Source organism: Aliifodinibius sp. S!AR15-10, assembly GCF_031569985.1.
GTDB lineage: Bacteria > Bacteroidota > Rhodothermia > Balneolales > Balneolaceae > JAMQKA01.
In genome coordinates this window covers 1-46,852 of sequence record NZ_JAMQKA010000051.1, presented here as the reverse complement: position 1 = coordinate 46,852, position 46,852 = coordinate 1, and the positions used below count along the sequence as shown (strand labels likewise).

Below are 46,852 nucleotides of genomic sequence, written 5' to 3'. Positions count from 1 at the left end.
CTGCGAGCTAGATTGATCAGCAAAGTAGCCTCTGTAACGCTATTACAGTACATCAATTGGCAAAACGATCAACCCATCAATCGTATTAAACATGCATTAGCTGTTTAAGATTAACCCCTAAACGCGTAATACTTAATAATTACTATATGATGGATTAATACCGCCTTTTCACTTGAAATGTAAGCCGCCTCCACTACCTCCATCGTATGAATCGCATCATTTACTGAATTTACATAATTATAGTCTGGGGTCTCAAGCTTCTGCATCAGTCCAGCCATTGGCCCAATGAACGCATCCGGGAACCAAGAGCCTTCCACCTCTTTTGTCTTCCACTCGTTCCCGGTCACAGAACAAATATATTCAAATTTGTCGGGACGTCCCTTGGGATAGTCCAGGTTAACTCCCACCTGTATCCTGATTGCTCCCTCAGTGCCTTCGAGCTTGATGTACGACTCTTGGTGCTTTGGTCCGAACTCATGGCCGTGATTCGTGTTTATTATCGCCCGCTTCAGCTCCCCGTAATCCATTATGATGCTGGATTTAGTATTTTCCAGCTCTTTCATTTTGGGGTGTTTCACCGTCTTTGCGTATATGCTTACCGGGTTCCCCCAAAAGTAACGTACCAAGTCAATATAATATAATGGATACTGTGGTATAGAATTTCGACTCTCGGCAACTCGTATAGAAATTCCCATAGGTGCCAGGGGGTATAGACACACATCTTTATGTCAATGTCATGAAGCTCTCCAATTTCTCCCCGATCAACCAGTTCAACTGCAGTCTGGATGTAGGGGGCGTGCCGCAGTTGAAAATTTATTCCTGCAGTCATTTCCTGCTGATGGCATGTTTGTAGAATCTTTCGAGCCTGGTCCAGGGTTTCTCCCATCGGTTTTTGAATCAACACTCCGGAACCGTCGGGAAGCCCAGACAACACCTCTAAAATAGCTTTGGCTGGAAGCGCCAAATCGAATACACAGTCATGCTTTTGCGCCACCTCTACAAATTCTGCCAATTCATTTGCCACAACGGGAATCTGAAACTGGTTTGCCACTCGTTCCGCTTTAGTTATATCCAGGTCAAAAATCACCTTTACTTCGAAGCCCGCTTTTCGGTACGCCGGCAAGTGCGCATCTTTTACAATCCCACCCGCGCCTGCAATGGCAATGGGTCTCCTTTTTTTCGGCATCGAAATCATAACACGTTAATTATTTACTTCATTATAGAGTCTTTAAAATCGGAACTTGCCCCCGGTTCCTCCGGTACCTGGTAGTATCCATCGGCAAGCTTAGCCGGGAACTTGAAGTAGTCTCTCAGATGTGGGATATGCTCCAGGAATAGTGGCTCATGTCCTACATACAGCTGGTTAAACAGTACCAGGTGCTGGTGAATTTGTCCCATATCCCCCACATGCGGCACCACCGGAATGCCAAACTTTTTAGACAGCAGGCTGATGGTAATAAACTCCGAAATACCCCCGACCCGTACCGCATCTACCTGGTTAAAGCTCATGGCCCCCGACTGCAGGAAGTTTTTAAACACCACCCGGTTTGGGATGTGCTCCCCCATCGCCAGCCGGAGAGGATGAACCTGCCGGGCCAATTCCCGGTGGGCCGAAATATCGTCCGGGTGGGTCGGCTCCTCAATCCAGTATGGATCGATCTCTTCCAGCTTTTGGCACACCTCGATCGCCTCCGGCAGGGACCAGCGCTGGTTGGCATCCACCATAATCTGGGCGTGCTCTCCCGCAGCGTCCCGCACAAGGTGGGCCCGCTGGATATCCCGCTCCTGCTCATCAGCACCCACTTTCAACTTAAGGGCGGTAAAGCCCTGCCCGATAGACTGCTTCACCTTCTGCTGGATCTGTGCATTGCTATAGTTGAACCACCCGATGGAGGTATCATACCCCCGGTACCCGGTTCGCACCACCTGTTCTATGTGCGACTTACTTCGCCTGTTTTTGTGCAGCAGCTCTATTACCTCACTGCGAGTGAGCACCTCTTCCAAGTACGAAAGATCCAGCGTGCCGGCTATGTCTTCCGGGGAGAGATCAAGCAATAATTTCCACAGCGGGACCCCGCGGGACTTGGCCCAAAGGTCAAAACAGGCATTGGTGACAGCGGCCAGGGCCAGGTGTACAATCCCCTTATGCGGACCAAGCCATCGCAGGTTCGGGGCATTTGACATTTCCCGGAAGACCGCCCCGAATCCGGCCATCAGCTGCTCTATTTCCCTGCCTTCAATAAACCGGGCCAGGTACCCGATTGCCTCGCATACCAGTTCGTTGCCTGCCCCCAGGGTAAACGCCAGCCCTGTTCCCTGTATTTGCCTGTTGGTCGTAAGCTTGCACACCGCGTATGAATACTGGGGCGTTTGGTTCACGGCATCGGATCCTTCTCCCTCTTTTAGATCAAACCTGATGTCACGGGTAAGACACTCTTTAATTATTACTGAATGGTTGGTCATATCCTCTTACTAGCTCTATCGTTCAATGGTACCCAGTTCTTGTGCCGGCCGGTTTAGCTCCAAGGCAACCACGGATGCCACGTCGTTTGGCAACCGTGAGGGCAGACTGATTTTCAGATTACCATGGGCCTGCCGCAAATTCAGTTTCTGGTCTGTACGTAAAAGGCGGGCATTGTTTACTTGTACACCTTCAGGCAGAGGAAGGGTAAGTTCAGAACCCGGATGCGCTAACAGATGTAGATATATCTTATTTCCTTTGCGCGTGCTCACCATGGTTTCGGTCGGCCTATAGGGGCCACCCCGGATCCGGTAGACACTTTCCCCGTGCCGCCTCAGCCAGTCCCCGACCTGGTGGAGTCGGCGGATTTGTCGTTGCTCGATGCGCCCGTCCATCATCGGGCCGACATTCAGCAGCAGGTTGCCATCGCCCCCTACGGTATTAAGCAGCAGATGTAGTAACTGTTTGGTCGATTTAAGCTTATCGTTGGGGCGCCATGCCCACTGCCGGCCAATGGTAATACAGGATTCCCACGGCGTTTCGGTATTATAATTACCGACTTCTTGCTCGGGAGTCCCAAAATCACCGGCATACTTCTCAGAAATCGTCATTCCCGCCATCCCCTGGCGCCCCTTGTCTACCCGGTTATTAATCAGGATATCGGGATTCAGTCCTTTTACATAGGCATACAACTCCATCCCCATTTGGTGGGTCCAGGGGGACTCCCATTCCCCGTCAAACCAGAGCACCGCCGGATCGTAATTTTCGATGATCTCCTTCAGCTGTCCCTTCATATACGGGATATAGTCAGCCATCGCTTCTTTTTTTTTGGCCTCACTGGCCGATTGGTAGGCTGGTTTCAGCGAACGCTGATTCACCGGGTAATCCGGATGGTGCCAATCAGCAATGGAATAATAGATCCCAAATTCAATACCCTGCTTCTCACATTCCTCTGAGAGGGCCTCCAGCACATCCTTCCCGTAGGGGGTGCTCATCATGTCATAGTCGGATCGTTTCGAATCCCACAGGGCAAACCCGTCGTGGTGTTTGGAGGTAATGATCAGGTACTTCATGCCGGCCTGTTTGGCCGTACGGACCCACTGCTTGGCATCAAACAGTACCGGGTTAAACTCCTGGTACAGCTGATCATAGTCCTCGATGGGCACTTGCTCTCCCCTGGACCAGCCGATTTCCGTGCCCCGCAGGGTAACCGGACCCCAGTGGATAAACATCCCAAAGCGCATATCCTGCCAATCTTCCAGCGATTCCAGGTTTGTTTGCAGGTTCGGATGGGCCTCCCCGCCCCCCGACAGCTGAGCGGCCAACTCAGTGCTTAAAAAACTGATAAGGATAACAACCAACAATATGACTTTGTGCATGTTCAACATAATGAATGAGTGTCGTTTAGGTTAATTGCGGCTTACCGGTTACTCGTGATGGAATACCTCTTCCATTGTTGTCCACCACTCCCCCTGCTTGCGGGAATCCAGCGGTATCTGGTAGGAATCGGTAAGCTTCCACCACTCCTGGGTGACCGAGTCCGCTGCCATTTTTTTCATGTCCCGCTGGTAGTTGTCCCCCACATACTCAAAATAGCTAAACAGGTAATATCTGCCTTCTATCTTCTGCAGGAAGATGGAGTAGTTCCGGATGTTACTCTCGTTCAGCTGCTCCAGTACCCCGGGCCAGGCATTCGCATGGAGCTGTTTGTACTGCTCAATTTTATCTGGCTTTAATCCAATCACCATGCCAAACCGTTGCGCTTCACTGGTCGTTGTTTGCAGCGTATCCTTGCCGGTACCCGTGGCTTCTTTATGCTGGTTATCCTCGGCCGAGCGGCTACAGGAAATGATAGACAAAACAAAGAAACATAATGTAAATCTGCATAAGAGCTTCATATTCATCTTACCTGAATGTTATGTAGAGAAGGATCATAATCACAATGAGCAGCAGCGAAAATTGCAGCGGTCTTGTTCCTCCTTCTTCCACCCGGCTGGTTAAAAAGGCTAAGGGGGATGAGAGGGTGTAATCCTCAATTTTATCGTAATCCGGCTCGGGTGTCACCAGGCTTGTGAGTACATAAATAACCGAACATGCCACAAAAAGCCACCAGGCCTGCATCATAAAGGAGATGCCCAGTCCCTCGGTGAGGAGTTTGGTATCGCCAACAATGGGGAAATCGATCAAAAAAGCAGTCACACCCAGTATAAATCCTCCCACAAACGTGGCAACTGCGGCGGGGTTGTTTCCTCTCTTCCAGAAGACGCCCCATACAAACACTGCGGTTATGGGTGGAGAGATTACGGTCAACAGCACATTTATCGCTTCAAATATACTGTCAAATTGGGCAATAATGGGGGACCAGAGGATGGCAACGATCATCACAACGACGGCCGTAATGCGTCCGACAAACACCTGCTTTTTGTCGGATACGCCCGGCTTTACACTTTTATAGATATCGATCGATACCAGCGTGCCCGCACTGTTCAGGGCCGCGGCGATGGTGCTCATCAGCGCGGCTAGCAGGGCCGCCGACATCAGCCCCACCATCCCGGGCGGCATTAGCTCCGTAATCAGAACCAGCAGGGTGTCATCGGCATCGGTAATTTGCCCGTTGAACAACACATAGCCCAACACGCCCGGCAGTACCATGATAAACACGGGAAGTATTTTAAGGAAGCCGGCAAAGAGGGGGCCTATTTTGGCATCGTGCATTGTTTTCGCCCCCAGCACGCGCTGCACGATGGTCTGATCCGCGCACCAATACCAAATTCCCAGGATCGGGTAGCCCAACAGGATGGCTTGCCAGGTGAGCCTGGAGGAATTAGCATCCGTAGGAATAATGCTCAACTGCTCCGGCTTCGCCGCCTTCACCAACCCATTCCAGGAGGTGATGCCGTGCTCGGGCAACGCCCAAATCCCCAGCACCGTCAACACGATGGAGCCAAAAATCAATATGACGGTTTGGATTGTTTCTGTTATCACAACCGACTGGAGTCCGCCAATAACAGTATAGAGTGCCGTGACAACAGAAATCAGGAGAATCGAAACATAGATATTAATCCCAAACAGATTCTCAAATACCACCGCTCCTGCATACAGGCTCACCCCGATATGAATAAACAGGGCACCTAAAATACCGAGCACGGCAAGACACATCCGGGCAAAGTGCCCGTATCGTTTTTCTAAGAATTCCGGGAGCGTGGCAATCTCGTTCTTAAAATAAAAGGGAGAGAAGACCAGCGCGAGCAGGATCAGCACAAAGGCAGCCATCCACTCGTAGTTACCCCAAACCAGTCCATCGTTATACCCTGAAGCCGCCAATCCAACCAAGTGTATGGTAGAAATATTCGAAGCAAATAAGGCCGCTCCAATGGCGGGCCAACGCAATGTATGACCGGCCAAAAAATACCCCTCGGCATTCATCTTTTTCTTCCGGACTATCCATAATCCCAACCCAACTATAGCAATTAGATAAGTAAATATTACAATAAGATCGATTACAGCAATATTACTCATCTTGTCACCATATCCTTAATTTTATTTTCGGTCCAGAGAATATATACCAACCATCGAATGGAAAAAATCCTGCTTTTAATCTTTAAGGAAGTCAACTTGCTGATTCCATAATTTTCATTTCAAATAAATTCCCATGAAATGATAAACTATTAATATATTTTAAGGTCTCTACCAGTTCATATTGTAAACATGATATTTATTTTGCATTCGAATTATTCAGTTCCCGTATTAGTACTATACGATTCTATAGGACTGGAAAATTGTTGCCAATCTTGCTGACTCTAAGCAATTACTTTTCAGGCTCCTCACTCACCTCTTTATAGGAGTTAAATAAGCGGATTCCGTGCTTTTTCAGTCTTTCTGTGCTTGGTGATAGGCATCTGCCTATTCAAGTCCACATAGTGAGGTAAAAGTGATATGTTAATAGTCCTTTGCCGCTTTCATATACGCCAGTACAACCTCTGGATGATATACTACCGCAGAAAATAGTCCAATAAATCTATCCTTATTTACTGCCTGGAAATAATTAAACTTATTGAGGAAAGAACTACTTCGAACTTGCCTTATCAGTTTCATTAATGATGAGATACAATTAATATTCTTTTAGGTCATTTAGCTAACGTGTACTTTTAAAAATTTGGTAACTACGGTTATCAGGTTTCAGTTGAATCTCTTGCGTTTCTCCATCATACCACTGAATGTGAATACTTTGGACTTCTCGGCTTTCGCCTATTCCCAGTACCTGCACTGCACCGTTTTGAGACCAGTAACCCGACCCTGCCTGAATTTCCCGCATAGGTCCGGTTGCACCCTCTTTATAGACCAACTGCACGGACGAACCGATGGCTGATCTATTTTCGCCAGCACCAACCAAATTAACGGAAATCCCACCTGAAGCAGTCTGATTTAAATAAAGCTTGGTAGTCGAATCATTTTGAGTTACGGCCAGGTCCACTTTCCCATCACTGTTAAAATCACTGACTGCGGCTCCTCGCTGCTCGCCATACACTTTAATTCCACTAACCTGACCAGGAACAGCTTTAAATTGTCCCGTGCCATTTCCCTCTAGCAGCTGGCCACGTCCGGCATCCAGCCTAGGTACATCCGGGGGCGTTCCAAAGAAGTTTTGGCTCAGGAAAAGATCTTCATTGCCGTCGTTATTGTAATCAAACACGGTAGCGCCAAATGCAGCCGAAAACTGCGTTTCATCAGGCAGGGAACGGGCTTCAAATCGGTCGCCGCGATTGATAAATAGCGTATGAGCCAACCTGTTTATGTTCCGCGATGGAAGGCTCTCAGGCTTGACCTGCAGGAGTCCACGCAGAGAGGTACGGCCATATTCTGAGTGGCTGGAAACCCCTCTCAGTAAAACTGATGATAGGGGCTGCAGAGCTTCAAGTTGCTGGCGGGGGACGTAGGCTCCTAGCTCTGATGAGTAGTACGATTCGATAATATCGGTACTACCGTCGCGATTAAAATCCCGGTAATACATGGTGAGGGGGAAATTCGCATTGAGCTGATAGGGTGAATTCAGGCCCCAGTTAGTAGCTACAATATCTGGCCGTCCGTCGTTGTTAAAGTCCCCAGTGCTGACCCCCTTCCACCACCCGCGGAGATACTGCAAACCGTATTCAGATGACACATCCCCAAAAGTCCCATTCTCATTTTCCAATAGTAGTAAGGAGTCCCACTCCCTGCTTAGCAAAAGATCAGGATCGCCGTCGCTGTCGAAATCAGAAAACACCGCGCCAGTAACCAGTCCAAAATCCTTCAATATTTGGGCATTGGTTTGATCCAGCTTAAAATTCCCATTTTCGTTGATAAACAACCTCGACGTTGCGCCTGCAGGATACTGTGCCGGCACAAAACGCCCACCCACAAAAAGGTCGATATCACCGTCACCATCATAGTCCGTAGCTGCAATCGGACCGGTTGTGGAAAACAAGCCGGGAATGCTGTCTCGTTTGGCTACAGCTCCATCGCGAAATCCGTAGTTCAAGACCGAGGGTGTCTTTTGATCCCTAGTTTCATAGTTCATATTCCCCAGCAGCAGGCTGGTTCCCCAAGTTGTGTTCCAGCCCAGCAAAGTAGTTTGGTCAGAGATTGTCTGGGCGGTTAGCCCATCCAATGATAGCGGAGAAAACTCCCCATTTCCGAGGTTTTCAAAAGCGCCAAGGCTTCCCCCTTTACCGGAAGGTATAAACAAGTCATCATCACCATCCTGATCGTAATCTATCCAAGAAATGCCAGGTCCAAGTCCACTCAGTTTAATGGGCAGTAGAGGCTGCACCTGCCTGTCATCGTGCCAATCCTCGTGGTGGTGGTGATGATCAATTTTCTCGGAAACATCAACAAATAATGGCCCTTGTTCATTACTTATTGGAGAGGATATTTCCGCATTTGTATTGTTGTTTGCTTCCGGCTGAGTCACTTCATAGATACGGTTCGCTTGAACACTGTCTATTTTTGTAACGGCGTCGTTTGGCCAGTTGATTTTGAGGATATGATTTGAATTATCCGGATCAGCCGCAAAAGCAAAGTGTGGGGCCGAGCTTGACAGATAATCTCCCCCGGAAGCGAGTTCCTTGGTTTGCTTTACGGGACCGCCCTCAAGGATGACCTCAGCACCTATAATTTGAGACTGCTTATCTTTACCTTTAAGCCGCACACCAATGCGCGGGGCGTTTGAAGTATTTTCAAAAATAACGACTTCAAAATTAAATCGGCTATTGACCACATCCAAGTCGCCATCGTTATCCAGATCGGCAGTAGCCAGCCCGTACGATACATCCTGCTCTGTGAAACCCCAGTCCTCACTTTTTTCGGTGAAGGTTAGGTCACGATTGTTGCGAAAAATTTTATTTCTGAGATTAAGGATGGGGGTTTCATCCAGATCAATGGCCCGCTTGCTGTGGTTTGACTCCATATAATAATCCATATCAATTGAGTCGTAGGCAAATCCAGTATTGATGATAATATCCTCATACCCATCCAGATCCACATCTAGGAACCGTGTAGCCCAAGACCATTCAGATGCTTCTACTCCACTGAAGTAACTGATTTCAGCGAAGGTATAATCACCCCGGTTCAAGTAGAGAGAGTTCCTCATATACTGCGGCTGATAGTTGATCTCGTTTATTTTCACGAGATGCTGCTCTTCGGAGGTTTGCTGGCTGGTACGACGGCTGTGCAGCTGGCTGAGCATCTCTGTTACGAACATATCCTGGTAGCCATCCCGGTTAATATCCGCTACATCTACCCCCATTGATGAGTAGCTGTAGTTACGCACCGCAAGGGGATCGATCTCCTTAAATCGGCCATCTCCTCGATTAATCCAGATACGGTCAGGATCAAAATAATCGTTGCAGACGTATAGATCCGGTCTACCGTCTCCGTTGATATCTTGGAACAGGGCTGTCAGGCTCCATTCTGCCTTGTGTATATAGGGCTGTCCATTATGATCGACAAACCTACCATCTTCGTTCGTAACATCCCGAAAAGTTCCATCGCCCTCATTCAGAAAAAGCTTGTTTTTCGTACCTAGTTCACCAAGCCTATTCGGTTGATTTTTCCGATATAGTATATCGTAGTATTGACCGAACGGTTCCTTTAATTTGTACTTGGTTTCATCACCGGTGGGCTGTTCAACCACGTTGCTGGATTTGAGTTGCTCAGGAGTAAAAATATCATACACTCGTTTCAGCTTATTGTTGGCCACGAACAGGTCCAGATCACCGTCGCTGTCAATATCGGCCATGGTCAGTGTGGAGCCGCCGTTGCCCTCCCCCAGTCCGCTGTTCTCTACGGGTATAAACTGACCCGTCCCATCATTCTTGTAGACTCCCAGTGGTCCTTCCATGGTGTTCACCAGCAGATCAGGATCGCCATCGCCATCAATATCAGTGAACAGTACGCCGGTGCTGTAATAGCCCTCGTGCGCTACGCCCGCTTGTTCCGTGATATCCTCAAACAGAAAATCGCCTTTATTTCGATACAGTTTATTAGGCCCGTTAAGTTGACCAAAATAGATATCGACCAAGCCATCGCCATCCACATCGGCAGTGGCAACGCCGGCCCCGTGCAGCAGCATCTGGTTTTCTGCGATCTCTTCCGGTGTTAGCGAAACCTCCATCGAGACGTTTGTATGCTGGGGATCCAGCTTCTCAAAACCGGTGCTCCCGAAATAGCCAAGTTCTACTTCGGCCCAGCTATAGAGGTCTTCCTGCCTCCATTCCAGCTCTTGGCTGGCCGGTTGACAACTAACTAAAAGAACCAAAGCCCATAAAAAGGGTAGCTTGTTTAAAATTGTATTTGCAGTTGGTCCCCAATTCATATTGCCTCTCATTTATAGAGGGTTTAGCGTAACCCTGTATTTTTAATTATCTAAATCTGAACTGGACCAGTTTACGTTAACAGTTAGTTCCCTGAATTTTACATCACCAAAAATGTCCAATTCTCTCATCCACAGTTTATTCCGACAATATATCTTTTATACAGATTCAGTTTCTGCAGTTGCTTTCTCAAGATTATATCTGCTGCTGAGGAACCCGTACCCGGCGATGAGAATAAAGCAGGCCAATGGCACCCAATAGGCGGTATGGATGCTGCCCGTAGTATCGGAAATCCACCCCATAAGGGCCGGCAGTGCGGCGCCACCACCTATGGCCATAATCAGTCCGGAACTGCCAATCTTGGTATCTTGCCCCAGCCCTTCGGAGGCAAGCCCGAAGATGGTGGGAAACATCAGCGACATGAAGCCTGAGATAGCGATGAGGGCGACTACCCCAAACATTCCGCTGCCTACAATAACCAATAAGGTAGAAATTACGCCGAGCATGGCCGAGCCCATTAGCAGGTTGGCCGGGCGGAAATATTTCATTAGCCAGGTATTAATAAACCGGAACAGGGTAAAAACGATGAGCGCAGCGATGTAGTAGTTGGAAGCAGTTGCTTCGACGACATCCAGTTCCTGCATAACGTAACGGATGGTAAATGACCACACACAGATCTGGGCCCCTACATAGAAGAACTGGGCGACTACACCTCCTACGTAATTCTTTCTTTTGACGAGCCGCTTAATCGTCGGCCACAGGTCAATGTTTGTGGATTCGGTGGAAGCTTTCGGCATTTTGCGAGCCGCTATCACGATCCAGAGAACCAGCAGTAATACTCCTATAGTGACATAAGGCCCCATCACTGCGCTAAGTTCCGCCTGCTGTATGGATTGAAGTTGATCGGCCGACATCTCTGCCCGTTCCTGGGCGCTGGCCCGGTCCAGATTGGAAAGAATAAAAAACTTGCTGATCACCACACCGGAAATCGAACCGATCGGATTAAACGACTGTGCCAGATTCAGCCGGCGGGTTCCTGTCTTGGGATCCCCCATCGCGATAATATAGGGATTGGCTGCCGTTTCGAGAATAGAAAGTCCACCAGCCAGTACAAATAATGATACCAGAAAAAAGCCATATTGCATGGCCCCGCTAGCCGGGTAAAACAGCAGTGCCCCAAGTACATACAAGCCGAGTCCCAATAAGACTCCTGATTTGTAGGTAAACCGTTTAATAAAGACGGCAGCAGGCAGAGCGAGGCAGAAATAAGAGCCGTAGAAGGCTACCTGAATCCACGAGGTCTGGAAATCACTTAGGCTCATGATTCGTTTGAAGGCGGCCAGTAACGTGTCAGTTAGGTTATTGGCCAAACCCCACATAAAGAAGAGACTGGTGATTAGCATAAAGGGAACAATCGGGGCCCGCAGTCCACCAGATTCATCGCTAAATATCTTCTTTATTTCTGACATACATTAGTTGTTTTGTAGTACTTTATTTATCGTATTGAATTTATTGGGGAACTTATCCGCTAAGTTACTTCTACCATCGCCTTGATAACACCGGCCTCCGGCTTCAGCCATCCGTCAAACTCATCGATCATATCGTCAAATTGGGCTCGATGGGTGATCCAAGGATCGGTATCAATCTTACCTTCTTCCACCAAACGTATAATCTGCTTGAAATCTTCTGCAAGAGCATTGCGGCTGGCCATAAGGGTCAGCTCTTTTTTGTGAAAGTCCGGATCGTGGAAGGTAAGATCTCCCTGAATAAGCCCGATGTAGACGAGCTTTCCACCATGGGCTACCAAGTCGAACGCGTTCTCCATCGACTGCTTGTTACCTGTGGCATCGAGTACCACCGAAGGCAGATCACCGCCAAACAGGGACTTCAGTTGATCTTTCGCATCTTCATCCAGCGGGTTGATGCCACCGGCCAGGTCGAATGACTCTTGGCAGAATTCCATTCGCCCTTTGTCTATTTCCATAATCGCTACTTCGGCGCCCGTTGCAAGGGCAAACTGCAATGCTCCCAGCCCTATCGGTCCGGCGCCGATCACCAGCACGCGGTCATCGGAAGTGATATCTGCCCGATTCACAGCATGGCAACCAATGCCCAACGGCTCTACCAATGCTAATTGATCATAAGACATCTTTTCAGAAACATGCAGGAACTTAGCCGGAAATTTAAAATACTCTCTCATTCCGCCATCTTCATGCACACCCAATACTGACATATGTTCGGCACAATTTGGCTTCCCACTTTTTACGGCCTGGTCTTCGGGATTATATCGGTAGGGCTCCACTGAACACCGGTCCCCGACTGATATATTGTCTACCCTTGATCCCGTTTCAACAACTTCAACTCCAAGCTCATGGCCCAGGATTCGGGGATAACTGAAAAAAGGTTGTTCACCAGCATATGCATGCAGATCTGTACCACAGATACCAATCCGATGCACTTTTAATAAAGCCTCGTCCGGTGCCAGAGTTGTATCGAGTTCTGTTTCTGTTTCATAAAAGTCACCTGGTTCTTCCAGGACAACAGTCTGAATGTTCATTTAATCAATTGATTTCAATAAAACCTCAGTTACTTCTTCAAACACCTGCTTATTTAACGGCCCTTCCTGCCAGTTATTAATGGACTTTTTAAGCTCCTCTAGATTTGTCGGTCCTAAAACCACACGGTCAGCCTCTTTTATGGAAAAAAGGTATCGTAAAGCCAATTCAGTAAGAGACATACCATTTTTTTGGGCAACCTCATTTACCATTATAGCATTATCTATATGATCTTGCCGTATCCACTCGGTATCGGGGGGATCATCAACAAACTCCTGGAAACGGGAACCAAGTAGCCCCATGTGTAGGGATGAAGCAGCATAAATTGCGAGTCCTTCGTCAATAAATGTGGGTATATCATGAGCAAATCCCTCAAGAGTACTGGCATCCATCTTCAGAAATGTCGAAACCACATCGAAGTAGTTGCTGTCTACATAATCCCAGAATTCCCCTTCGGGATTTCCACCGATGCCGAGCATACCTACAATGCCCTCCTGTTTAAATGATTCGAGTGTATTGAGAATAGAATCGATCTTTTTGAGCGGCACTAAGTGCGGTTCATGCAAAAATAAAAGGTCGATATAATCAACGCCTAAAAGATTTAAACTCTCCTCCATACTTTTTTTCATCCCCCCGGGAGAGTACTCCAGGTAAACCTCATCTGCCTTTTCTGCTGGTAAGCGCCCTATTTTAGTACTTATAAAAGGATGAATACCATCCCATTTGCGTAATGCTTTTCCAACATATGCTTGAGCATTATTGTAAGAAGGGGAGGTGTCAATTACATCTATGCCTTGTTCCAGGGCATATAAAAGGGCATCTATCGATTCCTGCTCATCGACTTCTCCCCATACTCCGCCAAGGCCCGATGTTCCCAATACTAAGCGACTACCACGATTAAACTTTCCATTTTTCCTAAAACCATTCTGAATAAAGGTAGGTTTACGTGCCAGATTCATTAAATTACTCGCCTTCAGATTATCAAATTTATTTGTAAAGAGAATACCCTTTAAAAGTTATTCTATTCAGCAGGAATCAGGTTGTACTTCTGGCCCTGCTCGGTCTCAAAAGAGATGAGATAACCGTGGTCGGTTTCCCTCGATACCTGGTTGGTGCCTTCCAGTTGAAGGGGGTGGCTCGTTCGTATCTCACACACCTTCCCATTGAGGGACTTCACTTCGAGGGTGGTGAGTTCTCTTTCAGTCCACGCCATATCGATCTCAAAGCCGCCGCGGGCACGCAGTCCCTGTACTTCGCCTTCACTCCACTGGTCCGGGATAGCCGGCAGCAGGTGAATGGCATCTAAATGACTCTGGATGAGCATCTCAGCAATCCCGGCTGTGCCTCCGAAGTTGCCATCAATCTGGAACGGAGGATGCGCACAAAACAGGTTCGGATAGGTACCCCCTTCTCCACTGTAATCGGTGTCGTTGCTACGCGTGAGCTGCAGCAGATCCCTCACCAGCTTATGGGCGTGGTTGCCCTCAAGCAGTCGGGCCCAAAAATTGATTTTCCACGCCAAGCTCCACCCGGTTCCTGCATCCCCGCGGATTTCCAGAGTCCGGCGGGCCGCATCGGCGAGTTCGGGTGTGGTCATTGGAGAAATACTGTGACCCGGATGCAGTGCATACAAGTGCGAAATATGCCGGTGATGAATATCGGTGGCTTCCCAGTCTCGGTACCACTCCTGCAGGTTCCCACGGTTTCCTATTTTATAGGGATAAAGTTGCTCTCGTGTTTTCTGCAAGTGCTCCCGGAAGCCCTCATCAATTCCAAGTTCCCTGCTGGCCTTAATCAGGTTGGTAAACAAATCGCGGATTATCGCCATATCCATCGTTGCAGCAGCAGAAACATTGGCCGATTTACCCTCCCCATATTCAAATGCGATCTCTGGAGAGGTCGAAGGCACAGTCACCAGATAGCCGTCCGGACCTTCAACGAGCAGATCGAGGCTGAACTCGGCCGCATTTTTGAGGATCGGATAGGCCGTGTTTCGTAAATACGCTTTATCCCCGGTAAACAGGTAATACTCCCACAGCTGCCGGGATAGCCAGTTACCGCCCATTGGCCAGTTGGCCCATTGCGGACTGCCCCGCCCCACATCGCCCACGGGGTTGGAGAGCGCCCAGATATCGGTATTGTGATGGGCCACCCAGCCGTCGGCATTGTAGAAATTTTGTGCGGTAGCTTGTCCTGTTTGGGATAAATTTTCAACCAGATTGAGCAGTGGCATATGCATCTCGGAAAGGTTGGCAACCTGGGCCGGCCAGTAGTTCATCTCCGTGTTAATGTTGATCGTGTAGTTGGAGCTCCACGGGGGACGCATGTGCGGGTTCCAGATACCCTGCAGGTTGGCCGGGGCGCCCGGGGTACGTGAACTGGATATCATCAGGTAGCGACCGAATTGAAAATAGAGCGCTTCCAGGGCAGTATCCTCGACTCCATCGGCATAGGATTCGAGGCGCTCATCGGTTGGCAGGCTCCGCTGGCTGGATGCCGTTTCATCTCCCAAAGAAATTGAAACGCGATTAAAGTAGCTGTGATAATCGCTGAGGTGCTCCCGCAACAGCTGGTCGAATGTTTTGTAAGATACGTTCTGCAGATGCTTTTTGGCGATCGCCGTCTCATCCCTGCCGTTTTTATCTGGGCAGGTGTCGTAACTGTTAAAACTGGTAGCCACCGAAAGGACGATTACAGCCTCCGTCGCATTTCTTATCTCAATCCCGTTGTCGGTCGTAGAAATGCTGCCATCCGTATCATGCCCTTTAAGTCGCAGATTGTACCGCATGCCATCACATTTATCGGGATCGCGGTAGATGATCGGCTGCTCGTTGTAATTTACGTAATTGGGGTCGACTTGCGCCGGGGCTTTGCCACTCAGGGTCCACTCATTTTCGCTGATTTTTTCGGTACTTTGGCTCAGCCGGCTTATAGCTGAAACAGTGGCATTAAGAGCGCCGGGCTCGCTGGCGTGCATCCGTACCACCATCACCTGGTCCGGCGCCGACACAAACACTTCGCGGCGATATTCCACGTCTCCGGACGTAAAACGGGTGGTGGTAGTGGCGTCAGAGATGTTGAGATCGCGGTAGTAGTTTGAAGGCGTGGTATCGGAGAGCGTGTGGTGAATAACTAGCTCCCCCAGCGGCATATAACTTTGGGAATAGACGCCCTGCATCAGTTTGGCCAGGCTGTCAGCTTTTTGATACTCACCACTGAATACCGCCTCCCGAATGGCCGGCATGTGGCTGGCTGCATCCGGGTTGACGTTCTGAGCTACCGGTCCGCCCGACCAGAACGTGGCCTCATTCAGCTGAATGCGCTCCTCCGCAGCCTTTCCCCAGACCATGCCTCCAATCCGCCCGTTGCCAACCGGCAGGGCTTCGGTCCAGGTTTCAGCAGGTTGATCATACCAGAGTTTCAGATCCTTCTGTGCAAGTGTATGCCCGGGCAGCATCAAGAGTACCAGAACTAACAGGGAAAATATTTTTTTCATCATCGACAATATTTTGTTGATTGTTGTTTCAATTAAGTGATAACCTTTTCTTGATCTTAAAGTCGATCCATTTATAAAATTAGGTTTACAATATCCTGCGTTTTTGGGTTGGGGTTCAGACTTCTTCAAGCAGCTTTTTTTAATCACTGAAAGTGCAGGGTTAAGCCCCGTTCTGGGACCAATTAAATACCCCGAGACAGAACCAGCGGGATATTAAAATTGTCTCTGCATCATTCGATATTTTGCTTATTATTATCACTTCATTTATCCATGAAAATTACATCTTGCTCCCTTTCCTTTGGGGTAACCTTTAACTCCTTGACCTCCCCATCTTGTATTACCGCTTCTACCGTTGTTTCTTGCGGGGCATGGAGTTTAAATTGTACATCCCATTCCTTCGGCAGGGCCGGTTTAATCCGGATTTTCCCGTCGTGGGTCTGCATAATCATTTCCTGGAGGCCAATCATACCTGAACCACCGACATTATGGTCCGGTGCGTAGTCGCCTCCCGGGAAGTATGCCGGAAAGCGGAACGGTCCGTTCCCTAGTTTATCAAATATGAGATTTCCTGCTTTATCTGCCATTCCAAGTCGTGCGGCATGGATGACACTTTGCGACCATCCCCCAGAACTTGCTCGGTACGCCTCAGAGGTCGTGAATAGGTACGTATTTTTCTGAAGGTCCAGATCAGGCATGCCTAACCCATACTGCTGATAGGGATACAGCCCATACATTTCCGGATTGTGCGAAGGATGATTGCGTTCATAATTTTCGGCCGGTTTAAAATATTTAAACCCTTCAAAGTCTCGATTATATTGATTACCGGATGTCATGCCCATCGGGTAATCGGGCAGGGTTGCCAAAATACTTTTCCAACGCTTTTTCTTTTTCGGAGATTGAATTGAGTCAGGAAGCTCAAGCAAACCGGACAACACGGCCCGCATGCCGGCAATTACGGACGTGGGGTTTTTCGCATTCGGATGGTATTCGAGCGCATTGGTTGGGTATATGATAAGTTTGCCATTCTCATCCAGTTCTTTTCCTGTCCGCTGTTTTGCATGCATCCGGTAGTGTTCGTCGTAAAAGATGACGGCTTGTTCAATAAAATCTATATACTCGGAAACATCTTTCCCGGTATATTCCCGGTACTGCAACATCATAAAAGCAAATTCAAGCTGAGACTGAAATAACCTGCCGATAAATGGATTATTGGTAACGCCTTTTTCATAATCCTTGGGACGGTGTCTGAAACCGGTAACCCGTTCATCTGCAAATCCAAACTCAGCCATTCCCAATAATCCTGTAGCACTAGGTGCCTCTACGCAAACTAAGCCATCGTGCCCCCACAAATGCTCTACCTTGGTTTTGGTAGTGGCCATGGTGTTTTTGTAAAAATCCAATTGTGGCAGCATACCATCAAAGTCGCCACTTTTAAGCATCGGCCAGTATAATAATCGTTGATTCTGGGCATGAAATCCGGCTCCCCATCGCCTGTAATCGGGAGTGTATGCACTCATTGCAGACTCATCACCCGATTTAAAAACATAGCGTTGTTCATTTTCATATTTTGGATCAAAAGTCAATACCCCGCCATTAAATTTCGTAGGTTCCTTGCCATAAAAACCACTGACCAGCATATACCGGAACAGATTGTAGTTTCTGGCTAATCGCCATGCCGCATCCTCGGGGCCCTTGTCCTTATTGAGAACAATATGACTCCGCTCCCAAAAGTGTTTCCACCAAGCCTGATTTTTTTTCCAAAGCTGTTGATCATCCTGATTCCTCTGCACTTTGTCCATCAGTTGGCTTTTCCACTCACCGACCGTTTCCGTTTGCGCAATATGGGTGTACAGTTTTAACTCAACCGATTTTGCAGGTTCCTGGGTTTCATATTGCCATCCTTTAAAATCGGTTTGTGCATAGTGGCCACTCGTTGTTTTTGAAAATGTCAGATTATCACCTGTTAGTATGCCTCCAAATGTTGAATTGGTCACCGGATCCCATAATTGGTCTTTGACTTCGGTGAGGCCTTGTTGTTTTACAATTTTGGGAAAATAACTTTCTTCATTACGCATCCTATGGTAAAAAACCATTGAGTTGTCCCCGGCTTCAAATTCGTCAGGGTATATATAGGCCACTTCAGGATTCCCGGGGAGGTTGTTCCATGAAATATAACGTTGTTCATGGCCTGCTGTGTCATGAGGTAGCAATAATTTGTCGGTCCGCCAATTTTCGTACGTGGCCGTTACATCAAGTTCTACATCAGACTCCACTTCGGTATGTACCACGGGTTCACGGATTTCAGCCCAAAGCTTTATGTTCGTTTCGCCATGTTCTTTAGAATTAGTGGTAATGTAAACAGCGCCATCGCTGAGTCTCAGCTCTTGTTTAAATGTTGCATCATCAAATATATTTGGCTCAAACGAAATTCTCATTCGGCCAAATTTCATAAGAGCCCCATTCTCTTCACGCGCACCCGGACTTGAGAAATAAAAGAGCAATTCGTCATTTTCGACCCAAATGTTAGTGCCAATGTTACCTCCAACCATAGGCATTGAGGCACCGGAGTTGTGGCTTTGGGAATCCCAGGCGATGTTGTAATTATCAACATTGAATTGCAGCTCCTGGGCGTTACACCCTAAGTTTATTGTGAGAAAGAACACAGCAAGAATTGTTGTTAATACCCCGATTTTATTAACATCTTTCTTCCGGGTATAGCTTGTGAATATGCTCATCGTCTTATCTATTTCAGTTAAGTTTTCTACAATATTTCAACAATTTTCAGTACAGTTTCTGTGAAGAACTTAAGCCTCAGGATGAGAGGAATGGTCATATAACGGGCTGGACTTTGGATGTCGGCATCATATCCCTTCAGGAACCTCTAATTAGAGATAGGCATTTTGAATTTCCATTTCTGACTTTCACTGTTATCCCACTCCGCCTGGATGACGTGGGGGCCCACTCCGATAGAGTCATTGGTAATATCAGCAACCTTCCCAGAATGCATGTTCGTAATACGATAGGTCCCGTCGTTATTTTCTTGGATTTCCCATAACTGCTCCTCTCCATCACCATCATTCCACGTTTGTTGAACTAATGATGCCCCATCCTGCATCGATGCGTTTTCCACTGATAACACTTTTTGCCAGTCCATTTCCAAGCTGTGGGTCACCTCCAGACGGTACGCTCCGTTGCCTATGTAGGTGACCAACCAGCGCTGGTTGGTTGCATTATCCCAATTTCTTAAATGAGTCGGTGCACCGTCCTCGTTTTCACCCCCTATGACACTCATTACCATGTTAGTCTCCGAATTTTCAATACGGTAGGCCCCTTCGCTAACCGGTCCTCTTGGCTTGCTGCTTCCTAACGGAGACAAGGGGACGGCGATTGTTTTATCATTGTGGTTGTCACCTCCCAGGTTTCGATCTTTGGCAACGTCGGTTACGGCGAAGTATATGTAGGTAGCAACGCCGTTTTCAACCAATACCTTCGGTCTTTCTATTTTATACCAAAGGGTGCTCGCCCCGTTTTCATAATGCGTGATGCCAGGAACGTACGCATTATAACGGCTAGGGAGAATCCAATTAATCCCATCTTGGGAATACATGTAGAAGGCTGCTCTACGACTCCATTCATTGGCAATGAGATGGTAATATCCACCTTCCCTCCATACCACTTGGTCTTCTACATCAACAAAGCCCTCGGGCACCCAGTTTGTGGCTACCTCCCTATAGGAACCGGTGAGTGAATCTGCCTGGTAGATATTATGCGGGGTACGGTTGACCACTACTATAGAACCATCATCGCGAACTACGGGAGCCGGATTGGACCAGCCCTCCATGCCCTCGATGGACAGGTTCATCGGCGTCCAGGGTCCCTCTAAAGAATTTGCCAAGGCGATATCATACCCCTCTCGCGATATGAAATACAGGGCATACGTTCCATTATGTTCAATTATGGCCGGATTGTGCCCATGGATTTCGCCCAGGATGTCTTTTTGCCATGTAAACGGACCCTCAGGATTATCAGCAGTACACCAGGCAATTCGTGAGGTGCGTTCTTCCTCTTTAGGATAATGGCCTTGCTTTTCCGGCCAGCGGGCTACAAACATGTGATATTTCCCTTCGGGTCCTTTTATCACATCCCCGCCCCAGTAGGCCCAGTCAGGGGACTCAATACCATTTTCTGCATCACGGGGCAGCACATACGAACGCCCCCACAGGTTTGATTCCAGGCCATTTGTAACCGGCACATCCATGAACCGATCTATAAACGGGGTCGGAGGTTCATTGATTTCTTTCTTTTGCTTCTCAGTCTCACAACCGAAAAAAAACAACAAGCTGAATGTTATCAGTAAAAGCACATCACGAATAATTTTTCCCATATCTCAGCAAGGTTATTTTAATTTCTAGTCTAACTCTCCTGCATATGCAGGGTGATAGCAATATCATTCGAAGATAGCTAGGGGGATATTTGTTGAGAATATCCCCCTCCATGTTTTTAAAGCCTGAGTCCAGCAACGGATACCAAGTATATTCCCTGGAGATCGCTGTTCAGGGAGGAAAGTCAGAAGTTCAATCTTCGAAGGTTTGGAATAAACCAGCACCTCAACCATATAGAAAATCATTGTTCAAACAATTAATTGATGTAATGATTTACATGAAATCTCACGGTGAAGAAACTTTTCTAATCCAATCAGAGGGGTTAGAATCACCTAAATTAACATGGATTTTTATCGACTTATCTTTAGGTAACTGCAACGTACAATTTTCCTCCCCTTTTTCAGGGTGTTCTACCAAGACACCATCGGACGCACTAATTGATTCGATACCATAACCAACCATTAGTGTAATATCTTGCTCTCTCAACGATGTAATTGTCAGATCAACTGTTTTTTCCTTCATATTCCAGGCCATTTTATCCACTGTGGCAAAAGTGCGGAGATTTATTCCTTTAATATTTCCCTTCTCCAACGTATGAGGGAGCGCTGGTAATAAACCAATAACACCTGGTCTGGAATAAACAAGCATCTCCATCATTATAGTAAGAATGGAACCTTGAGAATCAGGCATAAACCCAGTATAAGGATTATGGGAGGATGTAAGAGCAGGTCCAAAATAGCCTTGCTCTATAAGTTGCTTTAACTCAAAGTTAACCAGATAGCTATCTTTCAACTTTGCTGCTGCCAAAGCACGCTGAGAAAGTCCATGACCAGATGCATCGCCTTGCGCTCGTTTACGATTTGCCAACCAAGCAGCTTTAGCCAACCCCGGGGTTTTATCAGGAGTAATTTCATCACTCCAGGCAACCCCGTGAAGGTGAGAAGAGTGGCGGTGATCTTGCCTTTCGGACAAGGTAGGCCAAGCCCATTCTTTAAGAGCGCCATCTTGATCCAAAAGATAGTTTGGCATCTTTTCCAACATATTCTTCCATTTGGGAATATTTTCAGCTTCCATCCCAAGTATTTTTGAACCCGTAATTAGGTGAGTCAACACTTCGCGGCAAATCATTATGTCCATGGTAGCGTTAATAACCGCTTGTACGTCGTTACTCCTGCCATTTTTATAAGGTCTACCATCGTAAATTTCAGAAGGCCAATTTTCTGGAGAATAAGAGGGTACAAAAATATAATTGCCCGTGGAGTCAGTTTCCGTCAGATAATCTTCATAAAATAACGCCAGTTCCTTTAACCCCGGCATAATCCGGTTCCTGAGAAATTCCTTGTCCCCGGTTACAAGATAATGCTCCCAAAACTGATTGTATGCCCAACCACCAGCCGATATCCAATAATGATGTGGCCAATTATAATCCCAATGATATAAAACACCTTGCTGTTGATCAGGATGTACCGAAAACAATGCGCCTCTTGCGCCAAAAATATTTTCTGCATTCTTCTTGGCATCAGGTAAACTCCCTTCAATCCAGCTATAAAAAGAATCCATTGCTTCTGGCAAATTGGCCATTGCCCCTCCTGATACCTGGAGATTTACATTAACATTTAAGTGACCGTATATCGGTGGAAAACTACCGATGCCCCCTCCTTCCAACATCAGCCAATAACGGCTCATATCAAAAAGTTTGGACAACAACGTGGTATTGTAGCCAATCCGGGTTCTCTGGTCAGCAAGTAATTCTTCACCTGCCATGGCATTTTCTTGGGGGGTACGGTCAAAATTCAGGGAAGCCCGGTTAAAGATGAGAGCTTGAGCTTTTTCGTTCCGGGCAAGCAACTCATTATAATCTCGAGTAATGGTTTCCAGCTCATTAATCACCTTATTTACTTTTTTCTCATCGATATTTTGGAACCATTCAATCTTGGTCAAAAGCATTAGGGATTTCACCCCTTCAACCACCAAAATATCATCGTCTACGCTTACTTCCCCTCCGTCAGGAATAACACGTACAACGCCAGCATATCCAACATTCATCTCTTGCGGACTAAAATGTCCTTCAAGAACCAATCGTTGTTTGTTATAATCCCTCTCGTATGTAATTGAAGTTGAATCTGTGTTTCCATACGGAGTTAATGGCGCCGGCTCTGGTTGAAACGTATTCAATTTAATCCGCGTACTCAGCGACTCACCCTGTGGCGCGGTGAGTAATTGAACAATAGCATCATCAGGGCGTGAAACAAATGCCCTTCTTTCCCACTGCCCCTTCTGATCTTCCCAATGTACCTTGATTTCACCATTTTCAAAGTTTACGGTTCGCAGGTAATTCTTTACAGGTCCGTTAGCCGGTTTCTCAATATTCATACTAAAGGCCGGGATATCATCGTGATTTTGTGTTCCGGGTGGCATTCCGGCTTCAGTAGCTGCTTCAAAGGAAAGTTCAAGTGCACGTTTGTACTGATCTTGCAACATGAGGCTCCGAACTTCTGGCAAGACATGGGCAATATCCGGTGCTTCAAAGGGCAACTTCCAGGGAATCACCAATCGTTCATGACGAAATACTATTTGTTCAGACAATGGATCACCGTATACCTGAACATCCATTTTACCATTGCCCGACATAAGCATATCATTGTGACCGCCCCCTGGTATAATGCTTGCTAATCCTTTTTCAGGCACCATATTGCGTTTCACCCTTTCATGTAGGGGCATAGGCGAAATCTGCTGATTCTCTGGAACAAGGGAATAGCTCGAAACAGGCTTTTTATGAAATAAACGGTTATTCTGGCCATAAGCCGACAAAGAGATTATTGAAAATGCCAGGAATAATGAGGACCAACTAATCCACTTAATATTTTTTTTTACATCCATCTTTGCTTCCCGTTATGATGATTAAATAACACAGTCTTATATATTATATTTTTCCAAAATTAAAACCACTATATAATACAAATAGTCAGACATATCAATATCTGGTTTACGGGTATAATTACCTGGTACATAACTCATGCCAATGTACATTCACTTTTATGAATAAGTGATTAATCTAATCTTCGTTTGAGCTCTGCTTAAAAAATAGTTTAACTCAAGTTGACAATTTTGTAATCAATAGAGCGAAATCGCAATATCAAAATAGAAGGGTCATAAGAATGGAAACCCGGGATCTTTTCCGTTCCCGGGCTTCAACATCACAATATTTAATAGTCAGGATTCTGCTCTAATTCACCATTACTTTGGTCTATTTGCGACTGAGGTAACGGCCACAGATAATGTTTTTCTTCAAAAGTATAAGAAAGGATACCGTCATCAACATTATTTAGGACCTCTTCAGCAATCCTCCAGCGTTTCAGGTCGTAATAGCGCAGCCCTTCGAAGGCGAGCTCAATACGTCGCTCATGCCGTATTTTCTCCCGCATTTCGGCCTGTGTTAAGTTATCGTCAAGATCAGGAAGTCCTGCGCGATTTCGTATTGGGTTAATGGCTTCATGTACGGATTCATTTGGGCCATTCAACTCATTCTGCGCCTCAGCATACATAAGCATTATCTCGGCATACCGGAAAATTACCCAGTCTTGGTCGCTTAAGGTTGCATAGCCATAAGGCAGATGACCAGGTTCCAGGAATTTTTTTAATCCATACTCGGTTGGTACGTCATTGGTAGGGGAGTGTGCCCCTCCCTCTTCAAATGAAGGGCCATCCCGGAATACAGTTTTAGTCAATCGTGCATCCCGATTTTCAAATGGATTTTCGGGATCATAAACGGCCGACTGGTCAATGGGCTCCCCATCACTCGCCTCATACGAGTCCACAAAACTAGGCAGTGGACTTACCACAAGCCAGTCTCCATACATCTGATCTCCATGATGGATTTTATCCGGGGCAAGATATTTAGCTGAAAATATGATCTCAGGATTACCTTCCTGGGTTCCTTCTCGGAATACATCTACGTAATTCGTGGCTAAGGAATAACCGCCCTGCATAATACTTTGCGTTATATCCCTAACCTGCTCAAGTATCTGGGGTTGTGGATTGCCATTACTGTCATAGCCGTTATACAGCAGGGCTCTGGCTTTTAATGCCTGTGCACTTGCTTTGACAAGATGGCCGCCATTCTCGGAATAATGGACATCCTCAAGATTGTTTATTGCAAAGTTTACATCCTCGAGAAATGCATTAAATACCTCTTCAGCACTATTTTTAGGCTGGTTTTGGTTTTCTAGGGTAAGCGGCTGTTTTATAACTGGAACCGCTCCGTAAAAGAAGTAAAGCTTCCAGTAGTTGAAGGCCCTAAAAAAACGAGCTTGTGCCTCGTAATCTGACCTTACTTCTTCACCAATCCCATCCCCTTCAAAGTTCTGCAAGTTTTGCAGAAAGATATTGACACGGGCAATATTTTCATAGGAGTGAGAGTAAGCATCATTAATATATCCACCTGTTGTAGGAGTAATATTGCCTTGAACTAATTGTTGAGACCCTCCATAGTTATGTTGACCATAGGAGTTGTCTGTTAAGTTATCCAAATTAGGATAAAGGACCGAGTTCATGGCAAATTCTTCCCATGGGTAGCCATTTCCCGCCATATCTCCGTAAATTGCAGTCAATCCAATTTCAAAATCTCTTTGGGACTGCCAAAACGTAGACTCGGTAGGTTGATCATTGGGTGTTTTATTAAGGAAGTCTTCGCATGCCCCAATAGTGAATACTAGTGTTATTAACAGAATATATTTAAGCGTTTTCATAGTTTAATTCCCTTTTAAAATTCAACATTTACACCAAATGAGTAGACCTTGTTTTGTGGATATCTGACAAAATTTCCACTACCTGCCCTTTCAGGATCTAAACCAGGAAAAGGTGTGAATGTCAGTAGGTTATCACCTGAGAAAAAGATACGTGCAGAACGTAAGCCAATAGTACCAACCAGTTCTGAGCCAAAAGTGTACCCTACATTTACATTTTTAAGCCTCAGATAGGATCCATTCTCTAACCAAAAAGTGGACGGGCGTGTCAACTTTTGGGGTGCATTAAATCCAAAATATATCCTGGGCAAGGATTCTGATGGATTTTCTTCTGTCCACCGATCTTTCCAATACTCTGCCGGTGGAGAGCCCTGTGTAAATGGTAGCTGCCCCCAGTTGGTAGCAAAGTATTTTTGGCCTTTGACTCCTTGGAAAAACAGAGAGGCATCAAATCCCTTCCACTGACCACTTAAATTAAAGGAATAGTTGAAATCAGGGTGCCGCCCGTCTATTATTACCCGATCATCCTGATTGATTACTCCATCACCGTTTTGATCTTTATATCTCAGATCGCCCGGTTGAGTGTTATCACTAAATTGTGGTGGAGCGTTGTTAACCTCCTCGGTGGACTGAAAGATACCCTCCGTTTCTAACATATAAAAAGCATCCCACTCTTCACCTTCTTGCAAAATAGAATAACTGCGTATTTCGCGTTCGCCGAACGTAACCAACTCATTGGTGTATTTGTCAAAGTTAACACCTATTTGATATTGCAGGCCGTCAAGTGCTCCTCCATTCACAAACTTCCTGTACTGAATACCCAACTCTACGCCTTTATTCAACATCTCACCGCTGTTTACCACAGGAGCAGATAATCCCACGAGATCTGTAACCTGTGAAGAGCGCAAGATATCTTCGGTTCGCTTACTATACCAGTCAAACGTAATATCCAGGCTTTCAAATAGTGTCAAATCCATTCCGATATCCAGTACGGTTGTGCTTTCCCATTTCAGATTTCGGTTTGAAAGACTGGTTTGGGCTACACCAGGAGAAAGTTGACTATTGTCGAATGAGTAATTTCCGGTAAATGTCAGCAGACTTTGATAAGGATATAAACCAATATTTTGGTTACCCAGCTCCCCATAAGAAGCGCGAAGCTTCAACTCACTGAGCCAAGAACTTGCACTACTGTTGCTGATAAAATTTTCTTCGCTTATCCTCCAACCAACAGAATATGAGGGAAAAAGTCCCCATCGTTCTTGTGGTGATATCCTTGAAGTTCCGTCATATCTAAGATTTGCCTCCAAGAAATAACGCTCATCGTAATTGTAGTTCACCCTGCCGAATATTGACATCAGGGCCCAAGATTCTTCAAGTCCACTGGCTCTCTGAATTGAGGGGGTCCCTGCATTCAATACTCGCAGGTTACTAGTAACATACTCTTGCCTGAAGCCTTCAAGATATTGGTAGGTATTTTCTTCTTGGCTGTAACCTACCTGTGCATGAAAGTTATGGAACTGCCCATAGGTATCTGTATAATTGAAATAACTGTAGAGATTGGTGAAGATATTTCGGTTATCATTTACGGTCAATCCTCTCCCTCCAACATCCAAAAAACTCATAGGCTCACCAGTATGGTAATTGTACAGCTGAACCTCCGGTCGGAAGGTTTTATTTTCATCAAAGTCGGCATTAACAGCACCCTTGGTATACCATGTCAATTTATCTGAAAAATCAATATTTACCCATAACTGCGAGTTCACTGTGTAATTAGTGATATTACTGAATACTTCATTCTCAACAATAGCTACCGTATTCTTGTTATTGTATTCAAATGGATATGCTTTGAAAGTATATCTTCCATCGGGTAATGTAGGCCTATAGGTTGGAGCCTGTGATAATGTTGAAAGATAGGTATCCTCTCCACTCTGAGCAGGGTTTTCACGCATACCTTTTTGAAGTCCAATATTCCCCCCAAATTCTATAGCCTCAGTTACTTGGGAGCTCACCTTAACTCTTGTATTGAACCTCTCATAGTTAAAACCCCTCATAACCCCATCTTGGTTTGTATAAGCTAATGACACACGGTAGGTGGTGGCCTCATTACCCCCGCTGAAATTAAGCTGGTGTTCATGAACCGGGGCAGGATCAATCATGATGTCCATCCAATCGGTACTTGGATATTGTTCACTATCACCATTCTCATATTTTGCAATCTCCTCTTCGGGATACAATCCACTTGTTATCCCTGTATTACGCCTAGCTTCATTGAAAAGCCGCATATATTCAGCTGAATTCGTAATTAGATCCAAACTTTTCGTAGGGGTATGGATGGCATATTGTCCTTGGTAGGAGACTAAAAATTCGCCTGAACGTCCCTCCTTTGTCTCAACTATTATTACACCATTTGCACCTCTTGCACCATAAATTGATGCCGATGCCGCATCTTTTAACACACTTATGTTGCTTATATCGTTGGGAGCTACATCCGAGAGACTGCCCGGCACTCCATCAATCAAAACTAAAGGTTCGGAACCGGCACCACTAAATGTACCTTGCCCTCTGATTTGAATGTTGACATCTTCGGCTCCAGGCTGACCTGAATTTTGAACGACCTGAATACCTGGTGCACGACCTTGCAAAAGTGAAGCTGTATTTGTCACAGGACGCTTGGCGATTTCATCACCGCCTATTGATGAGACAGATCCAGTCAAATTCGCTTTTTCCTGCGTACCATAACCTACCACAACTAGCTCTTCTCCGCTAATTGCTTGCGACTGCAAAGCAATATCTATGCTTGACCTTCCATCGATAGGAACACTTTGTGTCTGATAGCCGATAAAAGAAAATACCAACGTGTCTTGTAGCGATGGTACATTTAGGCTGTAATTTCCTTCGGAATCAGTTGATGTACCCGACGTTGTACCTTGTACCACCACATTAACACCTGGTAGACTTTCTCCTGTTTCTGCGTCGGTAACGACGCCCTCAACTTGTTGGGCATGCCCAACATGCACAATGAAAGTTGCTAACACCATCAAAAGTGCAAACTTTTTAAATTGTATATAAAGAGTCATGATTATCCCCTTACCCTTTTGTTGTTATTATTTCCTCACGAGGTTAAATCTCGTGGTATTCAAACGTTTGAATATATTATAGTATAACCAATCATAACTTATCTGCAACATTTTTTCTTCAATTCAATTATTATTACAAATACACTACAAAAAATTCTAAAAATAAGGTGTTTAATTACACCAAAGAACACTTTTTATAATCAAACGTTTGAATTACCTACTAATAGGAATCACTCTTTAGACTCACAGACTGTAAATATCAACAAAATTTATTGCCTATCTTGTGCGAAAAAGGGACTAACAAACAACACAAAGACACATTATTTCCAATAATTTTTCAAGAAATCTACTTTTTGATTCACATACTTAGTGTATCTATATTCAATCGCTTGATTTTTTTTGAAAAAACATCATTATGAAGAAAAAGAATGCAACACTAACAGATATTGCCAACGAACTTGACATCGATGTCTCAACAGTATCTAAAGCATTAAAAAATCATCCTAATATAAGTGAGACCACCAAAAAAAAAGTAAGTAAGGTTGCAAGGCAGCTGAACTACCGTCCTAATGCTATAGCTACTGCCCTAGTAAAAGGGAGTAGTAATCTTATTGGGGTAATGGTACCCCACACTGATGAGAGTTTTTTTGCCTCCGCCATAAGGGGTATTGAAGAAATTGCTCAACAGGCAGGCTATAACATTGTGATATTTCAGTCCCATGACGATCAGAATACTGAAATAAAAAACCTTGAAACAATGTACCGGGCTAGAGTAGATGGAATTATTGCCTCTCACGCTATGTATACATCGGACTTCAGTCACTATCAAGATGTAATCGATCAAGACATTCCACTTATTCTATTCGACCGATTTGATAATTCGTTGGATTCGGATGTGGTTGCCGTAGATGATTATAAAGGAGCTTATAAAGCTGTAACCCATTTAATTGAGCAAGGATGTAAAAAAATTGTCCATATTTCTGGTAATATGGGGGTTCATATCTACGATGAACGTCTAAGAGGGTATAAACAAGCCTTAAAAGACAATGATATCAATTTTGAAGAGGATTTAGTTTTTGAGAGTGATACCAGTATTGAAGATGGACAACAACTAACCACTAAATTGTGGGACCGGTCTGTAAAGCCTGATGCCATATTCGCAGCCTCCGATAATCCGGCTTTAGGAGCTCTTCAAGTACTAAAAGCGAAAGGGGTGAAAATTCCTGACGATGTAGCTATTGTTGGATTCAGCAATGAAAAATTTACTTCATACGTTACGCCAACCATTACATCTGTGGAGCAACACAGTAGAAGACTAGGAGAAATAGCGGCCCAAATTTTTATAGATCGAATTTCTAAGGATAGACAAGAAAACGACAATAAACTTCCTCAGAAAGTAATTCTCACCCCCGAGCTTATTGTGAGAGAATCATCGCAAAGAAAAAGAAAATGATAATGCTACCTTCCGAGGCTTGTTAAGGCCTCGGAGTTGCTTACATTAGGTCTAGCCAGTAAGAGATTGCCAGCTATTCTACCCCTTAGAAACCCGGTAACTCCATTGATCCGGTTCAATTAGTACCTCCTGGATTTCTCCGTCATACCAATGAATGCGAATACGTTGGGCTTCCCGGCGTTCATCTATTCCTAGCACTTGCATGGCACTGTTTTGCGACCAGCACCCTGAGCCTGCCTGGATTTCACGCATCGGTCCGATTGTACCATCGCTATAAACCAGCTGGACGGAGGATCCGATAGCCGATTTATTTTCCCCGTCGCCCACTAAATGAACAGAAATCCCACGTCTTGTTGTCTGATTCGTATAGAGCTTGGTCGTCGAATCATTTTGAGTTACGGCCAAATCCGCTTTCCCATCTTTGTTAAAATCACTAACCGCGGCCCCCCGCTGCTCGCCATACACCTTTATTCCGCTGACCTGTCCGGGCACAGCACTGAAATGCCCTGTGCCATCCCCCTCCAGCAGCTGGCCGCGACCGGCATCCAGTCTTGGCATATCAGGAGGTGTTCCAAAGAAATTTTGACTCAGGAAAAGATCTTCATTCCCATCATTATTATAATCAAACACGGTAGCGCCAAATGCAGCTGAAAACTGCGTTTCGTCAGGCAAGGAAAGGGCTTCAAATTGGTCGCCACGATTGATAAACAGCGTATGGGCCAACCTGTTTATACCCCGCGACGGAAGGCTTTCCGGTCTGACTTGCAGGAGTCCACGCAAAGAGGTTCGGCCATATTCTGTATGGCTGGAGACTCCGCGCAGTAACACCGAAGAAAGCGGTTGCAAGGCTTCAAGCTGCTGGCGGGGGACGTATGCTCCGATCTCTTGCGAGTAGTACGATTCAATAATATCGGTACTTCCGTCACGATTAAAATCACGGTAATGCATAGTGAGGGGGAAATTGGTATCAAGCTTGTATGGAGAATTCAACCCCCAGTTCGTGGCTACAATGTCAGTGCGCCCGTCGTTATTAAAATCACCGGTCGCAATCCCATTCCACCAACCGCTTAGATACTCAAGCCCGTATGCAGAAGAGACATCCTCAAAAGTGCCATTCTCATTTTCTAGCAGTAGTAAGGAGTCCCACTCACGGCTTAGCAATAAATCAGGATCCCCGTTGCTATCAACATCAGAAAACACCGCGCCGGTTACCAGACCAACATCCTTCAATATTTCAGCATTAGTTTGATCCAGCGTAAACTCCCCATTTTCGTTGATAAACAACCGCGAGGTGGCACTTACTGGATACTGTGCCGGAACAAAACGACCGCCCACAAATAGGTCGAGATCACCGTCGCCATCATAGTCGGCAGCGGCAGTGGGACCGGTTGTGGAGAACAGGCCTGGAATACTGCCTCGTTTAGCTACAGGCCCATCCCGGAAAACGTAATTCAACACTGAGGGAGTCCTTTGATCCCTGGTTTCATAGTTCATATTTCCCAGCAACAGGTTGGTTCCTCCTGTTGAATTCCAGCCCAGTATAGTGGTTTGATCGGAGTTCGTTGCGGCGGTGAGTCCATCCAATGAGAGGGGAGAAAATTCCCCTTTACCGAGATTTTCAAAGGCTCCAAGACTCCCCCCTTTGCCGGAAGGTATAAACAGGTCGTCATCGCCATCCTGATCGTAATCTATCCAAGAAATACCAGGTCCGAGGTAGCTCAGTTTAATGGGTAGTAGGGGCTGCACCAGCCTGTCGTCGTGCCAATCTTCATGGTGGTGATGATCAATTCTCTCTGAAACATCAGCAAACAACTGGCCTTGTTCTGAACTTGCGGGAGAGGATGTATCCACATTTGTATTTTTATTACCTTTCGGCAGAGTTATTTCATAAATACGGTTCGCCTGAACGCTGTCAATTTGCGTAACGGTGCCGTTTGGCCAGTGGATTTCCAAGAGATGATTTAAATTTTCCGGATCAGCAGCAAAAGCAAAGTGTGCAGTTGAGCTCGACAAATAATCTCCCCCGGAAGTAAGTTCCTTGGTTGCTTTACGGGACCACCCTCAAGGATGAGTTCGGTACCTATAACCTGAGACTCCTTCTCACGGCCTTTAAGCCGTACCCCGATGCGTGTGGGCATTTGATTTATTTTCAAAAATAGCAACGTCAAAATTAAAGCGACTGTTGACAATATCCAGGTCACCGTCGTTGTCCAGGTCGGCAGTAGCCAGACCGTATGATACATCCTGTTCAGTGAAACCCCAGTCCTCACTTTTTTCGGTGAAGGTCAGATCACGATTATTGCGAAAAATCTTGTTCCTGAGATTCAGGCTTGGAGTCTCATCGAGATTAATGGCCCGCTTTCTATGGTTTGACTCCGTATAATAATCCATATCAATAGAGTCGTAGGCGAACCCGGTATTAATGACAATATCCTCGTATCCATCCAGGTCCACATCCAGAAATCGAGTGGCCCAAGACCATTCGGAGGCATCTACCCCACTAAAGTAACTGATTTCTGCGAAGGTATAATCGCCCCGGTTCAGATAAAGCGAATTACGCATATACTGCGGCTGATAGTCGACTATTTCAGCTTATAATAGTTGAGGTTCAGTGGAGGTCAGTTGTATGCCTTTGACGGCCTGCAGGGCCTGCGAGGAGAGCCCGAACGCCTCTTCCAGGCGGGCCTGCAGCTGGCCGGTGGTGATGCCAAGGGCTTGTTCCATGGCGCACAGGCGCCCGTCGGAGATGTAGTAGGGCTTTTTAAACCACTGGTGGAAGGCATTGAGCCGGACGTCAGGGAACACCTCACTGCGGAACTCGTTATAGGAGTCATGCTGGCGAAAGAGTTCTCGTTTGATGAGCCCCAGGCGGATGCGATTGATTTCGAATTTGGTTATCGGTCCGTTCATCGATTAATGATCTTTTAAAGTGTTGAGGTAAATGGTATAATCATGGGCGGCATCGGCTCGGAAAACCGATACCCATAGGGGGTAAAGTAGTGACGGGATAACATCAAAAACAACTAAAACTGTTGCGATGGGAACTATTGTAGGAAAGGGCTCGTTCCATTTGCAACAGAAACAACCACTTGAGGAAAGGGAAAAAGTTGAAAAAAAAATCAGGCGAAATACTGCAGGAGAATGTCCAGTATCTGCTCGAAGAATATTACGAGGGGAACGTCTCCAAAATGCAGCGCGGAACGGGTGTCAACCGGTCGGTCCTTTCCGAACTTAAAAACGGGACCAAGACCGAGGTCAACAGCTCTACGCTGGTCCGCCTCGCCGAATCCGGAATTAACCTCAACTGGTTGCTGACGGGAACGGGGACCCCATTCACCGCCAGCGATCAGGAGGAAGCCGCCGAGCTGGGTGCCCGGCAGCTGCTGGACAATCGTACCACCCAGATCAAGAAGTTGACAAGTGAGATTGAAGCCCTGCTATCGGCCGAAACAGAGCTCCGGCTCGATCGGGATGTTCAGACTGCACTTCTTGAACTACTGAAGACAGCCGTTCGATAAGTCTAAGGAGCTCTTTTTTACGATTAACCTGTGCCGAACCCTTTACTTATTTTGTAGAAAGGGCATCTTTAACGCCGTTTGTCATGGCGCTTTTCACTCGTGTAGATTTACTTTTTGCCTATTGTTGTATCCAAAAACGAAAATGATATAAAGAGATACTCGCGGTTGGTTTGTTACACTTTTGGGGAAATGTTTCTTTCTTACTTTTTATGCTAAAATTATTAGTCAGTCTGCGGGTGATCTAATGCGAAATACAAAAACCATCATATTTCATCCATTTGATCAACAGACTGTACTAGCGGGCGCTGCTGTAGCCACTCTCTAATTTCACTTTCCAGCCATCCCACCGTGCGGGTAAAAATTTGCTTGCGCCGAGGGAGCTCACCTCGTTTTTCCATGTGCCAGATGGTTACGGTGGAAACCGAAAGTAGTTCAGCAAGCTGTTTAGGACGTACAATTTGAAGGGTGCTCATGATATCAACATTAATTACAAGTTATTGGTTGATATCATGGTAAGCCTCCTGAAAGCTGGAATACAAGTCCTCGGGCCTCCGGTGATAGATGGTATTTAGGCTGGCAAGAGTGGAATTTGAATTTAGAGCGTGCGAGAAGTTGTTACCTCCTCCCCGAAGATCTGCTGCCCATAGGTGGTGATCCAGTTTCTGATGGTCTTGGGATCAGGATGGACGGGGATCTTGGCGCTTACGATCCGCTTAATCGCTTCGACGTGACGCCTGAGGCTATTCAGATTATGTGCCAGGATGTATTCCCGGGTCTCGGTCATCGCCATGGCAACGATATCAACCTCATAGACTGCGTATTTCGCTCGCCGCTGGAAGTCGCGGGCGACCAGCCACGGATCGGGCATATTTCGTCAGGCATGATCGACCTCAGAGAAGTCCCGGCCCGAAATAAGATGTTCGAGCATGGTTTCCAGAGGCAGTTTCGTGCGGGCCAGTCGCTCGGCTACTTGCAGGATAGGTTCACGACTCCTGGCGAGTGACAGAAGCCGGCCGGCAGTTACTTCCTTCAGCTGGCCGGTGACAAATCGGTTGGACGTGATAATTTCGGGGATCCAATAGTTTGTAAGTCTCTCAAGTGTTGCTCCACCTACAATAGCCACATCAAACAGGTGACGGATCTCGCGAAATATTAGCGGACGGTCTGATCTAGCCGTTTTGGGACGTTCTAGGTTCGGCTGGTCGCGTAACGCTTGCCCGGTTTCCCGGTAAAAAACTTTAAGCACCTCAGCGATCTGTTGGTTAATGTGCCAGACCTGGGTTGCTTGCCGCTCAATTTGAAGGGATAGGGCATTCCTGTAGGCGCTCATCTGCCCGGTAAGATCAATCGGGGGCCTGCTCAAGTCAAATTGACCGGCGACCTTCCGGTAGTCTTCCCTACTTTTCTCTACGGAAGTCAATCTCCTGCTGATAAACCGGTACAGTGGGCGCACGAAACCAGTAGGATTGTTGCTCTGCCCGAGTAAGTCTCCACTATTCCGGGAAATGTTGCTTTTACCCTGATCAGCCGGGAAGCTGATGGGACCATTTGAGGTAGAATATGTGATGGGGTCCGGGAGCTCAAAGAATTCCTCCCAGTTTTCATGCTCCTCATTCCGGTCTTGCCATCCCAACAGGTGCCCACCCGCAGCCAATCGCGATGAATAGTCTTGCAGGGTAGGGGACTGCTTGTTAGATACATTTTGATTCATTTCTTGCAGCAATAAAAAAGTTTAGAATCTATCAGTAGATAATTTTTACTAGGTGAAAAAAGAGTGGATTGAACTTACCAACGTTTCCAACAAATTTCCCGAAAAAGGTATAGAAAATGAATTTCGCGCACAAGATTTCAGGACATTTCACAAAAATATTTTCATGCCGTTAATCCAATTTGTTGTCCCCCTGTTGTCCCCGAATAAATTTGGAGTGCTTATTTTAGCGGATTTTTAACAAATAAAAAAGCCCTTAACTCATTGTGAGTCAAGGGCTTATGGGAAAGCGATCCGGACGAGATTCGAACTCGCGACCTCCTGCGTGACAGGCAGGCGTTCTAACCAGCTGAACTACCGGACCGTAAAATCAATATTTCAAAAAAGCAGTAAGCTTACCCGCCGTTTTAAGAGCTTCAAATATAACGTTCTTTCTACACCTATGTCAAGATGAAATTCAATAAAAATAGGATTCGAAAAAAAGGAAATTTCAGTTATAATATGAGAAAATATTACAGGAAACCGTGATGCAACATACAAAGACCTTTACAGAAATCTCGCATGATGTAGAAGTGGAAGTCCGTCCGCTCTATCTGGAAGACCAATCGAATCCCGTTGAGCGTAAAAACGTGTTCGTATACTTCATTACCATACGTAATCATGGCGATGAGAATGTGCGGCTGCTCAAACGCCACTGGGCAATAGAAGACTCCATTGGACAAACGTACGAAGTGGACGGAGATGGCGTAGTTGGGAAAAAACCCGTTATTGAACCGGGCGAAGAGTTTGAGTATAACAGTTCGTGCGTACTCAAATCATACAGTGGTGTTATGGAAGGATACTACATCATGGAGCATGAGACGATGGGCACCATCAAAGTAAAAATACCGCGATTTGTGCTCCGATCCCACAGACTCAATTGAAAATAGGGAAATGGGAAACCCACTTCCAGGTACAAGGGTTAGCTAAATAATTGGTATAAAAAAGGAGGGCCGCAAGTATCAGTTGCGGCCCTCTGTCGGGATGGTGATGGGATGTTAGGGATAGATCCTTATTAAATTCTACATCTTCAACGCTTCATCAACAGCATTTATTATCTCATCACTTTTCGGAGTTACTTTGCTTCGAAATCGGTGCAATAACTTTCCTTCTTTACTCACCAGGAATTTCTCAAAGTTCCATTTTATTTCACCGGTGAAATCAGGATTATCCTGTGATGTCAAGTAATCAAATAACGGGTGGATATCGTTCCCTTTTACCGAAATCTTTGAGAACATGGGGAAATTCACTCCATAATTCACACTACAAAACTGTTTAATCTCTTCATCCGTTCCCGGCTCCTGGCCGCCAAAATTATTGGCCGGAAAACCAAGAATGGTAAGTCCCTTGCCCTCATACTCCTCATAAAGAGCCTGAAGCCCTTCATACTGCGGGGTGAAACCACATTCCGAGGCAGTGTTAACAATTAAAAGAACATTTCCTTCAAACTTTTTTAGGGAAATCTTTTCTCCTTCAATATCATTAAGTTCAAAATCGTGCACAGAATCTGCCGTTTTATCTGTAGCAACTACACTCATTAATACAATAACTAAGAGTACTGAAAGAGTTTTCATAAGTTTAACCCCTTGTTTGACGCTGAAAGTATAAGAATTAAATGTGAAAATTACATGAATAGTTCCAAAATGATTTATTCTCCCAACTTATTGCGTTATTTCTTGTCTATTCCCATTTTAGCCTTCATTATTATTTCGGTTTCCTGTAGCCAGTTACAGGCTCAAATGTTTTCTGTGGAAGAGGAAGAGCGAATGGAAAATCGTGCTCTAATGCCCTCAACTGGTGTTTATATTGGTTTAGAGCCTGTTGAATTCACCTACCAGGGAGACTTTTCCGGCCTTGATTCTGGCATCTACCAGTTTGACGGACCCCTGATGAGACTGCGATTTGAGACCTTTGGGTTCGAGGCTTTTATAGGTGTCGGCGGGCGTTTGACGGGCATCGATAACATCGGATATTTCGATGCTGGTGCGAAAGCTGTGCGAGGAATCCGTGTTGTGAGTACTCCGCGCTTCCAATTTCAGATCCCACTTCAAATAAAATCCAGTATTACTACCGTTTCAAATAACGAAAGTATTGGCGGTGATACCCAGTTTCGCCAGGGAACACTAGAGTTCGGTGGTGGTGGACAAATGAGTGCACGCCTGGGAGAACGTGTTCGGTTTACGGTGGCTACCATTCCGAACTACGGATTCTCGTTTGCCTCCGGTGGTATCTTCGGGGGACAAATTTATGAACTGGAAACCAAGAGCCGTATCTATATCGACCGTGTATTTGGCGATATGGGGATGTCAGTCGGCTGGGATTATGGTTTTAAGCGCTTTGATGTTGAAGAAGAAGAGTTTGATTACAATCTTCGATCTCATAGTTTCATTATTGGAATAACATTTTAACCAATGAAGCCTGATAAACTACTATTAGAACTCGAAGAGCTGGTGGGCCAGGCCGGCTATGAAATCCGAAAAGAGCGTGGCACATTCCGTGGGGACCACTGCATCGTGGAGGGTGACAAGCTGGTGATGATTAACAAGAATCGCCCGGTGGAACTGCAAGTCGGTATCCTGGCACGTGTGTTACAAAAGCTGAACATGCAGGATACCTACATCAAGCCCGCTGTGCGTAAAGAGCTTGAAGAGTTGTGGGACCGTTTTGACCGGTTTAGTGACAAAGAAATTGATGAACTTGACTTTGACCAGGAATAATGAAGTTTACCTTTCTCGGCACCGGAACATCAATGGGAGTACCTACGGCGGGCGGTTTCGGTAGCGAACGTCTGAAGGGCGACCCAAGGGATGAACGCTGGCGCTGCTCCGCTTGGATTGAGACCGAAAAATCTTCTGTCGTCATTGATACTGGCCCAGAATTCCGCCTGCAGACACTGCGCGCCGGCATCACCCGTGTAGATGCCGTACTCATCACCCACGAGCACATGGACCATATCTCAGGGCTGGACGACCTGCGCCCATTTTGCTACAAGCAGAAACAAACCATTCCAGTCTATACTTCCCATTCCTGCAAAGAGGCGATCAAGCGCCGGTTTGAGTATATGTTCGGTCACGATCGCTATCCAGGAGCTACATCGGTGGAGCTGAATGTGGTGAATTCAGCTTTCCAGTTCCAGGACTTGGCCATCACCCCGCTGCGCGCCAACCACGGAAAGGTGGATGTCATGGGGTTTCGCGTGGGCAATATTTCCTACCTGACGGATGTCAAACAGATACCGGAAGAGACGGAAGAGTTGATAAAAGGCTCCGAAGTGCTGGTGCTGAGCGGACTCCGCTGGAAACCGGAACATCCCACACACATGACGATCCAGGAAGCGGTAGAACAGGCTACAAAGCTGGAGGTCCCCCATACCTACCTTATCCACATGAACTCGAAAGTCAATCACAAGGAAAGCAACCAGCGTCTCCCCGACCACGTACGGCTGGCCTACGATCAGCTGGTTTTGGAGCTGGATTAGATCCGGTATGTGTGCTTAAATCTCGTGCCTGACCTCCGGTCAGCCACGCCCCCCTTGCAACCTCTGGTTGCCGATGATTGATTAATCTAAATGGACCAGAGGTCCAATGATAACTAACGTTCCGCACCGGAGGTACGGAACGAGATGACTAAACCTAATTTATCGTTAGGAGGGAGTTGCACTCCAGACAAAGATTGGCTCGGGAGTACAACTCCACTCGCAACTTTTTGAAGTTCGGCACCAATGTCACGAAACGAGACACCTCGAAAAAGCTATCTCATTATAAAAACCGCTCAGTCTCCTCTGACTCCTTCAATGCGTTCACGATCTGCTTCACTCCCTGCGCCTTATCGAGATTGCAGACCAATATCGCATCCTCCGTTTCCACAACGGCCAGGTTCTCCACGCCCACCAGCGCGACCATTTTGTCGCTCTGCGTCTGCACCAGGTTGTTGATCGCCTGCTCTGTCCGTAGGTTTTTGGCCTGCACCACGTTGCCGTTTTCATCCTTGGAGCGCAGCCCATAAAGGGCGGTCCAGCTCCCCACGTCATTCCAGCCGAATTCGCCCGGAACCACGTACACCGAAGAGGCGTGCTCCATAATGCCGTAATCAATAGAGATCGCCGGACAGTTCTGGTAAAAGTTGAGCAGTGTACCCGGCGCATCAATATCCACCGAGTCCAGCTTTTCAATTTGGGCAAAAATCTCCAGCTGATGCTGCTCAAACTGGTCGATGACCGTTTCCACCTTCCAGATAAACATACCGCTGTTCCACAGGTAGTTTCCTGCATCAACAAATTTCTTAGCTGTTTCCTCATCCGGCTTTTCAGTGAACTTGCGCACTTTCCGTACCTCCCGGCCCTTCAAAGTATTGCCGCCGGCTTCCTCAAATTCTATATATCCATAGCCCGTCTCGGGGCGGTCCGGCTTAATCCCGATCGTCACCAGGCAGTCGTCTTCTGCCTTGGCTGTCGCTGTCTCCAGGATATCCACGAACCGGTCCTCTTTTTCTATATAATGATCGGCCGGCAGCACAATCATGGTAGCTTCGGGATCGCGCTTGCGCAACAGCCCGGCCGCAAATGCCACACAAGGGGCCGTATCACGAGCTATTGGTTCTCCAACTATATTCTCTTCCGGCAAATCAGGCAGCTGCTCCTGCACCAACCCTTCATAACGGTCATTGGTAATAACCAGGATCCGCTCGGCAGGAATCAACTTTTTGATGCGCTCGGCAGTCATCTGCAGCATCGTCTCCTCTCCGAATAGATTCAGAAATTGCTTGGGCGTTTTCTTCGTGCTTTTTGGCCAGAAACGGGTTCCGGATCCGCCGGCCATAATTACGGCGTGTAGCATATTCTACAAATGTTGAATGTTGAGTTTTAATGTTGGTTGAAGGTAGGAAATTGGCACCGAACATTGAAGCTCCTATCTTCATCGCTTAGTGATATGGATAAAATTGAATATAGTTCCTTTTCGCAAGTAGTCTTCAAATTCATAGTCAAGCAGACTCCTAGAACCAACTATTAGACGGCTTTGCAAAACCGCGGTAAATAAAACTGTCATAGCGTCCGCCGGCTGGCGGATTGGGGCGTGGCGATCTCCCAACGAGGGGAGATTGCTGCACTCCATTCACTTCGCACACCTTTGCCAATGCTACGGTGCACTTCGTTCATTCCGTTCGCGCAATGACACCATATTATTTCAAAGCCCTCTATTAATAAATCATTAAAAGATATCATGGTTCTGTTGACCAGGCTTTCGGGACTCTTTAGAAATGAATTGCTGCCAATTTTGGTTTATATTTCCACCGAACTTTTGAGCTATCTAACATATTGAATTGCATTAATTTAGAACTGCAAATTGAGGTTTCATTCCAAATAGAGATCAGTTGTCTTGCACAATGAACTGAGAACCCGATGCAATGAACAGTTGTCAAGGCAATAAATCATCTGCCAAACTCCCAACTGCAGTTACCAAACGAATACTAATTTTTAAGCCAGAACCATTACATGTCAAAACGTAAAGTAGGAATTGTCGGGGCCACCGGCTATACCGGGTCTGAGTTGGTCCGGCTACTGATTGATCATCCCGATGTCAGCATTGAAGTCATCACCTCGGAGAGCAAAGCCGGCACAAAGTTCTCAAAAATAAACCCTCACTTCCATACTCGTTTTGAGATGGAACTGGAACCGCTGGAAAACCTGGACAATTACGAGCTCGACTTGGTGTTCCTGGCGCTCCCGCACGGTGTTTCTATGGATTTTATCAAGGATTGGGATCCTGGCAATTACCGCGTTATTGACCTCTCTGGTGATTTTCGCCTCGGCTCGGCCGGGGAGTATGAGCAGTGGTACAAAAAGGTACACAGCGCCCCCGACTTTATTGACAAGGCCGCTTTTGGTTTACCGGAATTGTTCCGGGATCAAATTCGCAATGCCGACCTGGTAGCCAACCCGGGCTGCTACCCTACTTCTGCTATTCTTGCCCTGGCACCGTTGATTAAAAATGATGTAATCGAACCAAGCCAGATTGTGGTAGACTCCAAATCGGGAGTGACCGGGGCCGGTGCCAAAGCAAAACAGAGCACCCACTTCCCGGAGGTTTTTGGCAATTTTTCGGCTTACGGGCTGCTCAATCACCGCCATACCCCGGAAATTCAGCTCAACCTGGAAAAGTTCAGCGGCAGAGAGACCGAAATTATTTTTACGCCGCACCTGCTGCCGATCGACCGGGGCATTTTGACCACTACTTATTCTACTCCTTCCGGGGAGGTTGACGGCGATTACCTCGGGGAATGGTATTACAGCTTCTATGAAAAAGAGCACTTCATCCGGGTCGTGGATCATCCGCCGAATGTGAAGCATGTACGCGGTTCCAACTACTGCGATATCCACGTGACCTATGACGAACGGACCAATCGCATTGTGACCGTCTCCACTATTGACAACCTGGTGAAGGGGGCTGCCGGGCAGGCTGTCCAAAATATGAACCTGATGTTTGGATTCATCGAGCGCTCCGGGCTGCAAATATCGCCGTTGAGTCCCTGATAACCACAATGAGCAAAACGAATTACATTACACAGATTTTAATATCGACCTAATTATTGTTTTATCATGCTGAATAACATTACACACGTACGAGGCTACAAATGCTGGGGATGCCACATGGGCATTAAATCGAAACGTCGCGACCTCGCATTGATCTACTCCGAAAAACCCGCTTCTGCTGCAGCAGTTTTCACTCAAAATGTAGTCTGTGCAGAGCCGGTAAAGGTGAGCCGCAAGCATATCAAAAACGGGAAAGCGCAGGCGATTGTGGTCAATTCTGGCAACGCCAATGCCTGTACCGGGGATGCGGGATATCGTGGAGCCGTAGCAATGGCTAAGAAAACTGCTGAACTGCTGGATATCCCGATTGAAGAAGTGCTGGTCGCCTCCACCGGGCTCATCGGCGAACCATTTCCCACTGAAAAAGTGCTGAAAGGAATCGAAACCAGCGTCAAAAAGCTCTCCGACCGCGATATGGCTGGGTCGCTGTGTGCAAACGCCATCCTCACCACCGACACGTTTGCCAAGGAGGGATTTACCGATTTTGAGATCGACGGCATCAAAATCAATATGGCCGGTATCGCCAAGGGATCCGGCATGATCCACCCGAACATGGGGACGATGCTGGCGTTCATAACCTGCGACCTGGCCATTGAGCCCGAGCTGCTGGATGAGGCACTGCGCGAGGCGGTAAATAAAAGCTTCAACATGATTACCGTGGATGGAGACACCTCCACCAACGATATGGTGGCCGTGATGTGCAACGGCATGGCCGAAAATGAGATGATCACCTCCAAGGATGAAAATTACGAGCGGTTCTACACGCACCTGGAAGAGCTCTGCACTCACTTGGCGAAACTGATCGTCTCTGACGGTGAAGGATCTACCAAACTCGTAGAATACCAGGTGAAGGGAGCCAAATCGGAAGAGGACGCCCGGAAAATTGTGCGGACTGTCTCCGACTCCAGCCTTGTTAAAACGGCCATCTTCGGCACTGATCCCAACTGGGGTCGCATTATGGGTGCTGCGGGCCGCGCCGGTGCGGAGTTCGATCCAGAAAAAGTGGACCTCTATATCGGTTCCAATCCCGAAAAAAGCGTGCAGATCCTCAAAGAGGGCCAGCCACTGGATGACAAGCGATCGGAGGTCAAAAACGAGATGAAATCCTCCAACATCACCGTCATCCTAGATCTCAACGAGGGTACGGAAGAGGCCACCGGCTGGGGCTGCGATCTCTCCTATGAATATATCCGCATCAACGCCGAGTATACTACGTAATAGACGTTAAGAATAGAACACGGATAATACGGATAACACGGATTGTTGACTTTCTGTGTTATCCGTTTTTTATATGTTACCAACCTGGCGCCCTCTAAGCATCACGGTTGTGAGCGTCCCAGCCCGGCAGTATCATCAGATGCTTGTGGGTGGAGATTGTAGACCTTGAATATCCAATCATGCCCTTTTCAGCAAAGATCTCTCCCGCTGGTCGAGATGACTCCTTAAAAGATTAGATCTCATTATAAGCTCTATCTCGTTCCGTATCTCCGCTGCGGAACGCCCTCCCTCCCAACGATATAACTCACTACCAACTATAAGAAATTAGAATATTTCTCCGGCAACCAGAGGTCTGGGATATTAATTGTTAATCCGGGAATATCTAAACTATTCGCCTCATCTGCGTTCTATTAAAACAATTAATTACTAACACCTACCGCTTCCAGCTCAATTTCTGAATCGGGCTTACCTTCCTCTTCCCCTTTCAGGTATTGATTGAACCAGCGCATCATGCGCAGGTTGTAGTCATAGCGGGCGGTGGCATGAGCATTGCCGTGACCTTCGCCGGGATAAAGGACCAGCCGGACCGGTGTGTCGGTACGGGTTTTGAGGTGGCGGTATAGTTCATACGACTGCCCCGGGTCCACACGCGTATCTTCCTTGCCTGCCATGATAAGCAGCGGCGTTTTAGCATTACCTGCGTGGTAGATCGGGCTGCGTTCCAGGAAAAACTGGTAATCCTCCCAAATACGCTTTCGGGCATGTACCAAGTAGAGCTCTTCGGGAATATCACTAGTGCCCCACTTCGAAATGTTGTCACTGATTCCCACAAACATCACACCTGCGGCAAAACGATCGGTGTATTTAGTGGAAAGCCAGCCCGTGGCATACCCACCATACGAGCCGCCGGTGACGCCTACCCGATCGCCGTCGGCAATGCCCTCTTCAATGAGGTAGTCCACGCCGTCGACGATATCATCGAACTCGGCACCGGCAAGATCGCCCTGGCTGCTCATCAAAAACTCCACACCGCGACCGGTACTGCCCCGGTAGTTGGGATAGAATACCGCATAATTTTGAGCCGCTCCCACCTGCCCGGCCAGGGAGTACGCCGTGAGCCAGTCGTTGTTATAGTGACTTTCGGGTCCGCCGTGCACAACAGTAATGACCGCGTAGCGCTGTCCTTCTTGATAGTTTACCGGGTAGATCAAAAGCCCCTGGATCTCTTTGCCATCACGGGCCTCGTAGGTCACCATCTCCTGCCGACCAAGCTTCAGGCCCTCAAGCCAGGGATTACTGTTGGTAACCCGCTTTGGTGCCTGGTTTCTCTTCTCTATCAGGTAGAGTTCATTCGGGTGCGTTGGTGCATCAGCTACAAAAGCGGTCATTGCCTGCCTTTGAAAACTCGCCCAAAATCGGACCGCCGGTATCCACAATGGTTTGCATATTGTAGCCGTCGGCATTGATGCTTCCGTAAGTAGACCACACGCCTTGACTGGCCAGGTAATACAGCGTGCTATTATCGCTCCAAGAGAACTGCTCGAATTTGCCCTCGTAGTTCGGCTTCAGGTTTTGTGGAGTACCTCCATCAGCCGATACCACAAAAAGGCGCCCGTCAATGGGATCGTGTATATTGGCCCCGGCAATCATGGCAAGGTGCTCTCCATCGGGACTCCATGCAATCTGTCCGAGTTTGCCTTCATGATCAACCTGTCCCAGCACTTTTTCACCGGCATGATCCACAATCAACATCTGCTGGTGCATATAGTAGTCGTCAACCAGCGGGGTTGGAGTTACCGCAATAGCCAGGCGCTCCCCGTCGGGACTCCAATGTATCTGGTAGATTGAGCCCTCAACCTGCACGCGATGCGGCTCATGGTCTTCTTGTGTTACATTAGTAATATAGCCGCGCCGCTGAACGAGATTTTCTTCATAAATTTCGGGCTCATACGGCAGGGCGGATTCCTCCTTCTCAACCGGCTCACTGGCCATAAATGCCAGATGTTCCCCGTCGGCGGCCCAATCGTATCCGGCGATGGAGGTTTCGAAGGAGTAGATTTTCCGGGCTTCCCCGCCATCCAAAGCTATTTCATACAGTGAGGTTGCTTCGTCGCCTTCTTTCCGTGTCAAGAAAGTGAGTGAATTATGTTTGGGACGAAATTTCACTACCCCGACATCAGCATCCGTAAAGTACGGGACTGAGGATCCACTTTGCCTGTTGTAAAGATACAGGTGGTCGGATGCTGTTTCATTCGATTTTTTGGGATCGGCCTGTACCCGCAAGGTGTAGGCAATGCTGTTGCCATCAGGGGATACCTCAACACTCCCCACGCTTTTGATCTTGGCTACATGCTCGGGTGTTAGCCCCTTCTCGGACTGGGCTGAGGCCATTTCCACATACATTAGGAGCAGAAAAAGACAAAGTAGTATTGGTATGAGCTGACGTAGTTTTAGACTTTTGGTCTTCATGATCTCACGATTTTTTTGTTTTCGGATAGATAGATAAACACACGAACGGCACTCAATAATTCAGCACCGTATGCGCATAACTGACTTTTTTTGATGGTGTGGGACAGGTTATTGAACTCTTTCTTAAATTAAAAGCTGTTGGCGAAAAATTTAAGATTACCATCACTTTACTTGAAGGTCATTAAAACATCATCATACTATGACAGATGAATTCCTGAGTGTCTTCTCAAAATTTAATAAGAGTAAAGAAGCGCTCCACTTCATTGAGAGAAGTAGCTTTAAAGAACTGCCGGAACAATCAGAGCTACTGCATATCGGTGCACCCATCCAGGTTGTCCCGTTTGTGCTCGATGGCGCCGTAAAGGTGCTCCGGCAGGACGACGCCGGTCATGAACTTTTCCTATACCATATCCATCCCGGTGAGAGCTGTGCTATGACGTTGACAAGCACACTTTCTCGCGAAAAAAGCCAAGTCAAAGCCGTTACGCTGGAAAAAACGAAGCTCGTTGCGATGCCTGTCTCGGAAGTTCACCACTGGTATAGTTCTGATCCTGTTTTCCGAGAATTTGTACTGGCTACTTTCCAGCAGCGGTTTGAAGAGTTACTGAAGATGCTCGACCAGATCGCCTTCCAACAGATCGACAGCCGACTGCAACAACTGTTGGCGGAACGGTCGGAAGCACTTGAACGAAAGATCCTGCACATCACTCACCAGGAGCTGGCTGAAGAGCTAAACAGTTCGCGGGAGGTGGTATCCCGGCTGCTCAAACAGATGGAGAAGAACGGCATGGTGGAGCTGGGCCGAAATAGAATTAAAATAATTGATCTTGTGTGACCTTAATCACTGACTATGGCAGGAAGGAGTCCTATTCTTTATTAAAGTTAAATCCCAATAGTAACGGAGAAGATCATGAAAAAGAATATGGGAACTGCCGACCGAGCACTGAGAACGCTGGTGGCCGTCATTTTTGGAATTTTATATTTCAGTGGAACAGTTACAGGCACAGTCGGAGTCATCCTGGTGGTGCTTGGCATCGTTTTCCTGTTGACGAGTGCCGTTGGATTTTGCCCGCTCTATGCCCCATTTGGCATAACGACATGTAGGATGGAGAAGGCCTGAAATAGGGTAGATATCTTCTGTGAAATGGCCTTAAACAATAGGTAAAGTAGTCGAGTAGCCAAGGGGAATTTCACCCCAAGGCCCTCACAGAACCGTACGTGACAGTCTCCCGTCATACGGCTCTTGTTGTTCTATCGCTATAGCGATTGGGCTCATAATCATCAATCTTCCC

General features: G+C 46.8%; 36 protein-coding genes, 1 tRNA gene and 1 pseudogene. 11 read left to right on the top strand and 27 right to left on the bottom strand.

What is annotated here, in order from left to right:
* Positions 1-110 precede the first annotated feature (110 nt).
* The 16 genes from NC796_RS22035 to NC796_RS21960 all read right to left on the bottom strand — a co-directional run bounded on the left by NC796_RS22035 (position 111) and on the right by NC796_RS21960 (position 28,566).
* Positions 111-578, bottom strand: a complete 468-nt coding sequence (locus tag NC796_RS22035) for a hypothetical protein (protein WP_310687811.1) — start codon at positions 576-578, stop codon at positions 111-113.
* 17 nt (positions 579-595) lie between these two features.
* Positions 596-1,186, bottom strand: a complete 591-nt coding sequence (locus NC796_RS22030) for a Gfo/Idh/MocA family oxidoreductase (protein ID WP_310687810.1) — start codon at positions 1,184-1,186, stop codon at positions 596-598.
* A gap of 23 nt (positions 1,187-1,209) precedes the next feature.
* Complete coding sequence (locus NC796_RS22025) at positions 1,210-2,463, bottom strand: enolase C-terminal domain-like protein (protein WP_310687807.1); 1,254 nt, start codon at positions 2,461-2,463, stop codon at positions 1,210-1,212.
* 15 nt (positions 2,464-2,478) lie between these two features.
* A complete protein-coding gene (locus NC796_RS22020; protein WP_310687805.1) occupies positions 2,479-3,849 on the bottom strand; it encodes an alpha-L-fucosidase in 1,371 nt (456 codons plus the stop codon).
* 39 nt (positions 3,850-3,888) lie between these two features.
* Positions 3,889-4,209, bottom strand: a complete 321-nt coding sequence (locus NC796_RS22015; protein WP_409070406.1) for an L-rhamnose mutarotase — start codon at positions 4,207-4,209, stop codon at positions 3,889-3,891.
* A gap of 157 nt (positions 4,210-4,366) precedes the next feature.
* Positions 4,367-5,980: a sodium:solute symporter gene (locus NC796_RS22010; protein ID WP_310687801.1), complete on the bottom strand. Its 1,614-nt coding sequence runs from the start codon at positions 5,978-5,980 to the stop codon at positions 4,367-4,369.
* Positions 5,981-6,596: 616 nt separating this feature from the next.
* A complete protein-coding gene (locus NC796_RS22005) occupies positions 6,597-10,313 on the bottom strand; it encodes an FG-GAP-like repeat-containing protein (RefSeq protein ID WP_310687800.1) in 3,717 nt (1,238 codons plus the stop codon).
* A 156-nt stretch (positions 10,314-10,469) separates the two neighbouring features.
* Complete coding sequence (gene fucP / locus NC796_RS22000; protein WP_310687798.1) at positions 10,470-11,780, bottom strand: L-fucose:H+ symporter permease; 1,311 nt, start codon at positions 11,778-11,780, stop codon at positions 10,470-10,472.
* A 59-nt stretch (positions 11,781-11,839) separates the two neighbouring features.
* On the bottom strand, positions 11,840-12,868 hold the full coding sequence (locus NC796_RS21995) for a zinc-binding alcohol dehydrogenase family protein (RefSeq protein ID WP_310687796.1): 1,029 nt from the start codon (positions 12,866-12,868) through the stop codon (positions 11,840-11,842).
* Positions 12,869-13,825, bottom strand: coding sequence for an aldo/keto reductase (locus NC796_RS21990; RefSeq protein WP_310687793.1), 957 nt, complete (start codon positions 13,823-13,825; stop codon positions 12,869-12,871). It lies immediately after the preceding gene.
* A gap of 62 nt (positions 13,826-13,887) precedes the next feature.
* Positions 13,888-16,365, bottom strand: coding sequence for a glycosyl hydrolase family 95 catalytic domain-containing protein (locus NC796_RS21985; protein ID WP_310687791.1), 2,478 nt, complete (start codon positions 16,363-16,365; stop codon positions 13,888-13,890).
* 257 nt (positions 16,366-16,622) lie between these two features.
* Positions 16,623-19,097: a DUF5703 domain-containing protein gene (locus tag NC796_RS21980; RefSeq protein WP_310687790.1), complete on the bottom strand. Its 2,475-nt coding sequence runs from the start codon at positions 19,095-19,097 to the stop codon at positions 16,623-16,625.
* A gap of 146 nt (positions 19,098-19,243) precedes the next feature.
* Positions 19,244-20,746 (bottom strand): RICIN domain-containing protein, encoded by a 1,503-nt coding sequence (locus NC796_RS21975; protein ID WP_310687788.1) that lies wholly within the window; start codon positions 20,744-20,746, stop codon positions 19,244-19,246.
* 283 nt (positions 20,747-21,029) lie between these two features.
* Positions 21,030-23,624: a glycosyl hydrolase family 95 catalytic domain-containing protein gene (locus NC796_RS21970; RefSeq protein WP_310687786.1), complete on the bottom strand. Its 2,595-nt coding sequence runs from the start codon at positions 23,622-23,624 to the stop codon at positions 21,030-21,032.
* Positions 23,625-23,950: 326 nt separating this feature from the next.
* Positions 23,951-25,492, bottom strand: a complete 1,542-nt coding sequence (locus tag NC796_RS21965) for a RagB/SusD family nutrient uptake outer membrane protein (protein ID WP_310687784.1) — start codon at positions 25,490-25,492, stop codon at positions 23,951-23,953.
* 14 nt (positions 25,493-25,506) lie between these two features.
* Positions 25,507-28,566 (bottom strand): TonB-dependent receptor, encoded by a 3,060-nt coding sequence (locus NC796_RS21960; protein WP_310687783.1) that lies wholly within the window; start codon positions 28,564-28,566, stop codon positions 25,507-25,509.
* 415 nt (positions 28,567-28,981) lie between these two features.
* Between NC796_RS21960 and NC796_RS21955 the strand changes: the two genes are divergently transcribed.
* Positions 28,982-30,019: a LacI family DNA-binding transcriptional regulator gene (locus tag NC796_RS21955; RefSeq protein WP_310687782.1), complete on the top strand. Its 1,038-nt coding sequence runs from the start codon at positions 28,982-28,984 to the stop codon at positions 30,017-30,019.
* A gap of 78 nt (positions 30,020-30,097) precedes the next feature.
* Here the strand turns inward: NC796_RS21955 and NC796_RS26905 are convergent, their stop codons facing one another.
* The 3 genes and pseudogenes from NC796_RS26905 to NC796_RS21940 all read right to left on the bottom strand — a co-directional run bounded on the left by NC796_RS26905 (position 30,098) and on the right by NC796_RS21940 (position 32,581).
* Positions 30,098-31,765 (bottom strand): CRTAC1 family protein, encoded by a 1,668-nt coding sequence (locus tag NC796_RS26905; RefSeq protein WP_409070405.1) that lies wholly within the window; start codon positions 31,763-31,765, stop codon positions 30,098-30,100.
* Positions 31,766-31,918: 153 nt separating this feature from the next.
* Positions 31,919-32,053, bottom strand: a pseudogene (locus NC796_RS26900) (hypothetical protein); the annotation flags it as partial.
* A 75-nt stretch (positions 32,054-32,128) separates the two neighbouring features.
* Positions 32,129-32,581 (bottom strand): VCBS repeat-containing protein, encoded by a 453-nt coding sequence (locus tag NC796_RS21940; protein ID WP_310687780.1) that lies wholly within the window; start codon positions 32,579-32,581, stop codon positions 32,129-32,131.
* Between the two features lie 39 nt (positions 32,582-32,620).
* Between NC796_RS21940 and NC796_RS21935 the strand changes: the two genes are divergently transcribed.
* Complete coding sequence (locus NC796_RS21935) at positions 32,621-32,947, top strand: hypothetical protein (RefSeq protein ID WP_310687778.1); 327 nt, start codon at positions 32,621-32,623, stop codon at positions 32,945-32,947.
* 179 nt (positions 32,948-33,126) lie between these two features.
* Entirely contained in the window at positions 33,127-33,537 is a 411-nt protein-coding gene (locus NC796_RS21930) for a helix-turn-helix domain-containing protein (protein WP_310687777.1), read from the top strand.
* A gap of 263 nt (positions 33,538-33,800) precedes the next feature.
* Here the strand turns inward: NC796_RS21930 and NC796_RS21925 are convergent, their stop codons facing one another.
* The 4 genes from NC796_RS21925 to NC796_RS21910 all read right to left on the bottom strand — a co-directional run bounded on the left by NC796_RS21925 (position 33,801) and on the right by NC796_RS21910 (position 35,609).
* A complete protein-coding gene (locus NC796_RS21925) occupies positions 33,801-34,010 on the bottom strand; it encodes an AlpA family phage regulatory protein (RefSeq protein WP_310687775.1) in 210 nt (69 codons plus the stop codon).
* Between the two features lie 122 nt (positions 34,011-34,132).
* Positions 34,133-34,405: a hypothetical protein gene (locus NC796_RS21920; protein WP_310687773.1), complete on the bottom strand. Its 273-nt coding sequence runs from the start codon at positions 34,403-34,405 to the stop codon at positions 34,133-34,135.
* A 6-nt stretch (positions 34,406-34,411) separates the two neighbouring features.
* Entirely contained in the window at positions 34,412-35,248 is an 837-nt protein-coding gene (locus NC796_RS21915) for a hypothetical protein (protein ID WP_310687771.1), read from the bottom strand.
* 287 nt (positions 35,249-35,535) lie between these two features.
* Positions 35,536-35,609: transfer RNA gene (locus tag NC796_RS21910), tRNA-Asp, on the bottom strand.
* A gap of 163 nt (positions 35,610-35,772) precedes the next feature.
* Between NC796_RS21910 and apaG the strand changes: the two genes are divergently transcribed.
* Positions 35,773-36,168 (top strand): Co2+/Mg2+ efflux protein ApaG, encoded by a 396-nt coding sequence (gene apaG / locus NC796_RS21905; protein WP_310687769.1) that lies wholly within the window; start codon positions 35,773-35,775, stop codon positions 36,166-36,168.
* Between the two features lie 138 nt (positions 36,169-36,306).
* On the opposite strand, the gene NC796_RS21900 is transcribed toward apaG, so the two are convergent.
* Positions 36,307-36,858, bottom strand: a complete 552-nt coding sequence (locus NC796_RS21900; RefSeq protein ID WP_409070404.1) for a glutathione peroxidase — start codon at positions 36,856-36,858, stop codon at positions 36,307-36,309.
* Positions 36,859-36,912: 54 nt separating this feature from the next.
* Between NC796_RS21900 and NC796_RS21895 the strand changes: the two genes are divergently transcribed.
* From NC796_RS21895 to NC796_RS21885, 3 genes are read left to right on the top strand one after another with little or no spacing between them, the layout of a single operon-like run.
* Positions 36,913-37,692 (top strand): hypothetical protein, encoded by a 780-nt coding sequence (locus NC796_RS21895; protein ID WP_310687768.1) that lies wholly within the window; start codon positions 36,913-36,915, stop codon positions 37,690-37,692.
* A gap of 3 nt (positions 37,693-37,695) precedes the next feature.
* Complete coding sequence (locus NC796_RS21890) at positions 37,696-38,001, top strand: hypothetical protein (RefSeq protein ID WP_310687766.1); 306 nt, start codon at positions 37,696-37,698, stop codon at positions 37,999-38,001.
* Positions 38,001-38,762, top strand: coding sequence for an MBL fold metallo-hydrolase (locus NC796_RS21885; protein WP_310687764.1), 762 nt, complete (start codon positions 38,001-38,003; stop codon positions 38,760-38,762). The genes NC796_RS21890 and NC796_RS21885 overlap by 1 nt, the downstream gene beginning before the upstream one ends.
* 280 nt (positions 38,763-39,042) lie before the next feature.
* Here NC796_RS21885 and NC796_RS21880 read toward each other — a convergent pair whose 3' ends face one another.
* Positions 39,043-40,119: a mannose-1-phosphate guanylyltransferase gene (locus tag NC796_RS21880; RefSeq protein ID WP_310687762.1), complete on the bottom strand. Its 1,077-nt coding sequence runs from the start codon at positions 40,117-40,119 to the stop codon at positions 39,043-39,045.
* Positions 40,120-40,775: 656 nt separating this feature from the next.
* Here NC796_RS21880 and argC point away from each other — a divergent pair.
* Together argC and argJ are read left to right on the top strand one after the other, a co-directional pair.
* Positions 40,776-41,813: an N-acetyl-gamma-glutamyl-phosphate reductase gene (gene argC / locus NC796_RS21875; RefSeq protein WP_310687760.1), complete on the top strand. Its 1,038-nt coding sequence runs from the start codon at positions 40,776-40,778 to the stop codon at positions 41,811-41,813.
* A gap of 66 nt (positions 41,814-41,879) precedes the next feature.
* Complete coding sequence (gene argJ / locus NC796_RS21870) at positions 41,880-43,091, top strand: bifunctional glutamate N-acetyltransferase/amino-acid acetyltransferase ArgJ (protein ID WP_310687757.1); 1,212 nt, start codon at positions 41,880-41,882, stop codon at positions 43,089-43,091.
* A 419-nt stretch (positions 43,092-43,510) separates the two neighbouring features.
* Here argJ and NC796_RS21865 read toward each other — a convergent pair whose 3' ends face one another.
* Positions 43,511-44,479 (bottom strand): prolyl oligopeptidase family serine peptidase, encoded by a 969-nt coding sequence (locus NC796_RS21865; RefSeq protein ID WP_310687755.1) that lies wholly within the window; start codon positions 44,477-44,479, stop codon positions 43,511-43,513.
* Complete coding sequence (locus NC796_RS21860) at positions 44,460-45,560, bottom strand: hypothetical protein (RefSeq protein ID WP_310687753.1); 1,101 nt, start codon at positions 45,558-45,560, stop codon at positions 44,460-44,462. Before NC796_RS21860 ends, NC796_RS21865 begins: the two co-directional genes overlap by 20 nt.
* Before the next feature lie 199 nt (positions 45,561-45,759).
* On the opposite strand from NC796_RS21860, the gene NC796_RS21855 reads away from it, so the two are divergent.
* A complete protein-coding gene (locus tag NC796_RS21855; RefSeq protein WP_310687752.1) occupies positions 45,760-46,395 on the top strand; it encodes a Crp/Fnr family transcriptional regulator in 636 nt (211 codons plus the stop codon).
* Positions 46,396-46,470: 75 nt separating this feature from the next.
* On the top strand, positions 46,471-46,680 hold the full coding sequence (locus NC796_RS21850; RefSeq protein ID WP_310687750.1) for a DUF2892 domain-containing protein: 210 nt from the start codon (positions 46,471-46,473) through the stop codon (positions 46,678-46,680).
* The last annotated feature ends 172 nt before the right edge of the window (positions 46,681-46,852 follow it).

Bases quoted from the DNA above. Each gene is read 5' to 3' on its own strand.
- NC796_RS21855 (WP_310687752.1), top strand. From the start codon at position 45,760: ATGACAGATGAATTCCTGAGTGTCTTCTCAAAATTTAATAAGAGTAAA.
- NC796_RS21975 (WP_310687788.1), bottom strand. From the start codon at position 20,746: ATGGGAAAAATTATTCGTGATGTGCTTTTACTGATAACATTCAGCTTG.
- NC796_RS22005 (WP_310687800.1), bottom strand. From the start codon at position 10,313: ATGAATTGGGGACCAACTGCAAATACAATTTTAAACAAGCTACCCTTT.
- NC796_RS21900 (WP_409070404.1), bottom strand. From the start codon at position 36,858: ATGAAAACTCTTTCAGTACTCTTAGTTATTGTATTAATGAGTGTAGTT.
- NC796_RS21955 (WP_310687782.1), top strand. From the start codon at position 28,982: ATGAAGAAAAAGAATGCAACACTAACAGATATTGCCAACGAACTTGAC.
- NC796_RS22020 (WP_310687805.1), bottom strand. From the start codon at position 3,849: ATGTTGAACATGCACAAAGTCATATTGTTGGTTGTTATCCTTATCAGT.
- NC796_RS21915 (WP_310687771.1), bottom strand. From the start codon at position 35,248: ATGAATCAAAATGTATCTAACAAGCAGTCCCCTACCCTGCAAGACTAT.
- NC796_RS21940 (WP_310687780.1), bottom strand. From the start codon at position 32,581: ATGCGTAATTCGCTTTATCTGAACCGGGGCGATTATACCTTCGCAGAA.
- NC796_RS21980 (WP_310687790.1), bottom strand. From the start codon at position 19,097: ATGAGCATATTCACAAGCTATACCCGGAAGAAAGATGTTAATAAAATC.
- NC796_RS22015 (WP_409070406.1), bottom strand. From the start codon at position 4,209: ATGGTGATTGGATTAAAGCCAGATAAAATTGAGCAGTACAAACAGCTC.
- NC796_RS21920 (WP_310687773.1), bottom strand. From the start codon at position 34,405: ATGCCCGATCCGTGGCTGGTCGCCCGCGACTTCCAGCGGCGAGCGAAA.
- NC796_RS21990 (WP_310687793.1), bottom strand. From the start codon at position 13,825: ATGAATCTGGCACGTAAACCTACCTTTATTCAGAATGGTTTTAGGAAA.
- argJ (WP_310687757.1), top strand. From the start codon at position 41,880: ATGCTGAATAACATTACACACGTACGAGGCTACAAATGCTGGGGATGC.
- NC796_RS22030 (WP_310687810.1), bottom strand. From the start codon at position 1,186: ATGCCGAAAAAAAGGAGACCCATTGCCATTGCAGGCGCGGGTGGGATT.
- NC796_RS21860 (WP_310687753.1), bottom strand. From the start codon at position 45,560: ATGAAGACCAAAAGTCTAAAACTACGTCAGCTCATACCAATACTACTT.
- NC796_RS21925 (WP_310687775.1), bottom strand. From the start codon at position 34,010: ATGAGCACCCTTCAAATTGTACGTCCTAAACAGCTTGCTGAACTACTT.
- NC796_RS21895 (WP_310687768.1), top strand. From the start codon at position 36,913: ATGAATAGTTCCAAAATGATTTATTCTCCCAACTTATTGCGTTATTTC.
- NC796_RS21965 (WP_310687784.1), bottom strand. From the start codon at position 25,492: ATGAAAACGCTTAAATATATTCTGTTAATAACACTAGTATTCACTATT.
- NC796_RS21960 (WP_310687783.1), bottom strand. From the start codon at position 28,566: ATGACTCTTTATATACAATTTAAAAAGTTTGCACTTTTGATGGTGTTA.
- fucP (WP_310687798.1), bottom strand. From the start codon at position 11,780: ATGTCAGAAATAAAGAAGATATTTAGCGATGAATCTGGTGGACTGCGG.
- argC (WP_310687760.1), top strand. From the start codon at position 40,776: ATGTCAAAACGTAAAGTAGGAATTGTCGGGGCCACCGGCTATACCGGG.
- NC796_RS22010 (WP_310687801.1), bottom strand. From the start codon at position 5,980: ATGAGTAATATTGCTGTAATCGATCTTATTGTAATATTTACTTATCTA.
- NC796_RS21985 (WP_310687791.1), bottom strand. From the start codon at position 16,365: ATGATGAAAAAAATATTTTCCCTGTTAGTTCTGGTACTCTTGATGCTG.
- NC796_RS21880 (WP_310687762.1), bottom strand. From the start codon at position 40,119: ATGCTACACGCCGTAATTATGGCCGGCGGATCCGGAACCCGTTTCTGG.
- NC796_RS21885 (WP_310687764.1), top strand. From the start codon at position 38,001: ATGAAGTTTACCTTTCTCGGCACCGGAACATCAATGGGAGTACCTACG.
- apaG (WP_310687769.1), top strand. From the start codon at position 35,773: ATGCAACATACAAAGACCTTTACAGAAATCTCGCATGATGTAGAAGTG.
- NC796_RS21995 (WP_310687796.1), bottom strand. From the start codon at position 12,868: ATGAACATTCAGACTGTTGTCCTGGAAGAACCAGGTGACTTTTATGAA.
- NC796_RS21850 (WP_310687750.1), top strand. From the start codon at position 46,471: ATGAAAAAGAATATGGGAACTGCCGACCGAGCACTGAGAACGCTGGTG.
- NC796_RS21970 (WP_310687786.1), bottom strand. From the start codon at position 23,624: ATGGATGTAAAAAAAAATATTAAGTGGATTAGTTGGTCCTCATTATTC.
- NC796_RS21865 (WP_310687755.1), bottom strand. From the start codon at position 44,479: ATGACCGCTTTTGTAGCTGATGCACCAACGCACCCGAATGAACTCTAC.
- NC796_RS21890 (WP_310687766.1), top strand. From the start codon at position 37,696: ATGAAGCCTGATAAACTACTATTAGAACTCGAAGAGCTGGTGGGCCAG.
- NC796_RS22025 (WP_310687807.1), bottom strand. From the start codon at position 2,463: ATGACCAACCATTCAGTAATAATTAAAGAGTGTCTTACCCGTGACATC.